Consider the following 57,671-nt stretch of genomic DNA (forward strand, 5'->3'; position numbering starts at 1 on the left):
TACGAATATGGCACCACATAACTTAACAGAAGTTATAGATGGTGTTGTAAGTTATATCGATAACAGAGACATCACGATTGAGGAATTAATGAAGTTTGTAAAAGCTCCTGATTTTCCAACAGGCGGCATTATATATGGCTATACTGGTGTAAAAGAAGCATTTGAAACAGGTCGTGGCCGTATTGTTATGCGTGCTAAAGCCGAAATTGAAAATATTAAGGATCGCGAAGTAATTATTGTTACCGAAATTCCTTACCAGGTAAACAAAGCTAATATGGTTGAGCGTACTGCTGAACTTGTTAACGAGAAAAAATTAGAAGGTATTTCAAACATTCGTGATGAATCAAATAAAGATGGTATCCGAATCGTATATGAAATAAAACGAGATGCAAATGCATCAATCGTTTTAAATAACTTATATAAGTATACCGCTTTACAAACTTCCTTCAGTGTAAATAATATTGCATTGGTAAAAGGTCGTCCGCAAATGCTAAATCTTAAAGATTTAATTGTGCATTTTGTAGATCATCGCCATGATGTAATTGTTCGCCGTACTAAATACGAATTAGCAGAGGCTGAAAAACGTGCGCACATTTTAGAAGGTTACCTAATCGCTCTAGATCATTTAGATGAAGTAATTAAATTAATTCGTGCATCGGAAACACCTGATGAAGCCCGTATTGGATTAATGGAACAGTTTGGCTTGAGCGATATTCAGGCTCGTGCGATTCTAGATATGACTTTGCGCCGTTTAACTGGACTGGAAAGAGATAAAATTAAAGATGAATATGCTGAATTAATGAAAACTATTGAGCATTTGAAATCTATTTTAGCTGACGAAGGTTTGCGTATGCAGATTATTAAAGATGAATTGGCAGATATACGCCAGAAATTTGGTGATGAACGTAGAACAACTATCGTTCACTCGGCCGAAGATATGAGTATGGAAGATTTCATCGATGATGAAGAAGTTGTAATTACCATTTCTCACGAAGGATATGTAAAACGTACCCCAGCAACCGAATTTAGAGCGCAGGGTAGAGGTGGTAAAGGATCAAAAGGTAGTAACTCAAGAAATGAAGATTTTATTGAGCACATGCTAATCGCTACCAATCATAATTATATGCTTTTCTTTACTGAGGCTGGCAGATGTTTTTGGTTAAGGGTTTACGAAATTCCTGAAGGCTCTAGAACAAGTAAAGGAAGGGCAATCCAAAATATAATTAATATTCCTAAAGAAGAAAAAATTAAGGCTTATATCAAAGTCAAAAACCTTAAGGATCAGGAATATTTAGAGAATAACTTTATTATTATGTGTACCAAAAAAGGCACCATAAAGAAAACTTCTCTGGAAGCTTACTCTCGTCCACGTGTAAATGGTATAAATGCAATCAACATTAATGAAGGCGATGTACTGTTAGAGGCTTGTTTAACCAATGGTGAAAGTGAAATTGTAATGGCTTTACGCTCAGGAAGAGCAATTCGCTTTAACGAAAAAACTGTTCGTCCGATGGGAAGAACTGCTACAGGAGTACGCGGTGTTAGGCTTGCACACGACCAAGATGAGGTTGTTGGTATGATTGCGATAAACAATCCTGAGGTTACGGTGTTAGTAGTATCAGAAAAAGGATATGGAAAACGTACCGATATAGAAGATTATCGTGTAACAAACCGTGGTGGTAAGGGTGTAAAAACAATTAATGTAACTGAAAAAACCGGGCAATTAGTTTCAATTAAAGACGTTACTGATAGCGAAGATTTAATGATTATTAATCGTTCAGGAATTGTAATAAGAATTCCTGTATCAGCATTAAGGGTAATGGGACGTGCAACGCAAGGTGTTCGTTTAATTTCTCTTAAAGGCGATGATGAAATTGCATCGGTTACCAAAATTGATCATGAAGAAGATGAAGAAGAAACAGTAGATTTAGCAGATGTATTAGTGGTAGATGGAGAAGAAATAGAAGCAGATACCACTTCAGAAGCTGATGATACTGAAGAAGAAAGCAACTCAGAAGATACTAAAGAAGAAGACGAAAATTAATCCAATAATTAAGAATAGAATAATAATTTTATGAAAAGAGTAGTTCTAAGTATAATTTTAGCAGGTGTAGTAACCTTTGCATTTGCTCAGAAAGGTGAAGTTACAGAGGCAAAAAAAGCCTGGGGAATATTTCAGATTACGGGGCAAAGTGCTTCAATTCCATTAGCAAAAAAATTGGAAACAATTTCTGCTGGTTTAGCACACACCGACAAGGCAATTGCTGATGAAAAATCGAAAATAATGCCTGAAGCATGGTCTTACCGTGCATTATTTGCTTCATCAGCTGCATTGATTGATACCACAAATGCACAAAATTCTGATGCAAATCTAAAAATCGCAACTGATGCTGTTGCCCAAGCGAAAACATTAGATACAAAAGGTGCAGAAAAAGAAAATATCACTTTAGCCGAAACCAACATTTCCAATGCAGTTAGAAATGCAGGTGTTATGGCTTACAATAAAAAAGATTATAAAACTGCCTATAGTAAGTTTGTGCAGGCAACTGTAATCAATCCTTCAGATACTGCAATGTATTTAAATGCTGGAATTTCGGCAAGAAACCTTGATGATTATCCTAATACAATAACACAATTTAAAAAGGTAATTTCGCTAAATTCTCCTCAATCTAAAGAATTGTATTCAGAATTAATCAATATCGTTTTAAGTAAACAAAAAGATACTGTGGCAGGTTTAGCATTGATAAAAGAAGCTTCAACAAAATTTCCTGATGAACCAAATTTTATCAAAACTGAAACACAAATTTATATTGATAAAGGAGATGCCGCAAAATCAGAGCAAATGTTAACTTCGTTAGCTGCTAAAGAGCCAAATAATGCTGCTTACCAAGTTTTATTAGGGAATATTTATTTCTCGCAAGCACTTAAATTGCAAGCAGACCGTAATAAAATAGATGCTAAAAAAGTTAAAGAATTTAATGAAGTTACAACAAAGATGAATGCTTTATTAGATAAATCAGTCCCATTTTATAAAAAAGCACTTGATGTTGATGCAAAAAATGCTGGTGCCTTAGAAACACTGAAAACCATCTATGCATTTAGAAATGATACAAAAAATTATGATGAAATAAAGAAACGTTTAGATGCTTTACCTAAACAATAGTAATCGTTAAATTTAAAAAAAGAGCTCTGAAATTTCGGGGCTCTTTTTTTTATGTTATTTTTACAACAACAACATTTTAATATATCATGCAAAATTATTCAAGAATACTAATTTTTTTATTGATTATACTTTCTTACAAAGGATTTGCTCAGAAAAGTCAGATGTTAATTGCACGTAATGCAGTGGGGAAATTACAGGCATCATTTGCAGGTAAGGAAGATCCTAAAAAGCAGTTAGGGATTATAACAGAAGGTTTAAAATCAATAGAATCTGCAGAAAAGGATAATAAAACTAAAAACTGGACAGAAACCTGGGCCATAAAATCTTACCTAACTTCTTATGCTGCTATAATAGAAACAGATGAATCTTCTTCTTTTAAATATTTCGATACATCAGAAGTAGCCATAAAAAAAGCTAAGAGTTTGGATAAATATGAAGACCCATCGGGTCTAATTAAAGCATCAGAACATAACATTTTGATTAAGAAACAGGAGAGAGGTAGTCTATCTTATTTTAACAACAATTTTAAAGAGGCTTTAGATGATTTAAGAGAAGCTAGCGATAACTTTCCAGGCGATTCTACCTTAGCTTTAAATACTGCAATTTGTGCTCAAAATGTTCAGTTGTATGATGAATCTTTAAAATATTTTAAAAGAGCAAAAGAAGATAGTATTAAAAATCCTGCTGTATACCAGAAAATGGCTCAGTTGTACGTAGCAAAATCAGATAATCAAAATGCAATTAAAATTCTAGAGGATGGGCTGGCATTTAATCCTTATAATCGTTATCTAACAAATGATTATATTAATTTATTATTAGATACTGAAAACTATACCAGAGCACAAAGTTTAATTGAAAATAACCTAAATGTCGAAAAAAGCAATAAACTTTTGTTTTTTCTTTATGGGTATCTGCAACAAATTGAAGGAAACAATCCAACCGCAATATTAGCTTATAACAAAGCTTTAGCAACTGATCAAAATTACTTTGATGCTTTATATCAGTTAGGATTAGCTTATCTGAATACAGCAAATGATGCTTATAAAAATACGGATACTGAGAAAAAAAATCAATATGATTCATTGATTAATAGAGCTCAGTTTGCATTACTTCGTGCTAATGAAATTAATCCTAATGATAAGCAAACTGTTCAGTTACTAATAGAAATTTACACTCGTAAAAATGCACAAGATAAAGTGCAGGATTTGAAACGAAAATTACAAGAACTATAATTACGTTGTGGAATTTAAGAGATATTTTAAGCATTAATAAATACAACTTAACATAATATTAATTATAAGACAAATATAAATGAATTATTTGGATTGGATTGAACGTATATAAACAACAGAAAACTTTAGAAATCTACTAATCTATTTTTCAAATTTCCATTATAAAAAATTAGAATCTATTTGCCCATTTCTTTTGTTATAAGTAGATGTATGATAACTTTTCATTAGAAGATGCTACAGCATTACAAATAAAACTAGCAAAGCATTTAAAACTTCAAAATCTTCAAAATATTTTTACAATCGCTGGTGCCGACATTTCATTCAATAAAAATAGTACCACGATGTACGCCGGGATTGTAATATTGAGTTACCCTCAAATGATTTTGAAAGCATTTGCGTTAGAAAATTATGAAACATCATTTCCATACGAATCAGGTTTTTTAGGCTTTAGAGAGGTTCCTGCGCTATTAAAAGTTTGGGAATTAATAGCAATTAAACCGGATGTTGTAGTGCTTGATGGAAACGGAATTCTGCATCCTCGCCGTATGGGTGTTGCTTCACATTTTGGGATTATGGCAAATCAACCCACAATTGGATGTGCCAAAAGCATTTTACATGGCGATAATCATTTACCTGGAAAATCTAAATATAGTTTTGAAGAAATTAAAAGCTATGGAGAAACTTTGGGTTATGCATTAAGAACTAAGGATAATAATAAACCAGTTTATATATCAGCAGGGCAATTAATTACTTCCGAGCAAGCATTAGCGGTTATGAAAAAATGTATCGGAAACTATAGAATACCTGAACCAACCAGAATGGCCCACGAAATTGTGAACGATTTTAGAACTGGCAATTTAAAGGCAGGTTTTCATTTGGTAGAACAGCCCTTAACTTTATTTTAAATCCAGTTTATTCCTTTTTTAAGCACTTGTAAAGTTTTATGCTCATCTGAACCAACTTCGGGCTGAACATTATAACCCCAATTGGCCTGTGGCGGTAAACTCATTAAAATAGATTCGATTCTGCCATTTGTTTCCAATCCGAACTTTGTTCCTGAATCATACACTAAATTAAACTCTACATAACGACTTCGGCGCTGGTATTGCCACTCTTTTTGCAATTCTGTAAATTCTTTATCGCGATTTCTATCGATTAATTCTGTGTAAATTGGCAAGAATGTTTCGCCGACATTAATTGAGAAATCAAGAATTTCTTCCCATGTTAAATTAGTGTTATCGGGTTTTAACCTGTCATAAAAAATGCCACCAATACCCCGGGTTTCTTCACGATGTTTAATGTAAAAATAATCATCAGCATGAGTTTTAAATTTTGGGTAGAATTCTGGTTTAAAATCATCGCAAGCTTGCTTTAATTTATGGTGGAAAAAACGAGCATCATTTTCGAAAACGTAGTGAGGTGTTAAATCAATCCCTCCACCAAACCAACGAGTTTCTTCATTAAGCTCGAAATAACGAATATTCATGTGGATAATTGGTACTAAAGGATGATTTGGATGAATTACAATTGAGACGCCAGTTGCAAAAAAATCATCTTCGGTAACACTAAATGCTTTTTTTACCCCTTCGGGTAGTTTACCGTAAACAGCTGAAAAATTAACACCACCTTTTTCGATTATTGAACCACCTTGCATAATTCGAGTACGTCCGCCTCCCCCACCATTTCTTTCCCAAAGTTCTTCTTCGAATGTCCCTTTGCCATCAGCAATTTCTAATCCCCTGCAAATCTCATCCTGTATTTGCTTATACCTTTCTGCTACTTCTTGCTTAAACATGGCCAATTCCTTAAATCATTACAAATTTAAAGCTATTAACCCAGCTAAATTCATTTAAGTTTAGATAATACATTTTATTGACAGTTTAGAACTGAAAATTATTCTTCCAAATAATCTAAATCTTTATTAAAACTTTCCTTTAGCTGGCTTAAGCCAAAAATAGCAATTAAGGTTAAAATAGTCATAACTAAGTAACCAGCGGTAATTAAGCTATATTTTGCAGCTAAATATTCAAAAAGGAAAGTAATGGGAATTAATGCTCCTCTAACAAAGTTTGGTGCGGTTGTAGTAACCGTTGCACGAATATTAGTGCCAAATTGCTCTGAAGCGATTGTTACAAAGGTTGCCCAATAACCAACTGAGAAACCCATAAACAGGCAAATCCAAATGAAAGAACTGCTACTTAAACCAAAACTCGTTAAATAAACAATAACACTAACTACAGAAAGCAAATGAAAAATAAAAACTGTTTTCTTTCTTGATTTTAAAACCTGAGATAGTAAACCTGTTACCACATCGCCAATGGCTATACCAAAATAGGTAAACATAATGCCTGTTCCTGCTTTTAAAGGTTCAGTTGCACCTAATGCTTTGCCAAATTCTGGTGCTAATGTTACCAAAATACCAACAACAAACCATAGCGGAATACCAATAAGGATACAATACAAATATTTTAAAAAACGCTTTTTATTATTAAAAAGCATGAAAATATTACCCTTAGATACTTCTGTTTTAGCCGCATGTTTAAACATACTTGATTCAAAAGTACCAACGCGTAATAAAAGAAGAACCAAACCCATTCCGCCACCTACAAAATAAGAGGTTTGCCAGGTATATTTAGATGCGACTGTAGCGGCAACTGCAGCACCAAGTAAACCAATCGCCCCAACAATCATAGTTCCATAACCACGCTTTTCCTTATCCATTGTTTCTGCAACAAGCGTAATTCCGGCACCTAATTCTCCTGCGAGTCCAATGCCCGCAATAAATCTTATAATAGCGTAACTATTAACAGATGTTACAAAACCGTTAGCAATATTTGCTAAAGAATATAATAAAATAGAGCCGAAAAGAACCTTTATCCGACCGAGTTTATCGCCAAGAACGCCCCAGAGTATGCCACCCAGTAAAAGGCCAAACATTTGAGAATTGATTATCGTAAAACCATCTTTCCGCATATTTTCTGCGGATACACCAATTTCTGTTAAGCTTTGAACGCGAACAACTGAGAATAAAACTAAATCGTAAATATCCACAAAGTAACCTAGTGCGGCTACAATAACGAGGAAGATAACATTGCGGTTGTTTGCTTTTAATCGGGAATCCATCTAATTATTTGGTTTAATTGTTTGAAAGTACAAATAAGCCTAAATAAATAAAACAGATATTAAAAAATAAAAGCCACTCTAGTTTTTAGAGTGGCTTTTATCTGCCTACATTGGAGGCATTTTTTTTGTTGTATCGGGTGGCATTGTTGTTTTTGAAGTATCCGGTGGAGTTGTTGTTTTTGTTGTATCCATCGGTGTTGTTGCTTTTGTCGAATCCATCATTGTACTATCTGAAGAACCAGCCATGTTTTTTGACGAATTGCATGCTGAAGTGGCTACCATCAATGTGCCAGCGAAAGCAAGACTTAAGATTATTTTTTTCATAGTTTTTTTTATTGTTATCTGCATTCTTAACAACCTTGTTACCATTTGGTTTTAAATATTTAAATAAAAAAAGTAAAAAAAAATCACAATAACCAGATTAGCAGTTTATTATAATATTTATTCATGATGAATTTTCAGTTTGCTTAACAATTCAGGTGATACATTTTCTGCATAAACACCATAGCCATCAACTAAAACAACCTTTAAATTACCAACTTTAGAGGATATAGCATACACAACAGAACTATCTGCAGGGTCTGTCATTCCCTCAAAACGGTAAACTTCATCAATTTCAAACTCTTCTGGCATTAAGCGTAAGTCTATCTCTTTACATTCCAAAGCTTCCGGCGTTAAATTAAAATCTAAATTATAGCCTCGACTGTCTAAATCTTTTAAAGCCGCAGTAACTGTATCATAGACGTGCATAATTGTAATTTACTAAAATATTACTCAACATCATCCTTAAAACTTTAAAAGGTGGTAAATCTTTCTGATATTAGTGATATATGATTATTTCTCAAAATACTTTAAAATGGGTCATGCGCTTATATCCGCCCTTATTTTTCCAGCGCATTTGGGTGCAAAAATTTGAGAATGAATTTAAAACTGCTACAGTAAAAATTAGCAAAAGCTTTTTAAACAAAAACTATAACGGATCTATTTTTGGTGGAACTATATATGCCGCTACAGATCCATTTTATGCGTTATTGTTCGACCAGTTAATGCAACGTAGAGGTTTAAAAGTTAGGGTTTGGTTAAAAAGTGCTTCGATACAATATTTAAAACCTGGTCGGGGAAATTTGTATTTTACAATAAATGTTACTGATGAAATGATTGCAGAAGCCGAATTGGCATTAAAATCGGTTGGTAAGTTTGTAAAAGCATATCCAATGGAAATTACAAATAAAAGCGGTGAGCTTTGTGCTACCGTAATGAACGAAGTTTATATCCGTAACCTGCACCAGGGCGAAACGCCAACGGTTGCTTATTAAGATGTTTTATGCCCAGTATAAAAAATTTGATTTTGCAAGGTGAAGGTGTTAGGCTCGATTTTAAGAAAACCATAACCAATACCGAAAAAATTGCAAAAAGCCTCGTAGCATTTGCAAATAATAAAGGGGGCAAACTTTTAGTTGGCGTAGCCGATGATGGAACAATTAAAGGCGTAAAATCAGAAGAAGAAGAAAAATACATGATACTTACTTCTGCACATCAATTTTGTAAACCTGCAATAGAACCATATTTCGAAGAAATTTATGTTGATGATAAATTGGTTTTAGTCGTAAATATTCCTGAAAGCGATACCAAACCACATTATGCTTTAGACGACAATAAAAAATGGTGGGCATATATTAGGATTGATGATAAAAGTGTTTTGGCAAGTAGAATAATATTAGAGGTATTAAAACAAGACCATAAAAATTCAGGTGTACTTATCTCCTATTCTGATAATGAGAAAAAGCTATTGCAATATTTAGATGAGCATGAAAAAGTAACGCTTAAAGAGTTCTCAAAACTTTTGCGCTGTTCTTATCGAAAGGCACAAAAAATATTAGTCAATTTAATTTTAACTAACGTAATTAGAACCAATACAACCGAGAAAGAAGAATATTTTACAGCTGTAAGATAGATTTTTACTCAATTTATTCATAAAGAATGAATATTCGAAAATTGGCGAAAACTTATATAGATCTAGCAAAAGATAGTACGAAATGAACATTTTAGGATTAAAAATCCGAACTTTGCATTCCTATGCTCGCTACCATCTACGCCAAATATAAGCCCTATTATAAAGAAAATCTTCATTTAGCCTTACCAATTGTTGGTTCGCAAATTGGACATACATTGGTTCAAATGGCAGATAGTGTTATCGTTGGGCATTTTACCGATACGACTCAACTTGCAGCTGTTTCTTTAGTGAATAGCATTTTTATCCTTATTTTGGTGATTGGCTTGGGCATTTCTTATGGATTAACGCCGTTAATTGCACAGGAGAATGGGCGGCAGAATTATGATGAATGCGGCAAGCTTTTATCTAATAGCTTAATTATCAATATCATAGTTGGTATATTTCTTTACGCTTTGGTGCATTTTGGTGTTTTGTTGATTATAGATCATTTGAACCAAACGCCTGCTGTTGTTAAGTATGCTAAACCGTATTTGGGCTTGCTTTCAGTTTCCATTATCCCATTATTGATTTTTCAAACCTTTAAGCAATTTGCAGAAGGTCTTGGTTTTACCAAACAGGCCATGTTTATTTCTATATGGGGTAATGCACTTAATATTATTTTAGGAATCATTTTTGTCAAAGGCATGTTCGGTTTCCAATCTATGGGGGTTAGGGGTGTTGGGTGGAGTACGCTTATCGACAGGCTTTTAATGGCTACTGTAATGGCAATATATGTTTTGAAATCACAAAACTTTAAAAAATTTCTGGTAAATTTCAAAATGAACTTAATTGATAAGTTAAGGACAATTAAAATTATTAAAATTGGCGCACCGGTAGCTTTACAATATTCTTTTGAAATTAGTGCTTTTAGTGGTGCGGCAGTTTTAATTGGCACAATTGGCGCAGTTGAACAGGCGGCACATCAGATTGCGATAAGTTTAGCTGCTATGACTTACATGATTGCAAGTGGCATAGCTTCTGCAGCGACCATTAAAACCGGAAACAATTTTGGAAAAAATAATTTCGACGACTTGCGAAAATCGGCCATTGCAAGTTACCATGTAATTTTATTATTCATGAGCTGCACAGCAATAATATTCATTTTGGCTCATAACTTCATGCCTTTCATTTATACTGAAGATTTACACGTAGTTCCGATCGCTGCTCAATTGCTAATTATAGCTGGTTTCTTTCAGCTATTTGATGGAACACAAGTTGTTGGCTTAGGGGTTCTTAGAGGTTTAGGAGATGTAAATGTTCCAACTTTTATAACTTTCCTAGCTTACTGGGTTGTCGGAATTCCTGTTGGATATTTATTAGGTTTTAAACTTAACTTAGGCGTATATGGAATTTGGTATGGACTAACTTTTGGTTTGTTAACTGCCTCTATCCTATTATTTCTGAGGTTTCAAAATAAAACCAAGGCTTTGAATTTGAAGATTCCCATACCCAATCTATAACCACTTCATCATTGCGGGGTAAAAGCGTCCTTTGTTGCAGGATAGATTGCTTCTTAACTCGTAATGAAGAGTGTCTATTTTCCTCCAACATTAACCACAACACCAATTGTAAAAATGGAATTACCAGCAGACATATATTTTCTGCTTTTTAAGCCAATATTACTACTTGTTGTATATTGAAGTTGTATATTTTTACTTAAGCCCATACGTGTAAAGAAAATGGGTTCGAAGAAAATATTGTCTTCTTTAGGCTGAACAACATTATTTATAAAAAATCTATCCATTGTAATGTGAGAAATCCTCAATGCAGTTCCGTAGTTTATAGGGAAATCGGTTCCAAAAAGTCGTAAATTATTTTTTCTTTTAGAGCTATAATTTACTTGTAAGAAAGCTTTTCTGTAATCAACTTCCTGAACTTGGTTACTTATTAAAACATCATCTTTATAGTCTCTAAAAGTAATATCACTCCAACCCTTTCCAACACCACCGTAAATCTCAATAATTCGGTTATTATCGGGTCCGAAAGTATCGAAATAACCTCCTCCTATTTCAATTAATTTATGACCAAAATCTTTACTTTTTCTTTCATTACTCATTGTAGAACCGCTAAAAAGAACTCCAATATGATCGGAAACCGCATAAGCTCCGTTAATACTTGCATTTCCTTTAAGCGAAATGTGTCCGCCTCCACTAAACTCGCCTTGCTTGCTAAGCATTGGCGTATTTGGAACATTTGGCATATAAACTGAAGAACAACTGCTGGCAAAAAGCATTAAAACCGGAAAAGCTAAACGTAAGTATTTATTCATAGATGTTTTATAAACAGATTTTCAAGTCAAAAATTGTGTTACCGCTTTATTTTCATAAAATCCATTACTCTTTTAAACTCATCATGTAAATCTGCTTTTAAATGAATTTTCTCAGAAGTTTTAGGATGAATGAAACTTAATTCTGAAGCATGTAATAACATAGTTGTCATGTTCCAATGCTCTAAAAAAAACTTATTTTGTTTGTTACAGCCATGCGTTCTATCGCCAATAATTGGATGGAGAATATGACTAAAATGCTTTCTTAACTGATGCATTCTACCTGTTTTAGGTGTAGCTTCGACTAAAGAATATCTTGATGTTGCGTGTTTTCCAAGTGGAATATTTATTTCAGCCTTTTGGATTGTTTTAAATGATGTAAAAGCATCCTGTATCGTTCCATTTTCTTTTGCTAAAGGGTAATCGATATCCATTAAATCAGGTGTAAAACCACGTAAAATAGCTAAGTATTTTTTATTCGTTTCAGCATTCATAAATTGCTGTTGCATAGATATTTCGGATATCTTATCAAAAGCAAATAACGATATACCGCTAGTCTTTCTATCCAATCTATGTACCGGACTAACTTTCTTACCAACCTGATCACGCAATAGCTGCAATGCAAACTCTTTAGCATCCCTTGCAATTGATGATTGATGAACTAACAAATCGTGTGGTTTATTAATAGCAATTAAATGTTCATCCTGATAAATTATCTCGAGCATGCGGCGAAGGTAATGATATTTTTAAAGACAAATTTTAAGTAAATAAATCAAAAGCCAATCTGTAAGTGTTGCAGTGTGCATCAACGATATCTTTTATATCTGTAGAATATCCACCGCCCATACTTACTTGTAATGGTAAATTTTTTATTTTACAAGATTGAAGGACAAGCTTATCTCTTTCTTTACATCCAGCTTTACTTAAAGATAATTTGCCAAGTTTATCTGTAGAAAGTACATCAACTCCAGCCAAATAGAAAACAAACTCTGGTTTCGATCTTTCAAAAGCTATATTCAAATTAATTTCCAGTAAGCTCAAATACTCCTCATCTTCAACACCATCATTCAAAGGAACATCAAGGCTTGAAATTTCTTTTCTAAATGGGAAATTCTTTTCACCATGCATTGAAAATGTAAATACTCTTGAATCATTTTTGAAGATTTCTGCCGTTCCATTTCCCTGATGAACATCTAAATCAATAATTAAGATACGATTAGCTAATTTTTTATTTAGCAAGAAGTTAGCTGCAATAGCTTGATCGTTTAATAAACAAAATCCTTCACCCCAATTACTACCCGAATGATGTGTTCCGCCTGCTACATTAAATGCAATTCCATTTTCAAAAGCAAACTCTGTACCATCAATTGTGCCTTGCGTAATCATCAGCTCCCGTTCAACAAGTTTAGGATTTAATGGGAAACCAACCCGACGTTGTTCTTTTGTAGATAATGTTAAATTTTTTAATGATTGCCAATATTTCTCTTCATGCGTTAAAAGAATAATTTCTTCGGCAACAGGCTCTGAGCTAAATAAACTGCTTTGTTCAATCGTTCCCTCATGCAATAACTGCTCAGGGATTAATTCATACTTCAACATCGGAAAACGATGTCCTTCGGGCAGAGGATGTGCGTATAACGGATGCCAGGCAATTTTAATCATTAATTTAAAATCTCTTCGACATGTTTTTCAATATTATTACAAATTTGGTCAACAGGCAAGTCATTTGCATCTTCACCGAATGGGTTTTCTATTTCTTCAGCTATAAGCTCTAAACTCGCTAATACATAAAGGATAAAAGGAACAATTAGCACTAAATAATAGCCCAAACTGAATACCCATCCAATAGGTATAGATAACACATAAATGAATATAAATTTCTTTATAAATGCACTGTAGGAAAAAGGAATAGGCGTATTTTTAATCCGCTCGCAGCCTCCACAGATATCAGTAAATTGATTGACATCATTTGTTAAAACGATAAGCTGCTCCTGTGAAATCAGCCCTTTCGTGGTTAAGTCATACAATTTTGAAATCATACTTCCTGCAATCTGATTTGGAATGTGTTTCCCTGCTTCAACTTCGATTAAGAAACTATTTTTACCAAAATAAAGTTTTTCCCTCAAGTGTTCTTTTAAAGCAAAAGCATATTTTGGAATTCCATATTCAAAAAAACGGACATCTTCATCAGAAAGTTTTAATGCTTTAATTTTCATTGCGAAATTCCTGCTTACATTGGTTAGTGCTCCTAAAAGTTTTCGTCCATCCCACCATCTATCATACGATGTATTCGTCCTAAACACAAGCAGCATTGATATCACAAAGCCTAAAAGACTATGCATCATGCCAATATTGCTCACATAATCACTTTTCGAGAGCTTAAAAACATTCAATTCTAAAAAAGCTACAAAAGCAGAAAAAACTGAAACACTCAGCATTAGTGGCCATAACTTACGAATCGTATCTCCTTTATGAACGTGAAATATGAATGTGAACCAATCTTTTGGATTATAATTGATCATTTTGATGGTTTAATTTGATTTGAGGATTTGCTTACTAACTTTCAATAATGCCTGTCCGGTTAAATAAACATCCTCAAAAGAATTATAAAGCGGCACAGGGCTTAAACGTATAACATTTGGTTCTCGCCAATCTCCTAAGATGTGACTTTCAATCAATCCATCGAAAATTTGCTTTCCTTTTTGCTTTGCAATGATGGATAATTGAGCACCTCTATCTTTAGAATTTTGTGGCGTAATTATTTTATATTGATCTATATCTAATTCTTTATTTACTTGATTTATAATAAATTCTAAGTATTCTGTTAAAGCTATACTTTTAATTCTTAATGGTGTTATAAACCCAGCTTTTTCAAAAATTTGAAGTGACGCATGATGTAAAGCCATCGGCATTACCTGCGTACAACTAATTTGCCAACCATCTGCACCAGCTTCAGGAACAAAACCTTTCTGCATTTTAAAACGTTTATTTTCCTGGTAGCCCCACCAACCAGCAAAGCGATTTAATTTACTATTTCCGAAATGTTTTTCGTGAACAAAAATCCCGCTGATTCCTCCAGGGCCAGAATTTTGATATTTATAAGAACACCAGCAAGCAAAATCGACATCCCAATCGTGAAGCTTTACAGGAACATTACCTGCAGCGTGAGCCAAATCCCAACCTACAATTGCACCAACTGAGTGACCAACCTTGGTTATCATTTCCATATCATACCATTGACCTGTGTAATAATTAATTCCTCCAAATAGAACCAATGCTATCTCATCACCGTTTTCTTGGATTTTAGCTGAAATATCTTCCGTCCTAAGTACATCTTCGCCTTCACGAGGAAAGACCTCTACAATCGCATCTCTTGGGTCAAATCCATGAAATCTCACCTGACTTTCTATGGCATATTGGTCTGATGGGAAAGCACCTCCTTCCATAATAATTTTAAATCGCTTCCCTTTTGGCTGGTAGAAGCTAACCATCAAAAGATGCAGATTTACCGTAAGCGTATTCATTGGGCAAACTTCATCAGGAGATGCCCCAACTATTGGAGCCATTAACTTTTTAAGTTCTTTATGGTAGAACATCCATGGTTCATTACCATCAAACCAACCCTCTACAGCATAGTTCGCCCAGTTATCTAGCTGGCTATTTAAAACCTCTTTTGCTACTTTAGGTTGAAGACCTAAAGAGTTACCGCATAGGTATATAAATTCCTTATCAATGTGTTTTGGAAATAAAAATTGTTTTCTAAAATCTTTCAATTCATCAGCGTCATCCTGCGCTTTAGCAAATATCAAATTGTTTTCTAAATTCATTGCCTCAATATTACAAAAAAAGCAGGTATTGTCGCCAACCCTGCTTTATAAAGAAATAATAATATTTTAAAACTTCATTGTGTCGTGTTTTCCTAAATCAGGTGTATTACCAGTAACTACAGCTTTTAAAATACTAAAAAGAACAACAACTTTTGATGATGAAGAATCCCAATATTCAGCCTCTTCCGGCGTAACTTTGATTAAAATTAACCTTGGGTCTTCAATCCCATCGGGAAACCAGGCTTTAACAAATGGCGAAAAATAGGCTTCTTTCCTAACTCTATCATCAACTAATTCAGCCTTTCCTTTAACCGTTAGGTATGTGTTTTTTGATGGTTCGCTATATGCCAACAACACATTACTATCTTTCGAAATTTCTTTTGATTTTAGAGAGTATTCATTTGTATAAAACCAAATACTACCATCATCTTCTATTTTCGCAGTGCCCATCGGGCGACTACCAAATTCATCCTTTGTTGAGAAGGTTGTGAACATACATGTTCGAACGCCCTCTGCCATTTCTTTTAAAATTGATATATTTTTCTCGTTTTTCATTTTATAATGTCTTTAAATAAAAAACAGGATTGAGGTGGAAATGTTTTGATTAAACTAAACCTTATTTGGTTTACTTACGTATTTGTTGCCTTTAATAAAAAATCGCCATGGCAGTGATGCGTGTTCCTGAGCATATGCAATACCAACTCTGGGTGTCGTAACAATTTCAGCTGACTGATAACGAATTTCGTGGTCTTCAATCCAAATTTCATCACCAGTCAAATCTTTCAGGTTAAAACTCCGGTCGATACCTAATGCTTTCGCAGCAGAACCTGGACCCGATGAAATTACAGCTCTTGTAACTGGCATATTCCTTCGCTCTTCCATAATTTCCTTACCAATTATTGGCTCTATCGCTCTAATGAGCACTGCATGGGGATCATTTTTTAATGAACTCACAACATTGAAAAGATGATGCATTCCATAACACAAATAAACATAAGCAACACCGCCAATACTGTACATGGCCTCTGTTCGATTTGTACGTCGACCCCCGTAAGCATGAGATGCTTTATCCTTGATGCCGTAGTAAGCCTCGGTTTCTACAATTATACCTGCAGATATTTGACCATGAATTCTGGTGAAAAGTACTTTACCTAAGAGGTCTTTCGCAAGCGCAACTACATCCTCATTTAAGTAATAATCTGGAGACAGCTTCAATTTTTAACTAATGTACTGATTTAATAAAATTAATATAACTTTCTCTAAATAAGTTTGGTCTGTTGCATCAAAGTGATTTAAAAATTCGCTATCAACATCTAAAACACCAATTACTTCATCATCTTTAATTAATGTTAAAACGATTTCTGATTTTGATGCAGATGCGCAAGCGATATGCCCGGGGAATTCTTCAACATCAGGCACAATTAAGGTTTGTTTTTGCGACCAGGAAGAACCGCAAACGCCTTTACCTTTTTTAATTCTTGTGCATGCAACCGGGCCTTGAAAAGGGCCTAAAACCAATTCTCCATTTTTCACTAAATAAAAACCCACCCAAAACCAGCTGAATTGTTCTTTTAGTGCGGCTGCTACGTTAGCCATGTTTGCTACAAAATCAGTTTCGCCATAAAGTAGACCCTCTATTTGAGGGATAAGAGATTTATATTGCTCCTCCTTTGTAGCGGTTTTGTTAATCGTTAAGTCTTCTGCCATAGCTAACAAAGTTAATCATGATTAATTGATTTTTGGTTTTGCAAGATTATAATGACAAAATTTTGAAAAGATGATAACAGTAAAATCCTTAGTTTTGACAAGATTAACTATATTGAACATGATTGTCGCTTTAACCATAACCAAGTTTCCTACTCGCAATATCCTGTTTGGATTTTTAGGCATGGTTATTTTGCGTATACCAATGTGGTTAAATAAAAATTGCAGGTTTTGGAAGTTAATGGGTAGCGGAAAAGATGCCCGGGTTGATTTAAGCCCGGATTTTAAGCATTGGTCATTACTTACAACCTGGGATAACAAATCAGACTGCGACCAGTTTTACAAGAAATCTTTCCCGATAAAATGGTTTCGTTTTTTCGGAATTGAGGAATTAACCATATTACTTAAGCCTTTATCATCACATGGTTTATGGTCAGGAAAACAGCCTTTTATATTTGAAAAAAGTAGCAAAATACAAAATGGACGTGTGGCGGTTATTACCAGGGCGGCTATTCATTTTAACAAGGTTAAAGAATTTCGTAGTAATATTAAAAGGGCAGCAATATCGATGCGGACTGCGCCCGGATACATAATCTCTGCAGGTGTCGGCGAAAATCCATTTTTAGATCAGGCAACTTTTTCAATATGGGAGAATCTTGAAAGCATGAAAAACTATGCTTACAAATCATTTGATCATTCTGATGTGATTAAGCTCACCAGAGCGCGCAAATGGTATTCAGAAGAGCTATTTGCCCGCTTTGAAATAATCGACAGCAAAGGAAGCCTGAATGGACAATCTATTTAATTAATAACTCAAAATTTAAAACTTAAGTCACTCAATAATTCAATCATCCAATAATTTAGATACATGAGAGTTATCGCAGAGCTTCCGCATCCGGAATGTAAAATTTCTATTTTTTCAATGAATCAAAAATACATAGTAAAATTTGAACAAGGCACTTTTGAGCAGAGCTACAAATTAGCTGAATTAGACCTGAGTGGAGGAGGTGTTAATGATGTATTTGAAATACTGGATGAAGAATTTATTTCCGCTGTTATTGAAAGATTTAAATTAATGCGAAGCGATTTCACAACAGCTTACAAAAGACATCAGTTTTAGTGAGTTTAAGTTTGTAACTTTCTGATATATAGATAATTATTAGTTTAAACAGAATTTTATTTTGATTTTAAAGGTATTTTTAACAAAAAATATTCGCTTTATATCATTAAAAAGTTTATTTAATTTAGTATAAGTAATTGATTTAAATCATATTATACTTCAATACAAAATAATATTCTGCTAACTATAATTGCCAAATAAATGGGAGGTTTACACTTTTGCTGATTATTAACTTAAAAAGAAAGACCTTAAGTTTTAAACTTAAGGTCTTAAAGATTTCAATATTTTAACACTTAATTACCCTTCGTACTGGAAATAATAATATCGTGAACCACCACTCTATACCAATTTTTAGAGAATTTTTCTACAGCATCTAAATGTGTTTTATCTTCCTGGTAAGCATTATGATCCTCAATAGTTGCGAAAGTAATTGTTAGCGCATAAGTAAATGAGTTATCTGTTACCGGGCGAACTGGTGTATTTGCAGCCAAACCATAATTTAGCGTTTTAATATATTTAATAGGTTTTAAAGACTCAAAAAATTGAGTAAAGTCAGCAATTTCTGTTTTTGTTAATTGAGGTTTTAACCAGAACATTACAAAATGTTGAAGCTGACCTTTTTCTGCAATAATATTTTCGGGCATGATTTTTTTTAACTAATATAGAATGATTTTCTTTAGTCACAAAAAAAAGCGACCATCAAAAGATGATCGCTTTGAAATATATTTAAATACTACTAGTTTTTAGGCTGAACACGACCAGATTTTCTATCTTCGCCTCTACCGATTAAGTAACCACCACCAGCACCAGCTAAACCACCAATAATAGCACCTCTACCTTTTTTCTTATCGATTAAAGCACCACCTACGGCACCAGCTGCTGCACCAATTACTGTACCTTTTGCAGCATCGCTCCAACCTTTTTTCTTTGCAGTTGGTTGTGTACCGCCATAAGATCCTGAACTGCTACCACCTGAACTTGCCGCGTATGATTTAGACGAATTTGCACCTGCTCTACGTGCTGCAGCTAATTCTGCCTGACGTTGTTCTTCTAATGCTTGTTCTTTCTTAGCCAATTCAACTCTTTTAAAGCTATCCAATCGTAAACTATCTTTTACGGCTTTAACAGCTAACTGTTTCTCAGCTTCCTGTTGTTTAAGAGCTGCCTCTTCTTTTGCTTTATTATTACAAGCAAACATAACCGAACTTAATGCTAATACAACTAATATCTTTTTCATAACTTTTAATTTTGATTACTCTTTCTTAGCTACCTAACCGCACTAAGAAGTTTCATTTGGGATGTGTGATTTTGTTAATTACAGATACTAGAGAAAAAATTATGCCAAAATTGTTTTACTCTTTAAAACTATTCAATTAAATCGATGTACCAAAATCCAATATCATCATTAACATTGGTTGGCAATAGCGATTCATCATCTTTCTTTAATGGATTATTATATGTTCTAAATACCAACTCTCCGCATTCAAAATCTATTTTTTTCTTAAATATTGGCCCTTCAAATGCAAAAGTATGAAACTCACCATATTCACCGCAAGGATCAACATTTGAGGGTAACTCGCTGATTAATTTAGTATTAATAATTTTTCCACATATTGACTTTAAATTTTGCTGAGCACAAACAATGATGGTTTTATAGTTCAGGTTTAAGAATTCTTGAATAAGAATAGTAGTATCTTTTTTCCACAGAGGGAAAATTCCCTTTAATCCTACTTCTTTTAATTGCTCTTCACGATAAACCCTTAAATCCTCTAAAAAGATATCACCAAAAATAGAATGTGTTATGCCTTCAGCTTTAAATTTAGATAAATGCTGATGCATAACTTTATCGTAAGTTTTCATATCGGGCATTTCTGGAAGCCTGATCTGATATAAAGGAATTCCAATACTTTCTGCCTGTGTAATAAGCAATGCTTCGCGAACGCCATGCATTGAAACGCGATTATATTTTTCTGTTATTGTTGTAACCAGGTATTTAATTTCAATAGAAGAATCTTTTAATGCATAATTTAAAGCTAAAGTACTATCCTTACCGCCACTCCAATTAAAAATACAAAGTTTTTTACTTGCCATTGAGTAAAATTTCTTTCAATTCACCAACACCCGCTACTGCTCCCATTTTAATATTGATGATATTTTTGTAGCGTTTAACATCCGGCGTTTTAGGATCAATAATGTATTTTGGTGTAGCTAGGGGAACAAAATCAATTAAACCTGCCGCTGGATATACGGCTAGAGAAGTTCCAATAAGCACGAAAACATCAGCATTGCTGCAAATTTTTGCTGCTATTTCAATCATTGGTACAGACTCTCCAAACCAAACTACATGTGGCCTCAATTGCGAACCCAATTCGCACAGTTGACCCATTTTAATTTCATCACCATCAATTTGGTAAGTTAAATTCGGTTTTCTATCTGATTGTGATTTGGTAATGATACCATGCAAGTGAGTAACTTTTGAAGAGCCAGCTCTTTCATGTAAATCATCAATATTTTGAGTGATAATTTCAATATTGAAATCTTTTTCGAGTTCGGCCAGTATAGTGTGAGCTTGATTAGGTTTAGCAGACAGAACTTGTTTTCTTCGTTCATTATAAAATTTTTGCACCAATTTTGGGTTTCTTTCCCAGGCTTCTGGCGTTGCAACATCATAAACATTATAACCTTCCCAAAGGCCGTCGGAATCTCTAAAAGTTTTCAATCCACTATCTGCACTTATCCCTGCTCCTGTTAAAACTACAATCTTCATCACTATTTTAAAACTTCAATTGTTGAATAATTCACAAATTTTTTAATGATACTTTCATTAGCCTTAAAAATTTCTGGATGTGACATACAAGCTAACGATTCAATTCCTTCAACTAAAGTACCAATGCTGGGTTGAGTAAACATATCAAAATCTGCAATGTAAACCTGGTTATTCTTTACGGCCTCCAAATCATTCCATCCATTCTTTGAAATTAATAAATTCATCTCTTCAATGCTTCTGGTTACATCAAATCCGCACGGTGCAATAACCAAAACTTGTGGATTGTACTTTACTATTTTGTCCCATTGAGTTACAATAGAATCTCCGGCTGGATTAGAAAGCATATCAACACCACCAGCAGCTGCAATTTGAAAAGGAATCCAATGGCCACAGTTATAAATTGGTTCTATCCACTCCATAAGCATCACCCGTTTTAAAGGTGCTTTATTAGCCCTGAGTCTATCAAGAATATTATCAGTTCTCTTTTGAAGGTTAGCTAAATATTTTAAAGCAACTTCTTCCTTACCCATTGCTTTGGCTATTGTTATTGCACATTCGAAAACATCCTGTAAATTATTTGGAGACAATGGAACCAAAGTTGGCTGTTTTGATAATTTCATTACTGCCGTTTCAGTACAAACGGTATCAATATTACAAACCTCGCATATATCTTGTGTAAATACGATATCGGGAGAAATACTTTCAAGTAGCTCGTCATCAACCCAGTATAAGCTTTTTCCCTGCGCTTTCGATGCAGAAAAAATTTTATCAATTTCAACACTTGAATAATTTTTCCCTTCCAAAATACACCTTACCACTTTCGGCATATCAGCTGCTTCTTTCGGGCATTCGAAAGTTACTCCGTAAAGGTATTCTTGCAAACCCATATCATAAATCATCTTGGTTGCAGCAGGTAAAAAGGAAACTATTTTCATACTATGGAATTTAAACCGTCATGCTAAACTGGATTCAGAATCTTATTTAAAAGATGCTGAACGAAATTAAACATGACAGCAGATTATAAATTTAAAAAAAATCCTCTTTCGAAATACATCAAAAGAGGATTAAGTTAATTTTTTAATAAAATTTATATTTTTTGCGTTTGTAATTTTAATACGGGATATTTTGCTTTCAAAATTTCGAATGCACCAAAAAGTATTGAGCCATAAACAATTGTTCCTTCGAGGAATCGAATTTCGAAAGGAATTGCTTTTTCTAACACAAGCCAAAAGCCAGCTAGATTTTGAACATAAACAGGATTACCATACCAAATTGGAAAATCGGTTACAATCCAATGTATTAATACAATAACTAAAGTTGATGCCAGCAAATTAACAACATTTACATTTTTTAGCATTAAGCGTCCAACCAAAACCATCAAAGCAAATGCACCATACACCCAATACCAGCCATCATATAAAAAACCACTACTATATTTACTAAATATGGTTGTTGAAAGTACAAAGTCGCTTAAAAACAAGCTAAGTAATGGGAAAGAGAAAGCTTTTAAATTATCTTTAAAATAAGCACCACCAAATAAAGCAACAGCTCCTATAGATGAAAAGTTAGCAAACTGTAATTCATCTGAATTAAATGTTACCAGTAAGCGGAAACCCGTTAAAACCAATATCATTAATAGCAATATTAATGTACGTGGGTTAAATTTTAAATGAGACATCTTATTATAGTTATTTAAATTACAAAGGTAATATTTTCTTATCGGATATTAAAAGTTACGCCTGTATTAAAATTGAAACCTAAACTGTTGTAACCAATAATTTCATTATACTTTTCGTTTAAGATATTTTTTGCATCAAAGAATATCTTAACACGTTTTTTTGCCAAAGCATATTCTGCATAAGCACTAAGTAATTTATATGCTGGCAAAGTATCAACAGTGTAGGTAATAAAATTTCCATCTGTACGGTTACCAAAATAGCGATAATTGGCACTAACAAATAAATTATCAGTTGCTTGCAAACCTGCGTTTACACCAAATGTATGTTTTGGTCTGCGGAAAAGATAATCTGCAATTGCATTATCAACGAAGTTGAATTCATTTCCCTCAACATAAGCATAATAACCGTTAAAATTAAACTTACCCAATTTTACAGATGGCTCGACTTCAAAGCCTTTGGTTTTTTGACTAACTTGGTTTACATAACCTGCAGGGAAAGCATAAATTATAGCATCCTTCAAATCTCTTTTAAAGCCAGCCACACGTAGTGAGAACTTATCATCAGCAAAACTGAAGTTTACTCCTGCTTCATAGTTCTGAGATTTTTCTGGTTTCAAAGCTAAATTTGCTCCGAATTGTCCAAAAAGCATATTCAAAGTAGGGATTTTGAATGCTGTTGAAACCGTTCCAAATAATTTTACTTCCTTAATTATGTTAATGCTTGGCGTAATCGAATACGTATAGTTTTCACCATATTGTTCGTGCTTATTATAACGACCACCAACCTCTAAGTTAAAAACGCTTAAATCGTGTAAAAATAATGAACCATATGCTGCAAAAATATTAGCTTTTGGACTTAAGCCACTTGCAGTTAATTTCATCACACGATTATCAACACCAACTAATAAATCTAATTTATCAGTTAACTTTTGGTTATAAAATAAATCAATGATATTCACTTTACCCTGGCTAAAACTTGGGAATGAACTATGAGCATCGTTCGATGTACTTTCATAACTGTAATTTAAAGTAATTTTACCTGTTTCAAACTCATATTTTGCGTTTGTACCTGCCGCTACATTTTTCAAAATCGAATAATTTCCTGCATCGGTAAAAGCGCCACCATCAAAACTGTAATTACCATAATAATATCGAACAAAAGGATTAATGGATAAATGATCATCCAATTTAACGCCAAAATTTGCATTTAAAGCGCCAGTTCTGAAACCATCTTTATCAAATTCAGCATTGTTTCCAACCGGATTAGCCGCTTCAGAAATACCGTCCGTTTTATTTTGAGTATAGTTGATGTTGTAATTAAAACCTTTAATGCCACCATTTAAACCAATTGTTCCTTTATAACTTTCGTAACTGCCAGCACTTGCAACGCCATAAATGGTATTACCTTTAGGTCCACCCTTTTTGGTAATGATATTGATAACACCCGCTACAGCATCTGAACCATAAATTGTTGATTGCCCGCCTCTTAAAATTTCAATTCTATCGATTTGGTCAATGGATAACAAACGCAAATCGAATGCACCTCCATTTCCTGAAGGATCGTTTTGTACAATTCCATCGATTAAAACAACTGCATACGCACTTCCCGCACCACGAAAAAATACTGATTTGTTTAAGCCGGGGTTGCTGCTAGAACCTGCAACAATTATTCCTGCTTGTTCACTGATTAAATCTGGTAGCGATTTACCGTGACTTTTTTCTAAAACTTCGCTACTGATAATGGTAACCACCTTACCAGTTTGCGATTGCTTCTGATCGTTTTTTGTAGCAGTAATAACAACGTCTTTTAGTTGTAAACTGTCTTGTGCATTAGCCCACTGGCTAATCGTTAACTGTACAAACCCCAGGCCTGCAGCAATTAAAATTCTTTTTTTGTTCATTTGATTGTGAGTTTTGCCCACAGCCAACAGATTAGAAAGGAAATGAAAATACGAAAATCGTTAAGTACCTCAATCCTAGCTTCAATCCCCGAAAGCTATGAAATTATACGCTAAGGCAGGTCTTCTGACTTACTCCCGGTGGTTTCTACCTTCCCGTTTAATTAAAAACAGTGGTTTTAGATTGAAATACCGTTATGGAGCTTACAGCTGCGGGACAGTTGCAGAATTACACTGCATTCCCTTTTAATTCCGGGTGTAAAGTCGGAAACCAAAAGCGCTGCAAAAGTAGTTATTAAAGCTGAAAGACCAAGGGTTAAAGTAAAAAGGTTTTCAAAGTCGATTTTATACACGAAAATTGTCTTTTGATGATATATGAACTAACTTTAAGAATCAATCCTTAACTTATGAAATTTCTTATAACATTGGCAATTCTTGCAATGAGTTTATACGCAAATGCACAAAAAACCGATACCGTTTTTCTTAAAAAATTAATGGAATCGAAGCTGGAATTATTTAATACCGTTTTAAATCATCCTGATAAAAATCAAATACAAATTTTATATACGCAGGTAAATCGTGATGCCAAGAACAAACCGAATTTTACGAGCTACAGTTATAATTTAAATCCGCAACATTACTTTTACCCCGCAAGTACTGTAAAGCTAGCCGCTGTAATTTTTGCTTTAGAAAAAGTTAATCGGTTAAAAAGCTCAGGCTTAAGCTCAAAAAGCGTAATGATTACAGATAGTGCCTTCATAGGTCAAACAAAAGTTAAAATTGATACCAGTTCAAAAAATGGTTTACCTTCTATCGAACATTATATAAAGAAAATTTTGCTTACCAGCGATAATGATGCCTTTAATAGACTATTTGAGTTTATAGGTCGTACAGAAGTTAACGAAAAGCTTAAGAAAAATGGATTAAACAATAGTAGAATTTTAAACCGTTTAGCAATTGGAGATGCTGGAGAAACTGCAAAACACACTAATCCAATTAAATTTTTTAACGCGAATAAGCTAGTTTATGCGCAAGCAGCTCAATATGATCCTAAAGATTATGATTTGGTTTTAACCAATACTTTAATGGGAAAGGGTTACTTGGATAGTACCGATAAACTAGTCAATAAGCCTTTTAGTTTAGCGAATAAAAATGCATTTGCCATTAACGACCAACAAAAATTAATGCAAAAGTTGATTTTCCCTGAAGCTTTTCCAATTAGTGAACGATATAATTTAACTCCCGAAGATTATAAATTAATTTATACTTACATGAGTAAATTGCCAACAGAAAGCGATTATCCTAAATACAATCCAAAAGATTTCTGGCCAACTTATGCGAAAATGCTTTATTATGGTAGAGATAAAAATGTAGAGCCTGATAAGAATATCAGGATTTTTAATAAGTATGGAGACAGTTATGGCTATATTATCGATAATTCTTATTTCATTGATTTCAAAAATGGAATTGAATACTTTTTAACAGCAGTTATTCAAAGTAATGAAGATGGGGTTTTTAACGATAATAAATACGAATACGAAACGGTTTGTTATCCTTTTATGAAAAATCTGGGAAGAACAATTTATGAATACGAAATGCAAAGAACCAAAAAACACAAACCAGATTTAAGCAAGTTTAAAATGGATTATAAAAATTAGTGCATAAAAAAAAATCCCAACTTACATTGGGATTTTCTAAATATGATTAATCGCTTTTTGCGAAAATTTCTATTTTACTGCATCAATTACAGCTTTGAAAGCTTCAGGATGATTCATTGCTAAATCTGCTAAAACTTTACGGTTTAAACCGATTTCTTTTGAAGCTAATTTACCGATTAATTGAGAGTAAGATATACCGTGCTGACGAGCACCTGCATTAATACGTTGGATCCATAATCCGCGGAATTCTCTTTTCTTAACTTTACGGTCACGGTATGCATATTGCAAACCTTTTTCTACTGTGTTTTTAGCAACAGTATAAACTTTACTTCTTGCTCCCCAATAGCCTTTGGCCATATTAAGGATTTTCTTTCTTCTTCTTCTCGAAGCTACTGCGTTTACCGAACGTGGCATGTTGTTGTTGTTTTTTGGCAAGCGGCGTTCCGTTTAATCCGGAAACTTAAAGCCTGATACCTGGTGAAATTAATAAATTACTTTCCGATGCAAAGCATACGTTTAACGTTACCTGAATCTGCATCACTTACAATGCTAGTGTTTCCAAGCGCACGTTTACGTTTAGTACTCATCTTTGTTAAGATGTGACTTTTGTATGCGTTGTTTCTTTTGATTTTACCTGTTCCAGTAAGCGAAAAACGCTTTTTAGCACTGGAATTGGTTTTCATTTTTGGCATAACCTGTTTTTTAATTTATAAACCTATTTTTATTTTTTTGCAACTTTAGGCGCAACTGTAAGAAACATGCGTTTACCTTCTAACTTAGGCAACAATTCTACTTTTCCTACATCTTCCAAAGCCTGAGCAAATTTTAATAATAAAATTTCGCCCTGCTCTTTGTATACAATTGCTCTACCTTTAAAATGCACATAAGCTCTAACCTTCTCACCGTTCTCTAAAAAGCTTACTGCATGTTTTAATTTAAATTGAAAATCGTGGTCGTTTGTATTAGGACCGAAACGAATCTCCTTAATTACAGTTTGTTTAGCATTTGATTTTATCTCTTTCTGCTTTTTCTTCTGCTCATAAACAAACTTACTGTAATCAATAATCCTACAAACCGGTGGAACCGCATTTGGAGAAATTTCCACCAAATCTAATTCCAGTTCATCAGCAAGTGCCAAAGCTTTTGCCAAAGGATAAATCCCCGGTTCAACATTATCGCCAGATAAACGCACTTCGGGCGATTTAATGTACTGATTAATGTTATGTTCTGCTTCTTTTTTCTTAAAAGGTGGACGTGGTCCCCTATTAAATCCTGGTCTTCCTAATGCCAAATTTGTACTATTTAATTAAACTGTTATTTCTTTTATTAATAAATTGTTGAACTCTGCCAACGTCATTTCGCCTAAATCGCCCTCACCATGTTTACGAACCGAAACTTTTCCTTCGGCCATCTCTTTATCACCAATAATGAGCATGTAAGGGATTTTTTTAACTTCCGCATCACGGATTTTACGTCCTATCTTCTCGTCACGAAAGTCAATCAGCCCGCGAATATCGGAATTATTTAGTTCATCTAAAACTTTTTTTGCATATTCTTCATATTTTTCTGAAATAGGAAGAATTGTAAACTGCTCCGGACTTAACCATAAAGGGAAATTACCTGCACAATGTTCTATTAAAACAGCAACAAATCTTTCTAGTGAACCAAATGGTGCACGGTGAATCATTACAGGGCGATGTTTTAAGTTATCACTGCCAGTGTATTCTAATTCAAAACGTTCAGGTAAGTTATAATCAACCTGAATGGTACCTAACTGCCATTTTCTACCTAAAGCATCCTTAACCATAAAATCGAGTTTAGGACCATAGAAGGCTGCTTCGCCATATTCTATAACCGTATTTAAACCCTTTTCGGCTGCAGCTTCAACGATTGCACTTTCGGCCAATTTCCAGTTTTCATCAGAACCAATGTATTTCGATTTATTATCCGGATCTCTTAGAGAAATTTGAGCAGTATAGTTATCAAAACCCAAAGATTTAAATACATAAAGCACTAGGTCTATTACTTTTTTAAACTCATCTTTAACTTGCTCAGGCATGCAAAACAAATGGGCATCATCTTGTGTAAAGCCACGTACACGAGTTAAACCGTGCAATTCTCCACTTTGTTCATAACGATAAACCGTACCGAACTCCGCAAAACGAACAGGAAGATCTTTATAAGAACGTGGTTTAAATTTATACATTTCGCAATGATGCGGACAGTTCATCGGTTTTAAAAAGAACTCCTCTCCTTCCTGCGGGGTTTTTATTGGCTGAAATGAATCTTTACCATATTTATCCCAATGCCCTGAAGTGACATATAAATTTTTATTTCCAATGTGTGGAGTAACTACTTGTTCGTAACCTGATTTAGATTGTGCTTTGGTTAAAAAATTAACCAAACGTTCTCTTAAAGCGGTTCCTTTAGGCAACCACATTGGTAAACCTGCACCAACTTTTTCGGAGAACATAAACAACTCCAATTCTTTTCCTAACTTTCTATGGTCGCGTTTTTTAGCTTCCTCTATCATCAACAGATATTCTGTCAACTCACTCGCTTTAGGAAAAGTTACACCGTAAATACGTGTTAACTGTTTTTTGGTTTCATCACCTCGCCAATAAGCGCCGGCAACATTCATTAATTTTACTGCTTTTACAAAACCTGTATTCGGAATGTGTGGTCCGCGGCATAAATCAGTGAATTCTCCCTGAGTGTAGAAAGTAATTTTCCCATCTTCCAAACCATCAATTAAATCAAGTTTGTATTCATCGCCTTTCTCTGTAAAATATTTTATTGCATCAGCTTTGCTTACACTTTCACGAGTAAAAGTTTGTTTTTGCTTGGCTAATTCAATCATTTTGGTTTCAATAGCTTTAAAATCATCCGAAGAAAATTCTCTATCGCCAAAATCAACATCGTAATAAAAACCGGTTTCAATCGCCGGACCGATACCAAATTTAGTACCCGGATAAAGTGCTTCTAAAGCCTCGGCCATTAAATGGGCTGAAGAATGCCAAAAAGTTGATTTTCCTTCGGCATCATTCCAGGTTAACAATTTAACCGATGAATCTTCATCAATTGGTCGAGTTGAATCCCAAATCTGGCCGTTAACTTCTGCAGCTAAAACATTTCTTGCTAAACCTTCGGAAATTGACAATGCAATTTGATGGGCAGAAGTGCCCCTTTCATACTGACGAACCGAGCCGTCAGGTAAAGTAATATTAATCATCTACAACTATGATTTTACTCCTAATCCCTTAAAAGAGACTTTAAAGTAGTTTATAAAATTTGTTAATTCTAAATCACATACAAAGTGATTTTTTTTTTGTGCAAAGATGCTGTTTTTAAGCTTAAAATGCAAGTTTAGCTCGAATAATAGATCACTACAGACTAGCCTGGAAGGTTATGTATTTGTTTTAAGCCACTTTTCTTTTAAGTATTTTCGTATTGGAATATCCAACATTACCATTACTAAATATGCAATAGCGATAAGCACTATAACTGATATAGGGATAATCCAAATCAGCAAGCTCATATCTGGCTTTATCGTCATAACATAGGTAAGAAAAATCCACACGAACGGATAATGCGTCATATACAATGGGTATGAGATTTCTCCAGATAGTTGGCATAATTTTTTAATAGATGGTGATAAAGTAGCACCAGCACCTAGCGCAACTAACAATGGAAAATAAATTAAAACGATTACAGGTTCGGTTATCCAGTTAAAATCTTTAGAATAAGGCGTTAAAAATGCTAAAAGCAATAAAATAGATATGCCTACAAATCCCAATTTATTCTTGATTATCCAATTGGAACGATAAACCAGCATTCCTGCTAAAAAGGAATAAAAAACCCTGGCACCACCATCCCAAAAGGAAGCTCCACCCCATCCACCGGATAAATTGGTCGAGTTTATTGCAACATAAATAATTATTGAAGCTGCTATTAAAACTAAAATCCATAAATATTTTTTTCCAATTTTGTACAGTACAATTATGTAAAGTATGTTCGCAATATATTCCCAAAATAACGACCAGCTAGGCGCATTTAGATTAAACAAATTAAAAAATCGCTCCTCTACAACAGGATATGGAATAAGAAAAATTGAAGATAAAAATATCAGCGCAGTTTTACCAAAACCATAAATAGCGTATAAATTACTAAAAGGATCGAGTAGGAAAGTTAGCAAACCCAATATAGAACCAATTATAACTAATGGATGTAAACGAATAAGCCGAAGCTTAAAAAACTGTTTTAAGCCAATGTGTTTAGCTCTTGTATCGTAAGCATAAGCAATTACAAAACCAGAAAGGCAGAAAAAGAAATCTACAGCGAGATAACCGTGGGCGATGAAATTATTAGAATAATCTAGAATCGCAATTTCCATGAAGTGAAAAATGACTACCGCTATTGCAGCTACACCTCTTAAACCATCAAGAATTTCGAAGTGTTTTTTAGTGTTTAGAAGTATTTGGTTTGTAGATTGTTCAATCACGCTGCATAAATTAAATTATTTTCAATGATAACCATTTTATGCAAGGCGGCAAAACCATCACTTGTATGTTGCATAATAAGATTTAATAACCAAAAAAAAAACCTGCTCAAATTAATGAGCAGGCTTTAATAACTTTTCTCAATAATATTATCCGCCAAAACCACGCACTACAACAGCACCACCTGGTCTGCCATTGCCGTTACCTCTAAAGCGTTTCATCATAGTTTCCATTTTGATTTTATATTCAGCTTCAGTAATTGGGGTAGCTTTTTTCGGTGCAGTTACATCTTTAGTGCTAACGTTTCTATATTCGATACTTTTAGCAACTGTGTTAGTTCCTCTACCTTCAATAGCTAAAACAGTACCTTCTGTCCACATGTTAGGGTTTGGAGAAAAGTCAAAACCTAAATCTGTGGTGTACCAAATGTGCGTTTCTTCCGTAACATCTCTATCCATATCTAAAATTTTCATAGACCTGGTTGATTTTACAATTGCCTCGTGACAAGTTAAGCCGCAAATTTGTTTAGTTGCATCTGTTTTCAATACTTCAATTTTTGGCGGAACAACAGGTTTTACTTTAGTAGTATCATTTGGATTTTGATTTCTTCCCATACCACCTCCAAAACCTAAACCTGCAGTAGCATTTAGTTTTAAACCGCTTTGCATTACATAAGTTGTATCGCTTAGGTCGAAAACCTCTACCAATTTTTTATCAGCAAAACTGTAATAATATTCTCTGTTACCACCGGCACCGCCAAAACCCCTCATCATTCGACCCATACCGCCACCGCCTCCACCTGCGCCGTTACTATCTTCAGTATCTTCAACAGGCATGTAACTTGCATTAGTTGCGTTATAAAGTAATTCGAAGTTTGATTTACTACTTGATGGCATTCTAGCAGCCATTTGCTCTGGAATTTTAACACCACTTGCCGCCATCATTGCAGCAGGGTCGATTGTAGTTTCAAATTGTATTGCTCCTGAAGTTTTCTTTTGTGCATTTGCTATTGTTGTAATAGACAAAACTCCCAATAAAGCGAAAATTATTTTTTTCATCCTGTTTATATTTTGATTTCTAATTGTGATGAAGCCATCATGATTTTATTTTAAAAACCATTAGGGTTTCATTTGTTCTATGTTTTGTTGTTTAGATACGAAAGGTTAAAAAAGGTTTAACAAAGGTGTTATAGATTAAACGCTAAACTTGTTAAAAATTGTTAAATGCTTGTAAATCAGAGGTAATAATCTTGTTAATATTCAGTACTCTCCAGCCAGCCATTACATAAAACATCAACAATGTGCATGGTTTTAATTGGAAGATTGTTTTTATCGATATAACCTTGAAGATGTAAAAGGCATGATAAATCTGTAGAAATAATATAATCGGCATTTTGAGCCATTGCATGATTAACTTTTTGCTCGGCCATTGCGGATGAAATCGCATCGAACTTTACAGCAAATGTGCCCCCGAAACCACAGCACATATCAGTATCTTCCATTTCAAGCATTTCTAAACCATGAACTTTTGATAGCAATTGACGAGGCTCATCTTTAATTTTACATTCTCGTAGTGCACTGCAAGAATCGTGGTAAACGGCTTTCCCCTCTAATTCAGCACCGAAATAATCTTTTTTTGCTACATTAACAAGAAAATCAGAAAGCTCCCAGATGTTGGATTGTAAACTTCTACATTTGTTGTGTACAATTGTATTGGTAAATAAATCGTTAAAACCACCTTTAACCATTCCTACGCAAGACGCTGATGGAGCTACAACGTAGGTGTTTTCAGTAAAATCATTCAAGAATTTTGTTCCAACTTCTTTAGCTTCATCCCAGTAACCGGCATTGTAAGCCGGCTGACCGCAACAGGTTTGTTTTGAGTTGTATGACACTTTACAGCCCGACTTCTCTAATAATCTTAAAGTATTAAATGCGGTTTCGGGATATAACTGGTCGACAAAACAGGGAACAAACAATTCTACTTTCATAATTTTTTTCAGAGCACAAACTTACAATTTTACTAATTCTTTGCGTTCTGTTTTTTTCAATAGTGCTAAAAACACTAAACCAACAATAAAAAATGATGCCAATGCGATAATAGAGAAACGGATATTTCCTGTTAAATCTTCAATGTATGCAAAACTGAAAAGCCCAATTACAATGGCTAGTTTTTCGGTAACATCATAGAAACTGAAAAATGAAGTTGAATCAAGTGTGTTTTGCGGCAAATATTTGGAATACGTAGAGCGAGATAAAGATTGAATACCGCCCATGATTAAACCAACAATAGCTGCTAAGGAATAAAACTGGTATTCGTTCGTGATGTTATACCCGTAAACGCAGCAACCAATCCAGATGACAACAACCATCATTAGCACGTTAACATTACCCCATTTTTTCGCTAAGAACGACATCAACAATGCGCCCGGAATGGCTACCAACTGGATAATTAAAATTACAGCGATGAGTTTTGCTGTTCCAAGTTTTAATGTTTTCTCTGCAAAGCCAGCCGCCGCCAACATAATCGTTTGTACACCCATGGAATAGAAAAAGAAGGAAAGCAAAAATCCTTTCAGCTTTTTAATTTGCTTTAACTGTTCCCAAACTTTAGCCAACTCGCTAAATCCATCTTTTATAATATTTGTGGATACCTTATCCGTCTGTGGTTTTCCATTGGGCAATACCGAAAATGGAATTTGCGAAAATGCTATCCACCACACACCGACTAAAAGAAATGATAATCTCGGTGGGAATGATGCATCAACAATACCGAACCATTCAGGCTTCAATACAAATAAGAAACACACCAACTGCAATACTACAGAACCAATATATCCATAAGAAAAACCCTGAGCACTAACCCTATCCTGATGTTCTTCAGTTGCAATTTCTGGCAAATAGGAATTACTAAACAAAACACCGCCAATGTAACCCATTGCTGCCAATGCAAAAAAGATAATGCTCATTTCTAGCGTATCCAACTTAAAGAAATAAAGTGCCATACAGGCCAAACCACCCATGTAGGTGAAAAATTTCATGAATGATTTTTTATTGCCTCTTCTATCCGCAATTGATGATAAAATTGGCAAGGCAAAAGACATAATTAAATAAGCAAAAGACAATGCATAGTTGGATAGCGAAGTGTTTACAAAGGTTCTTCCGAAAAACTCAACCTTATCGCCATGTTCTTTTGTTGTGGTAATAATGGTGTAATATGCCGGAAAAATAGTTGATGTAATGACCAAATTATAGGCCGAGTTTGCCCAATCGAAGAAAGCCCAAGAGCGGATGGTTTTCTTATTGTTTTTTTCTATCATTTGTTTTTTCGCTTCGCGGATGATTACATTAATTAGCGCCACACCAACCCTCCTAAGAACGGAGGGAGAGCAAAGCGATTAAATTATTTTTTTAGATTTCGCCAATAGTTACTGTTCACAAAACTAACATTTTATTGACAATTTAAGACGCATCTTCATACCATATCCCCTCATCCATTTTAACATTTTCCATTTACAAGTAGTATTTCTTCCCATCAGTTTTAATCTTGCCTGCATCTAAAAGTTCGCGAATTGCTTCAATCCTTTCCATTTCTGAGCCGTTATTAATATTAGTAACCAAATCATCTAAACTTAAAGGTTGCTGCTGAAGCAACGAAATGATTTCAAACTCAATTTCATCACTCATTTGTAATTCGTTCTCTGCTCGTTTTTCAGCTAAGCAAACATCACAAACGCCACATTTTGTTGCGATGTGTTCATCAAAATAGTTGAGCAATTGAATACTGCGACATTTATTTGTTGTAGTATAGGCAATCACTGCATTAACTTGGTTTAGGAGAATTTCTTTCCTAAGCTCAAGATATTTCACATCTAAGTCAAAATGTTCCATATCAATCCTTGGGCGAACATATTGCAATTGCGGTTGGTCGGTTTGTTGAATATAGGTTAGCATTTCTATCGACTGTAATTTGTTAAGCAAGGCGATTACATCTTTAAAAGATATTCCTAATTTTTTAGCTAAATCTGCCTCATTTAGTTTAACAAAACCATCAAAAGCACCACCGTAAGAACGGAGTATGGTCTTGATAACCCCATCATAAGCTTTATTTTCGATCTGGAAACGATAAACATCTTCATGACCAACAATAAACATCAGCCTTGATGGCAAGAAAACACTTTCTGACAATGTAATGTAGCCATCATGCTCCAAAAATTTTAAAGCCGAAATTGTTTTTAAAACACTAATATTAAATCTCTTGCAGAAATCAGCTATATCAAAAGTAAAAGTCAGACCCTCACCCGCCCCAAAAGCCAACTGGAAGTAATTTCCTAAGTAATGATATACCTTTCTAATTTCATCCGGTGATGGAAAGCTATTGATATATCTTGATTCTAAACTTAAAACATCAGAATTGTTGGCGAGTAGAACGGCATAACTTCGCTTTTCATCACGACCTGCTCTTCCTGCTTCTTGATAATATGCTTCTAAACTTTCTGGTAAATCTAAATGTACAACGAAACGAACATCAGCTTTATCAATGCCCATCCCGAATGCATTTGTAGATACCATAATTCGTGTTTTATTCAGTTTCCAGTCTTCTTGCTTTTGAAAACGAATATCTCTTTCCAAACCTGCATGATAAAAATCTGCTTTTATTTGATTGCGATTGAGAAAGTTTGAAATTTCAGCAGTTTCTCGCCGGTTACGAACGTAAACCAATCCTGTTCCCTTTACATTTCTGCAGATATCGATCAGTTTTTTATATTTGTCTTCTTGCCCGAAAACGACATAGCTTAAATTATCTCGAGCGAAACTTTTAACAAAAACCTGTGGATTTTGCATCTCCAGTTTTTCTACAATATCTTTACGAACAAAATCCGTTGCTGTAGCCGTAAGTGCCAAGACAGTTACATCAGGAAGAACTTCTCTTAGTTTGGAAATTTGCTGATAAGGAGGCCGAAAATCATATCCCCACTGCGAAATACAATGTGCCTCATCTACAGCAATCAGATTAACATTCATGTAAGAAATCCTAACACGAACCAAATCGGAAAGTAAACGTTCAGGAGATAGGTACAGGAATTTAATTTTGCCATAAATGCAGTTATCTAAAAGAATATCGATTTCTCGTTTACCCATTCCTGCATAAATCGCGATAGCTTCAATTCCTTTCGATTTTAGGTTTTCGACCTGGTCTTTCATCAGGGCGATAAGCGGAGAAACTACTATACAAATCCCCTCTTTAACCAAAGCAGGAACTTGGAAACAAATAGATTTGCCTCCGCCTGTTGGCAAAAGTGCCAGACTATCTTTTCCCTCTAAAACCGAAGTAATTATATCTTGCTGTAGCGGCCTAAAAGCTTGGTGCCCCCAATATTTTTGTAAAATCTCTATTGCTGTCATAAATCGGCAGTATCAAAACTATAAAAAAGCTATTGATATTGCTAAATTGCGCCACAATTAATTAAAATTTAGATGAAACAACTCTATTTTCTATTTGCACTTTCGCTTTTATTTTTCGCCTCCAACGCCCAGGAAAAAAAATGGGATATAGAAAAATTTCAGGGAACTACTAAAAACTTTAATTTAAATACAGATGAAGGCACTTGGATGAACCTTGATGTTAGTGCCGACGGACAAGAAATAGTTTTTGATTTATTGGGCGATATTTACACCCTGCCAATCACGGGTGGCCAAGCGAAGTTGATTAGCGGCGGAATTGCTTATGATGTACAACCAAGGTTTAGCCCTAACGGAAAATATATTTCATACACCAGCGATAAAAGCGGTGGCGATAACATTTGGATAATGAACAGAGATGGTTCTGGTAAGAAACAAATTACGAAAGAGAGTTTCAGGTTGTTAAATAATGCCACTTGGATGCCAAATAGTGAATATATTGTAGCTAGAAAACATTTCACGGCTGGCCGTTCATTAGGTGCAGGCGAAATGTGGATGTACAGTATAAATGGTGGTGATGGTGTTCAGTTAACAAAGCGCAAAAACGACCAGCAAGATGCAGGAGAACCAAATGTTTCGCCTGATGGAAGATATGTTTATTTCAGCGAAGATGTTACTCCAGGACCAAATTTCGAATATAGTAAAGACCCAAACGGAACCATTTACGCCATTCGTCAGTTGGATTTAACTACCGGCAAATTAAATACCTTAATTAATGAACAAGGTGGCGCTTGCCGACCGCAGGTTTCGCCTGATGGAAATTTAATTGCCTTTGTAAAGCGTGTTCGTTTGAAATCGACATTGTATGTTCAGAATATAAAAACTGGTGAAGAGTGGCCTGTAAACGAAGATTTATCTCATGACCAGCAAGAAACTTGGGCTATTTTTGGTGTTTACCCTAACTTTGCCTGGACACCAGATAGCAAGAGTTTAGTTTTTTATGCTAAAGGAAAAATCAGAAAAACCGAAATTGGTAATTTAATTACTTCAACTATTCCATTTCAAGCAAATACTGTTCAAACCGTTCAGCAAGCCCTACATTTTGAGCAACAAGTCTTCAATACCAATTTTTCAGCTAAAATGTTAAGGCAGCTAACAACATCGCCTGATGGAAAAATAGTTGTTTTCAATGCAGCTGGTTTTATTTATAAACAAGAGTTGCCAAATGGCACACCCGAAAGATTAACTAATGGATTAGATCTTGAATTTGAACCAAGTTTCAGTCCTGATGGAAAGTTTGTAATTTATACAACCTGGAGCGATGAACTTCGTGGTGCAATAAAAAGAACCGATTTAAAATCAGGAAAAACGATCACTTTAAGCGATGAAAAAGGCTTTTACTATTCTCCTCAATATTCAACAAAAGGTGATAAAATCGTTTTCAGAAAAGGAAGTGGAAACGATGTTTTAGGTTATAATTATGGTAGAGGAACTGGAATTTTCGTTATGCCTGCAAACGGTGGTTCAAAAATTTTAATATCTGAAAATGGCATTAAACCATCTTTCAATAATACCGATACAAGAATTTATTTTCAAAGTTATGCTGAAGGTAAAAAAGCCTTAAAAAGTATTGATTTAAACGGCGCGAATGAAAGAACACATTTTACATCTCAATATGCAAATCAGTTTGTTATTAGCCCTGATAACAAATGGCTGGCCTTCAACGAATTGTTTAATATTTACATCACGCCAATGATAAATATTGGAACCGCTCAGGATGCTTCGGCTGTAAATAAAGCCATTCCTGTTGCAAAAGTAACTACGGATGGTGGAACATACATGCAATGGAGCGCAGATAGCAGAACCCTACATTGGACATTAGGCCCGAAATATTTTACTATTGATGTAAACAGTGCTTTCAATTTCGATGGTTCTACACCTAAAACTCAAGCCAACTCAGTTGATATTAACTTAACTTTAAAAAGCGACATACCAACTGGAATTGTGGCGCTAAAAGGTGCGAGAATAATCTCGATGAAAGGAGATGAAGTAATTGAAAACGGAACGATTTTAACTGATGGAAATAAAATTACAGCAATTGGAAAAGCTGATGCGGTAAACATCCCTACAAACGCAAAGGTTATTGACGTGAATGGAAAAACCATTATGCCAGGAATAATTGATGTTCATGCACATTTACGTACCAGCCCTGATGGAATTTCGCCGCAAAGTGATTGGAGTTATATGGCCAATTTAGCTTTCGGTGTCACTACTGCTCACGATCCATCGAGCAATACAGAAATGGTTTTCAGTCAGAGCGAAATGCTCAAAGCTGGTAGAATGGTTGGTCCCAGGGTTTATTCTACTGGTTCAATTTTATATGGTGCGGATGGCGATTTCAAAGTTGTCATCAATAGTTTAGATGATGCTCTTGCAAACTTGAAAAGACTTCAATCTGTCGGTGCATTTTCAGTTAAATCCTACAATCAACCACGAAGAGAGCAACGCCAGCAAATTTTAGAAGCTGCCCGCCAATTAAAAATGGAAGTTGTGCCAGAAGGCGGTTCGACGTTTTTCCACAACATGAATATGATAGTTGATGGACATACCGGAATTGAGCACAGCATTCCGGTTTTGCCTGTTTATAAAGATGTAACCACACTTTGGAATAATACTTCTGTAGGTTACACACCGACCCTAATTGTGGCTTATGGCGGTCAGTGGGGTGAAAATTACTGGTACGATAGAACAAATGTTTGGGAAAATGAAAAGTTAATGACTTACACGCCACGTTCGATTATTGATGCCAGAGCAAGACGTAGAACAACTTCAGAATACAGCGATTACAACCACATCGATATAGCAAAGGCGGCGAAACAAATTGCTAATGGTGGTACAAAAGTTAACCTTGGTGCTCACGGACAAATACAAGGTTTAGGTGCGCATTGGGAATTGTGGATGTTTGTTCAGGGTGGTTTTACACCAATTCAAGCCATTCGAAATGCTACATTAAATGGAGCACATTATTTAGGCATGGATAGGGAAATTGGTTCGTTAGAAGTTGGGAAACTAGCTGATTTAGTTATTATGGATGCGAATCCTTTGAATGATATCCGCAATTCTGAAAAAATAAAGTATGTAATGATTAATGGCCGTTTATACGATAGTGCAACTATGAACGAGGTCGGAATAAGAGAAAAAATTCGTGGTAAATTGTGGTTTGAAAATGCAAGAGGTAATGGTTTTGTTGTACCAAATGGCGAGTCAGAAACCTGGACATATACGGTTCCGCATTGCGATTAACAGATGTTTCTGCCATATAAGGAATGTAAGAGAAATAAGTCTTTGAGCTTAAATGAATCTTATATTTCTTATGTGGTTGCTTTATTACAATACCAGCAATCCAAATTCTCTCAACGTATTAATAGGCTTTGAATACCAGAATAATTCAAAGTTTTCCATATCTATTTCAAAATCAGATTTTACTTCAGCAAAAGTATAAACCTTTTCATTTGAGACATGGATTTTATCTAAAATAGAAACCAACCATTCGCCCTCACTTTTATTGGTTTGAATGGTAAAAGTTTCTCGTTTATCGTGAAATGTTATTGAGGCCGTTTCCCAGGTATTTCCTTTTTTCGATTTTGTAAAATATTCAGCTGATGGCTTTCCGCCTATCCAAACCACTTTTGCTGTTGGTTTGGTATTGAAACTATCATTGTCATTTAAAGCCTGCTCAATAAAATCGGATGGAATTTTAGTCCTCGGAATTTTAAAATCGAACCAGTCTTGCAGCCCGTAATCAAAACAAATTCCATGCATAAAATTAAAAAGCGATTTCTTTAATCCAAAGCTAAATTGATTATGGTCTATTCCAGTTTTGTCTATATAATTGATGTCGTTATTGGCAAAACTTCCGATTGCTTCCGTTTCCTTAACTACCCCAAACCTTTCAGGATACATCCCAACCGGACTATGGGCAGTCATAGCAAATTGATGCCAGAAACCAGATTGCAAAACACCGGCCTCGAACAACTGACGAACCATTTCAAGGCTATCAATAGTTTCCTGAATGGTTTGCGTTGGGTAACCATACATTAAATAAGCGTGAACCATAACTCCGGCAGCAGTAAAATTTCTTGTAACTTTTGCTACTTGTTCTACCGTAACGCCCTTATCAATCAGTTTTAATAACCTATCGGATGCAACTTCTAAACCGCCAGAAACAGCAATACAGCCCGATGCTTTTAACAACAAACATAAATCGGCAGTAAAGCTCTTTTCAAAACGAATATTGGTCCACCAGGTTACGGCTAATTTTCTGCGAATAATTTCCAATGCAACCTCTCGCATTAAAGCTGGTGGAGCAGCCTCATCTACAAAGTGAAAACCATTTTGACCAGTTTTGGCATATAGATCTTCAATTCTATCTACAATCTGTTTGGCCTGAACGGGTTCATAAACTTTTATATAATCCAAAGAAATATCGCAAAAAGTACATTTTCCCCAGTAACAGCCATGCGCCATTGTTAGTTTATTCCAACGCCCATCACTCCACATCCGGTGCATTGGGTTTACAATTTCAATTACTGAAATGTATTTATCTAATAGTAAACCAGCATAATCAGGTGTTCCCACATCAGCTTGTTTATAATCTTTTCTGAAAGAATCATTTTTATAAACAACTTTATCATTTTCTAGCAAAAATGTACGTTTATACATTTGTATTTCAGCTGGAACTGCCCCACTAATGTTCTGAATTAACAATTCAATTGGCAATTCGCCATCATCCAGGGTGATGAAATCGAAAAATTCAAAAACACGTTTTTCAGAAAGTGAACGCAATTCAGTATTTGGAAAACCTCCACCCATAGAAATTTTAATTTCAGGATGATTGGCTTTTACCCATTGTGCACAGCGAAAAGCACTGTACAAATTCCCAGGGAAAGGAACGGAAATCAGGAACAGTTTAGGATGTATATTTTCTACTTTATCTTTTAAAATAGAAATCAGGATGTTATCAATGTAGGTTGGCGCTTGATTTAAAGCCTCGTACAATTCATCAAAGGAGTTAGCACTTCTGCCTAAACGTTCCGCATATCGACTAAAACCAAAGTTTTCATCTACACATTCAACTATATAATCTGAAATATCTTCAAGGTAAAGTGTGGCTAAATGTTTGGCTTTGTCTTGTGTTCCCATTGCGCCAAAAGCCCAATCCAATTCCTCCAATTGTGCAAAGCGAGAAGCCTGAGGAAGAAAATCATCGCCACAAATTTGCAAAGCCAACGTTGGGTTTTTACCTTGTAGAAAAGAAATAACCGAATCAATTGTTTTTAAGTATTCATCTTTTAAAGCCAGAATTCGCTTTGCATTATCGTTTAATGGTTTTTGCTCATTTACACATTGACTATGCTCAGTTTGGTAGAATAAATTATTTAAACCTTTTTTTGAAAATAATTCCAAAATGACTTCAATACCTAAATCTGCTTGTGTGGAAGAGATATTTTTAGTGTTCAAAAAACCTTTTATATACGCCGTTGCCGGATATGGCGTATTCAGTTGAGTAAATGGTGGCGTAATGGCAAAGATTTCGGTTTTCAAATGAAATTGTTTTTTTTGCAAAAGTAAAGGAATTTCGGAAGATTAGTCGTTTTTAATATGTTCATTACTCTCGTTATTTCGATCGCAGCCGAGAAATCTTTTTAATTAGATAGCATCATTCAAAAATTCTTCATTATATTACTTTCCAGTTGATAAGATGACCCAGAGTAAATACATTAAACTAAATCTCTAATCAAAACGTTTTAGATACACATCAACACCTTATCTACCTGCATGAAAGCTTTGAATCTCTTTTTTCTGATGCTCTTTACACAATTCACCTTTGCTCAAAAACCATTTTTATTCCCCAAAGTAAAAATACAAGGTATTTCTGTTGAACAGCTTACCCCTATTAATTGGACGGTAATTGAAACTGCGAATGGTGATTTAAACAATGATGGAACCGAAGATTTAGCAGTAATTTTTGAATCAAATAAAATTACAGACGAAACCAGAACTTATGGCGACAATAACACTGAAATCATCAAGGAAACCCAAAAACCAAGAATTCTAGCTATCTTTTTTAAAGATAAATTGACAGAAAACTATCTTTTATCTATGCAAAACAACGATTTTATTTTACGTGCTCAAGAGGGTGGAAAACTTGGCGACCCACTTAATCAAATCGGCATTAAAGACCAGCAATTGTATTTAAGGTTTCAAGGTGGAGCAGAATGGCGCTGGGAAATGGGCTACACTTTTAAATTTGAGAACAAAGATTGGTTTTTAACGAGTGCCATAAATCTTTATTTCAACCAAAATACAGGCGACATGACCGAAAGGGTTTACGATTTTAAAACCCGAGAACTATTTACCACAGTTGGCAACTTACACAAACGAGATATTGCTAATCAGAAAAGTAGTGAAGTTTTGTACTTCTCTCAATTAAGAACTTTTAAAACCTTTAAAAAACCTTGGGCTTGGGAAATAATGCCGAATGTTTATTTGTAATGATAAAGTGTTTATTACGAGTGCGCTAAAGATTAATTACATATTCTGCGCTATTACAAAACCGCTTGCCCAGGCCCATTGAAAATTATAACCGCCTAACCAGCCCGTAACATCTAAACATTCACCACCAAAAAACAAGCCCGGTATTTTTTTACACTCCAAAGTTTTAGAAGAAATTTCATTAGTATCAATTCCGCCACGCATTACTTCGGCTTTATCATAACCTTTATCGCCGGCTGGTTTAACTTTAAATTCATGAATCGTTTGTTCGATTAATTGGATTTCTGAATTGGTTAAAGCAGCAACAGGTTTAGTTAAAGGTAAAAATTTACCCAATGCATCAGTAAACTTTTTGGTGTAAAAGCGATTTAGCAAAGTTGATAAAAGTGTTTTTCCATTTAACATTCGCTCCTCGTTCAATAAAGAAATAATATTATGATGCGGTAACAGATTTATATTAACCAATTCTCCTCTTCGCCAGAATGAAGAAATTTGCAATATTGCAGGACCACTTAAACCCCAATGGGTAAATAAAATATTCTCTTCAAAAGAAATAGTATCGTTGCTTACTTCGCACAAAACCGAATTGCCGGATAGCTGAGCAAACCATTCCTCATCTTTTCCGGTAATGGTTAATGGAACCAAAGCAGGTGCTGTCTCTACTATTTTCAAACTATGTTTACGAGCGAAACGCAAAGCAAAATCTGTTGATCCCATTTTTGGAATTGGTAACCCACCCGTGGCGATAACCAACTTTCCAGATGTTATAGTAATTTTTTTGCCCTTCTTTTCATAAGTGACCTGAAAACCATCAGATAGAATTTCGATATCCTTAACATCGGCATCACATCTAATTTCCTGTCCAAAATCTTCACAAATTGAAGTAAAAACCTGGACAACATCTTTTGCATTTTTATCATCAGGAAACAATTGACCTAATGTTTTTTCCTTACCATGAATACCGTAGGTTTCAAAAAAACTGACAGTATCATCCACTGTCCACTGACTAAAAGCCGATTTGATAAAGTGTGGGTTGGCAGAGATAAATTGCTCATCAGATGCAAATTGATTTGTATAATTGCAACGACCGCCACCAGAAATTAAAATTTTAGCACCCGGTTTTTCATTCTTTTCGAGAACAATTACTTTTTTACCCAAATAGCCAGCCTGTACCGCACACATTAATCCGCAAGCTCCTGCACCAATAATTATTGCATCAGCATTCATCAATAAAATTTATTATGGTTACTTTTGTGCAAAAGTAGCATTATTTTCAAGCGCATGGCAAAACAGATTAGCGAATTAAAATTGGGTATTTTAGGTGGCGGACAATTAGGCAGGATGCTCATCCAGCAAGCAATAAATTATAATGTTACCTCTTTAGTGTTAGATCCTGACCCTGATGCACCTTGTAAAAACATTGCAAATTACTTTGAAAATGGTTCAATTACAGATTTTGATACCGTATATAATTTCGGCAAGAAGGCAGATATTATTACCATTGAGATAGAAAAGGTAAATATTGATGCCCTTGAGCAGTTAGAGAAAGAGGGGAAACAAGTTTTTCCTCAATCGAGAGTTATTCGATTAATACAAGATAAAGGCGTTCAAAAACAGTTTTTCAAAGAAAATGATATTCCTACTTCTCCTTTCCAAATTGTAAATACAAAAGAGGATATGGAAAATAGTCATATTCCATTTCCATATATTTTGAAATTAAGAAAAGATGGTTACGACGGCAAAGGTGTAATGAGAATTAACAGTGTTGCAGATTTGAATAAAGCTTTTGATGCCCCTTGTATTATTGAGAAGTTAGTAGATTTTGAAAAAGAAGTTGCTGTAATTGTTGCTCGTAACTCAAAAGGTGATATGAAAACTTTCCCAATGGTTGAAATGGAGTTTAATCCAGAAGCAAACTTAGTTGAGTTTTTGATTTCTCCATCTACTTATGCAGAAAGTTTACAACAAAAAGCAGAAAATATCGCCAAGAACATTGCATCATCAATGAATATCACTGGCATTCTTGCCGTGGAGATGTTTGTATGCAGCGATGGAGAATTATTAGTAAATGAAGTTGCTCCACGTCCGCATAATAGTGGTCATCAAACTATAGAAGGAAATTACGTTTCTCAATTTGAACAACATTTACGTTCAATTTACAATTTACCACTTGGCGATACTACAAGTATTACCAATGCTATTATGATAAATTTACTTGGTGAAAAAGGCTCTGAAGGTGTTGCAAAATATGAAAACCTAGAGAAAATTTTAGCTATTGATGGTGTATTTGTTCATCTATATGGAAAGAAATATACAAAACCTTTTCGTAAAATGGGTCATGTAACCATTGTTGATATCGACAGAGAGAAGGCGATTGAAAAAGCCAGATTTGTGCAAAAAACCTTAAAAGTAATTGCTTAGCCCCCTAGCCTCATGAAGGGGGAATTAAAAAGCAAAGAGGAAAAACATAATTAAAAGATAAAATAAAAGATTAATATATATGAGTGTTGGAAATTCAAGTTCCCTTTTAGGGACGGAGGGGTCTGTATTAGTAGGAATAATTATGGGTAGCAAATCGGATTTGCCTGTTATGCAAGATGCTGCTGATGTATTAAGAGAATTTGGAATCAGTTATGAAATTACTGTTGTTTCCGCACACAGAACGCCGGAACGTATGTTCAACTATGCTAAAGAAGCGCAAGGCAAAGGTTTGAAAGTAATTATTGCAGGTGCCGGTGGTGCTGCTCATTTACCTGGTATGGTTGCATCAATCACAACACTTCCTGTAATCGGTGTTCCTGTTAAATCATCAAATTCTATTGATGGCTGGGACAGTATTTTATCTATTCTGCAAATGCCAAATGGTATTCCTGTTGCAACAGTAGCTTTAAATGCCGCTAAAAATGCAGGTTTATTAGCTGTACAAATTTTAGCCACTGCTGATGAATCTTTAACAGTAAAAATGCAGGCTTATAAAGAAGAACTGAGAAGAAAAGTTGAGGAAAGTGCAGAAGAAATGAACAAAATATAGATGCCATGTTGAGCTTAGTTCAAACTTGGATCTACAGGAAAATTACTTATATGGGCATACTTCGGACCTAAGTTTACAATTACATCTCTCCACAGCTTTTCATCGTCGTTACCGAAAATAATATCCGGGTGAGAAATATCACTCACCATCCAAGCGTTTTGTTCAATTTCTTTATTTAATTGTCCGTCGTCCCAACCGGAGTAACCAAGAAAAAACTTTACTTCATTTTCATCAATAGCATTTGTATTGATAAGAATTTTAAGCGTTTCAAAATTTCCTCCCCAATAAATTCCATCTCCAATTTCTTCACCGCTTTGTAATTTATCATAACACCTGTGGATAAAATGTATCGTATCTGCAGCAACTGGTCCGCCAAAGTAAATTTGATTATCAGCAGCCCATAAATCCTGAATCACATCTTTTAAAAGCAAACTACCAACCTGATTTAATATATAACCAACAGAACCATCATTACCATGTTCGGTTAATAAGATTACTGATCTTTTAAAATTAGGATCTGCCATAAACGGCTCGGAGATAAGTAATCTACCTATTTTTGGTTTTATATTGTTAAGCATGATGATAATCATTTGTAGCACCGTAAAAGATGCCTATTTTTGTTTATGCAAGTTACAAATGAATTTCTACAAAACCTGCGCCAGGATTATAAAAGCGCAACGTTAGATGAAGCTGACGTAGATAACAATCCGATTACCCAATTTAAAAAATGGTTTGACCATGCCATCGAAGCGCAGGTTTACGAGCCAAATGTAATGACGTTGGCAACAGCAGATAAAGCAGGGAAACCTGATGCCCGCATTGTTTTGCTTAAAGGCGTAGATGAAGATGGTTTCAGATTTTTTACTAATTACTTAAGTGCTAAAGGAAAAGAACTAAAAAGAAATCCTTATGCAGCATTAGTTTTTTTCTGGCCTGATTTAGAGCGACAAGTAAGGATTGAAGGTATTGTAGAGAAACTTGATAAAGAAACATCTGAAGAATATTTTATCACTCGGCCCGTTACAAGTCAGATTGGAGCTGTAGTATCACCTCAAAGCCAAATTATTCCTGATAGGAGATTTTTAGAAGAAAAGTTCGAAAATTTAAAAGCAAAAAGCGATAATAAAACAATTGCAAAACCTGCACATTGGGGTGGTTATATTGTTAAACCAACAAGAATTGAATTTTGGCAAGGTCGCAACAGCAGATTACATGATAGAATTAATTTTGAGTTAATAAAAGGAAACTGGATAAAAACCAGATTAGCCCCGTAGAAAAGCGGTCAAATTAAAATAGAGATCTGCCATCCGGCCAAATCTCTATTTTTTAAACTAATCATTAACTAACCTAAATTTACTAGGAAGTGTCTTTATAAAAACGTCTTTAGTTTTTCAAACTTTCGACGAGTATTTTATTTTACATACCAAGCGATTAAAAAGCTTTTTTTTCTTGATGAATAAGATGACTTTATGAGATAACAATTTTTATACCGTTTATCGGTGAATAAATTATTATGTGCTGACAAGTGAAAGATTGACTATGATTCATAATTTATTTAACAATTTTTAACTTTAAATAATTATTTAATAATATATAAACGTTATTCTTTACAAGATAGATTTAATGATTTTAATTAAAAAAGGACAATCCCATTAAAGAAGTTTTATTAAAAAAACTAGTTTTACAAACAAAACATATCTCTTTAAAATACTATAAAGCAAAAAAACTAACCAAATGATAAAGAATATATCTGTTATAGGCTCAGGAACAATGGGAAATGGTATTGCACATACCTTTGCACAGTTCGGCTATAGTGTAAATTTAATTGATATTAACCAGGAAGCTTTAGATAAAGCCTTACAAACCATAACTAAAAATCTGGATAGGCAAATTGGAAAAGGCACATTAACAGAAGAGCAAAAAGTAGAAACTTTAAAGCATATAATCACTTCAACATCCGTAGAAGCCGGCGTAAAACATGCCGATTTAGTTGTAGAAGCAGCAACGGAAAATTTAGATTTAAAACTTAAAATATTTAAAGATTTAGATTCCTTTGCCCCTGCAGATGCAATTTTAGCGTCAAACACATCTTCAATTTCTATTACTCAAATTGCAGCTGTTACAAACCGAGGAGATAAAATAATCGGTATGCATTTTATGAATCCTGTTCCGGTAATGAAATTAGTTGAAGTGATTCGTGGCTATCAAACCAGCGACGAAACAACAAAAACCATTATGTCGCTTTCCGAAAGTTTACATAAAACACCAGTTGAAGTTAATGATTACCCTGGTTTTGTAGCAAACAGAATTTTAATGCCAATGATTAATGAAGCAATTTATACACTTTATGAAGGCGTTGCAGGCGTTTATGAAATTGATACAGTAATGAAACTTGGCATGGCACACCCAATGGGGCCATTACAATTAGCTGATTTTATTGGGCTGGATGTTTGTTTGGCTATTCTTAAAGTTTTACATGATGGGTTTGGAAATCCTAAATATGCACCTTGTCCGCTTTTAGTAAATATGGTTGCTGCAGGCAAAAAAGGTGCAAAAACTGGCGAAGGTTTTTACACATATACATCAGGTTCAAAAGATTTGATAGTTGCCAACAAATTTAAGAAATCCTAATTTTTTTAGCATTAAATTTTATATTTGCTGTATGAACGAAAATCTTGACCCTGAAGCGAGCAACCTAACCCCTACCGATAGAGATATTGAAAGGGTTTTACGGCCTCAAGCTTTTGAAGATTTTACGGGACAAGAAAAAGTAATGGAAAACCTACGGATTTTTGTTCAGGCAGCAAAACTTCGTGGTGAAGCATTAGATCATGTTTTGCTTCATGGCCCTCCAGGATTAGGAAAAACAACCTTATCTTACATTATTGCCAACGAAATGGGCGCAGGTATAAAAGTTACCTCTGGTCCTGTTTTAGATAAACCTGGAGATTTAGCAGGCTTACTTACTGGTTTAGATACCGGAGATATTCTTTTTATTGATGAGATTCATCGTTTATCGCCTTTGGTTGAAGAATATTTGTACTCGGCAATGGAGGATTTTAAAATTGATATTATGTTAGAAACCGGACCAAATGCTCGTTCGGTACAAATATCTTTAAATCCTTTTACGCTGGTTGGTGCCACTACCCGTTCGGGTTTACTTACTGCACCTCTGCGAGCCCGCTTTGGAATTAATGCCAGATTAGCATATTATGATGCCAAGCTTCTAACTACAATTGTTCTGCGCTCATCAGATATTTTAAAAACACCTATTAACGATGAAGGTGCATACGAAATTGCCCGTCGTAGTCGTGGAACACCTCGTATTGCAAATGCCTTGCTTCGTAGAACGAGAGATTTTGCTCAAATTAAAGGCAATGGAAATATCGATACAGAAATAGCCCGTTACGCTTTAAATGCACTCAATGTTGATGAGCATGGTTTGGATGAAATGGATAATAAAATTTTAGTGACCATTATTGATAAGTTTAAAGGTGGACCAGTTGGATTAAAAACCATTGCTACCGCCGTTGGCGAAGATGAAGGCACCATTGAAGAGGTTTATGAGCCATTCTTAATTCAGGAAGGGTATATCATGAGAACCTCTCGCGGAAGAGAAGTAACCGAAGCTGCTTACAAACACTTAAAGAAAATCTACCCAGGGCAAACTGGAAAGTTGTTTTAAGGTAAGATTTGAGCTTTTTCTTTTGCAGAAACTTTGTTTTTAAACGGGATGGTAGCGATATCCTTTTTTGATATTCCTTAGACAAGCTCCGGATGACAATGCCAAAAAAGATATAGCGAACAGCCCGGCTGTATTAACAAAAGAACTTGTTGCTTTCATTTCCAAAAACCTCTAATCAAATTTTAGACTTTATTTTTACAAACATTAAATGCATTTATCCGTTGGGTAAGTGTAAAACCAACAAATTATGAATATTGAATTACGTAAGTTAACGCTCGAAGATTATGCCGATTTAAAAGATTCTATGACCCAGGCTTACGATAGTATGGGTGGTTCTATTTGGCCAAAATCAAGCATCGCTAAACTTTTAAATATTTTTCCGGAAGGTCAGCTTTGCATCGCAGTAGATGAAAAGGTTGTAGCCTGTTCTTTAGCCATCATTGTGCAATACGACGAATATGGCGACAGGCATACCTACAAATTAATTACTGGAGATTACTCCTTTACCACGCACGACTCAAATGGAGATACCTTATATGGGATAGAAATTTTTGTTCACCCCGATTTCCGTGGTTTACGTTTAGGTAGAAGATTATACGAAGCCCGTAAAGAACTTTGCGAAAGTTTAAATTTAAAAAGTATTATTGCAGGTGGCCGAATTCCGGGTTATCATACTTACTCAGAAACCTTGACACCAAGGCAATACATTGATAAAGTTAAGGCTAAGGAAATTTACGATCCAACTTTAACTTTCCAGATTTCTAATGATTTTCACGTTAGAAAAGTTTTAAAAAATTATCTACCAGGCGATAAAGAATCAAAAGAATATGCAACCCTTATAGAATGGAATAATATTTACTATCAAGGTATTGATGCTTCTGCCCGTTCAGCTATGACCATTAGGTTAGGTTTAGTACAATGGGAAATGCGTTTGTTTCCAGATATGGATGCATTTTATGAGCAGGTAGAATTTTTTGTTGATGCATTAAGTGGATACAAATCAGATTTTATTCTATTTCCCGAATTGTTTAACACACCACTGCTTCAGCCATACAATCATTTACCAGAGATTGAAGCGATGCGTAAACTTGCTGAAAAAACTAAGGAAATTGTAGATAGAATGCATGAATATGCCTTGAGTTACAATGTGAATATTATTACTGGTAGCATGCCTTTATTAGAAGGAAACAAACTCTATAATGTTACTTACTTATGCCACAGAACGGGTAAAATTGATGAATACCGAAAAATTCATATTACGCCAAATGAGCAAAAATACTATGGTATGATTGGCGGTGATAAAGTGAAAGTTTTTGATACCGATTGTGGTAAAGTAGGTATTTTAATCTGCTATGATGTTGAATTCCCTGAATTGAGCAGAATTTATGCAGACCAAGGAATGCAAATTTTGTTCGTTCCATTTTTAACAGATACGCAAAATGGATATACCAGGGTAAGACATTGCGCACAGGCCAGGGCAATAGAAAACGAATGCTATGTTGCAATTGCAGGATGCGTTGGCAATTTGCCTAAAGTAAATAATATGGATATTCAGTTTGCACAATCGGCAGTTTTTACACCATCAGATTTTGCCTTTCCTACCAATGCCGTAAAAGCAGAAGCAACGCCAAATACTGAAATGGTTCTGGTTGTTGATGTAGATTTACATTTACTGGATGAATTACATCATTATGGTACGGTAAAAATTTTGAAAGACAGAAGAACAGATTTATATCAAACGAAACTGCTTAAGTAAAATTCATATAACAAAAAATGCCGGTCACATCACTAACCGGCATTTCTAATTACACTAAAGCTACTATATTTATTTTCTCATTGCAAACCAAACAATTAAGCCAATTATTACCGCAATTGGCAAAATCCATTTTAATACAGAACCTGCTCCATTAACATCTTTCTCTGTAACTGCGGGTTTTGCTGGCCCGGGGTTATCTTTATGACTTTCGTAATCTTTTTCTATAGGTTTCGGAGTTTCTCCGCTTTCGGTATGTTTTGGATCTACATTTTCCATTATATAAAATTTTATCGCGTTAAATAAACTTTATGATTTCTTTTGTTAAATAGATTTCAAAAGTTTGGGTTAATTAATTTAGTTTCAAGAGAACAACAAGCAATAAAGCAAAAGGTTTTAATCCTAAGCCCTATCTTTGTATATTAATGTTTAACAATTCTTCAAAATATAGCCAGCTAATAAAAGATGAAGCCATAAGATTGGGCTTTATCGGATGCGGCATTTCAAAAGCAGAATTTTTAGAAACCGAAGCGCCACGATTAGAGCAGTGGTTAAATTTGAACCATCATGGCGAAATGAAGTATATGGAAAACTACTTCGATAAAAGACTAGATCCAAGGTTACTGGTAGATGGTGCTAAATCGGTTATATCACTTTCGCTAAATTACTATACTGATGATAAACAATCTGACCCGGAAGCTCCAAAAATCTCAAAATATGCTTACGGACAAGATTATCACTCCGTTATAAAAGAAAAACTTAAAGCGCTTTTAATTTTTATCGAAGAGAATATAGGAGAAGTTGGTGGAAGAGCTTTTGTTGATTCTGCACCTGTTTTAGACAGAGCCTGGGCGCAACGTTCGGGCATTGGCTGGATTGGAAAAAACTCTAATCTGATAAGTAAACAAAATGGATCATTTTTTTTCCTTGCTGAATTGATTGTCGATTTAGAGTTGGATTATGATAGTCCCTTTCATAAAGATCACTGCGGCACATGTACACGATGTTTAGATGCCTGCCCTACCGATGCCATTATTTCGCCGCAGGTTGTTGACGGTTCCAAATGTATATCTTATTTAACTATCGAACTTAAGAACGAAATACCAATTGAGTTTAAAGACAAAATGGATAATTGGATGTTCGGATGCGATATTTGTCAGGATGTTTGTCCGTGGAACAGATTTTCTAAAGCACATAATGAAGATGCATTCAAGGCAGACAATGGTTTGCTTGAGCTAAATGCAAAAGAACTAACAGAAATTACGGATGAGGTTTTCAAAAAGGTTTTTAAGGGTTCAGCTGTAAAACGAACAAAGTTTACAGGTTTAAAAAGAAATATTGATTTTTTGAAACCATAAAAAATTAAATTCAATATTACAAATTAATCAAAATAATAAGAAAGAAACTTCATAACTGATAATGATAAAAATTTAATTCACAGAAAAACTATTATCAGATTTAACTTTATCAGGCGTATGAGGATTTCCCATCACAACCTTATTTAATTTTTTAGTTGTTTTAATTTCAATGGTTGTTTGGTTGTTTCCTTTTTCCCAAACACCAATTGTGCTATGGTTATTTTCTGTAGAGCCGTTTTCATAACTCAATCGCAAATCAATAGGTAAAGCTTTAACGCCTTTATTTTCCACCACTATTGCATAGCCAAAACTTGTTTTCGTTACAGATTTTATGGCCAGATCTACAACCCCGCCTTCAAAAAACCAGGGTTTCCAAAACCAATTTAAATCTTTTCCACTGCCCTCATTCATGCTATTAAAGAAATCGTAAGGCATAGGGTGTTTACCATTCCAGTTCTTAATATAATTATGTAACGCCTTGGTAAACAAATCATCACCCAGGTAATCTTTAACAAACAGATAAGCTAAACCAGGTTTAGGATAGGAATTTGTAAATGATCCTGAACCTTTTAAATCAGGCGTTAATGTCATAATAGGCGAATCATCTTTACCACCAGAACTCGAGGCCGTAGGTTGAACACCATATTCATCAATAATTGTAGAATCAATCATTGGCGAAATAAGCCACTCACCTATCGTTGCCCAACCTTCATCCATCCAACCGTATTTGGTTTCATTAATACCCATGTAAAAAGGAAACATGGTATGAAAAATTTCATGGTCGGTTAGGGTAATAGCATCCTCACGTTTATCAACCGGGTTATCATTAACCATCATTGGATATTCCATTTGATCTAAACCATCGAAAACAGTTTCATGGTTATAAGGGTAAGGCCATTTCGGAAATTTATAACTCATGGCCTCCACAGTTTTACGGGCAAAATCAATTACTTCGTAGTAATCTTTATGTTTCGGATTAAAAACTGCATCAACCCGAGTGCGTTTTTTTGTTAATGGATCAACAACCAAACTTGATGATTTCCATAGATAATGGTCGCTTAACGCAAAGACGAAATCAGTTACGTTTTTAGCCTCAAATTTAAAAGTATTGAAGGGCTTAGTTTGCGTCACTCTTTTAGCGGCCAAGTCGGCTTCTGCAATTACATCAACTACGGCGTCGTTTTTTTCTGCCGAAACTATTCTAGATACGATTTCCTTTTGAAAAACATCAGAAGCATTTTTTAAATCGCCTGTAGCCCAAACGCCGTAACCTTCGGGAACAGTTACTTCCGCATTAAAATTATCAAAATCATTATAAAACTCTTCAGCACCTGTGTAGGGATATTTATTCCAGCCATCAACATCATCATAAACCGCAATTCTTGGAAAGAAATAAGCAACAAAATGTGAACCTTCATCCACCTGACCAGTACGCATGTGCGAACCCTTATTTAAAGTGTAGTTGTAGGTTATTGCAAATTTAATGGTTTTACCAGGCATAACGGAAGGAACTTTAACAGTCATGTTAGTCCCATCAACATTAAAATCTGAAATCAATTTCCCGTTTGCTGTAAGTTTTTCAATTGCAACACCTTCGCCCAAATCTGCTTCAGCGAATTTTGCTTTTCGAGGTGTTCCTTTTTTATATAGATTTGGGTAAAGTTTAAACCAAATTTCTTTTAAAGTATCCGGACTATTATTGGTATAAACCACATCAACAGTTCCTTTTAATAATCTACTAATTGGATTAAAATCAACATTTAACTTATAATCAGAGCGATTTTGAAAATAATTTTTTCCAGGTTTACCATCTAAACTTCTTGTGGCTTTTTGATAAGTATTTTCAAAAACCGGCGCAATCGGAAGCGTAACCTGAGCATTTAAATAAAATGCTGATAATATTAAAATACTAAAAATTTTTATTGATTTCATTAAACGATTGATGGGGAAAAATTAAAACATAAATCTACTTTCCAAACTTCATTTTCAACTGCTCCAACATATCTGTATTAATTGGTTCTGCTGGTTTTTCTTCTGGCTTTGGTTTGTTGTATTGGGGTTTAATATAATGCGGTTTATTTGCGGGGGTCGGATTTTGTGCTTTTGGTGCTTTATTTTCGTTCTTTTTAACGTTAAATTTTGCCCATTCTTCATCCAGTTTTTTCTTGGTGTAAAGCGGGAAATCGCCTTGCTTCATCCATGCATAATAACTTGGTTCTACACTAAAAACTTGTTCTGTAGTTTTGCCTTTATGCTTTCCAAAATTAAAACAAACTTCATCATTATCATTGTAAACCAATCTACCGGCAAAATCTACCGGTTTATTAATATTTGTAAAAATGTGTAATGCATCAACATCATTTACAACTGGAACGCTTTTTACACCCTGTTTACTTTCAAATTCGGTTTCTTTATACATATCAAGCTGTCCGAGCAGCACTTTATAAGTTGCAATAACATCAGCTTCAGCGGCATGTGCATTAACTAAATCATCATTACAATAAAATTTATAAGCTGCTTTTAAAGTCCGTTGTTCCATCTGGTGGAAGATGTTTTGAACATCTACAAACTTTCTTCCGCTCATATCAAAATCTACTTCGGCACGTAAAAATTCTTCGAGCAACATCGGGATATCAAATTTATTAGAATTATATCCTGCCAAATCACTTTCACCTAAAAACTCAGCTATTTCAGCAGCAAGTTCTTTAAATGTGGGCTCATTAACAATATCTTCATCGTAAATTCCATGTATTAAGGATGTTTGTAATGGAATAGGCATTTGAGGATTAACACGCCATGTTTTGATTAATTCTGAACCATCTGGCATTGCTTTTAAAATTGCTATTTCTACAATTCTATCTGCACCAACGTTTATACCTGTTGCCTCTAAATCGAAAAAAGCTAAAGGACGTTTTAAATTTAATTTCATTACTTACTAATATGAGATTAAGACATAAGATTTTTGAATCCCATATCCGGAATGTTTCTTTAATCAAAAGTGCTAAAAAGGATTGGTTACTTCTGTAAAATCTATATGCAAATTTTAAAATTTAATTATGAAATTATTTTTGAATACAGCGCGGTAAATTTAAATTGCGGTAAATTAACCAAACTCAAATGAATAAAATTTTCATGCTCCTAACCCTTAGTTTTGTTGGCTTATCGAGTTATGCTCAAAACTTCAATTTTGGAGCAATAACACACGACGATTATAGTTTTGACAAAAATAAGCTGGATAGTAATGCTAATGCAATTGTACTTAAAGAATTCGGTACATCAAGCATTCAAATAAGTGAAGTAACAGGCGGTACAGAATTAATTTTTGAGTACCAAGTTAAAATTAAAATCTACAATAAGGAAGGTTATAGGCAAGCAAATATTGTTATCCCGACTTATAAAAACGGTTCGAGAGAAGAATTTATAAATAACATTAAGGCATCAACCTTTAATTTTGAAAATGGCAGATTTGTAGAATCCGTTATGGATAAGAAAGCTATTTTTACAGAAAATAAAGCAAGATATACTGTATTAACGAAATTTACACTGCCAAATATTAAAGATGGCTCCATAATAGAATATAGCTATCGTTTAGAATCTCCGCTGCTTTTTAACTATAAAACATGGGAATTTCAGGGTAATATACCTAAGGTTTACAGCGAATATTTGGTTTACATTCCAGCAATTTATAATTATAATGTTTCCCTTCGCGGATTTTATAAATTAAGCGAAAATAAAAGCGAGTTGACTAAAGAATGTATGCGCATTAATGGCGTTCCGATTGATTGTTCTAAAATATGGTATGTAATGAAAAATATTCCTTCTTTTGTTGAGGAAGATTATATCACGGCTGCAAGTAATTACAAATCTGCTATCTACTTCGAATTATCTGATTGGCAAATGCCAGATGGACGTAAACAAAGCTATACCAAATCATGGAAAGATGTTGATTATGAACTTATAACAGATAAATCACTTGGTTTGCAAATGAAGCGAAAAGATTTATTTAAAGAAATTCTTCCTTCTATAATAAAAGATGCAGCAGACGATTTAAGTAAGGCTAAAGCAGTTTACAACTACATTAAAAAACAAATAAAATGGAATAATATTTATGGTATTAGTAGTGAGGATAACATTAAAAAAGCTTTGGATATACGCTCCGGCAACGTAGCAGATGTAAATTTAAGCTTAATTGCTGCACTTTCAACAGCAAATTTAGATGCCGAAGCTGTAATTCTTTCCACTCGCGAAAATGGTAATGCAAATAAATTATATCCTATAATAAGCGATTTCAATTATATAGTAGCCAAGGTAAACATTGGTGATAAAAGTTATCTTCTAGATGCCACAGAACCATTATTGCCTTTCGGTTTACTACCTTTAAGATGCATAAATGATCAGGGTCGTGTTATAAATCTTAAAAAACCATCATATTGGATGGATTTAACAGCGATTCAAAAAGCAATTACAAGTTATATTGTTGATGCAAAAATGGAAACAGATGGAAAATTAACCGGCACAATAACGACCCACAGTTCTGGATACGCTGCTTTTAATAAGCGAAAAGAGATTAAAAGGTATAATTCTCCTGATGAGTATGTAGAAAAACTGGATGAACGTTTACCAAAGATTCAGATACTTAAACATGAAATAAAAAATATTGACAGCGTGGAGAACAGTTTAACAGAAATTTATGAAGTAGAATTTTCAAAAATGGCAGATGCAGGGAAAGACGAGGTTTATTTCAATCCATTTTTTATAAATCCTATAACAAAAAACCCTTTCAACTTAAACGTAAGAACTTATCCTGTTGATTTAGGATCGGCATTTGAGGACCGTATAATTATCAATATTGCTTTGCCCGGTAAATTTGAAATGACAGAGAAACCTAAAGATTTAGCCATTGGCTTGCCAAATGCCGGCGGAAGATATCTTTTAAAAACATCTTTGGTAGATAATGTA

Annotated in this window: 54 protein-coding genes and 1 riboswitch (2 of these 55 running past the window's edge); of the genes, 20 read left to right on the forward strand and 34 right to left on the reverse strand. The window is 34.5% G+C overall.

Annotated features, from left to right (window positions below; translation table 11 throughout):
* From gyrA to IEV50_RS10825, 4 genes are all read left to right on the forward strand, one after another.
* Nucleotides 1–2,044: the 3' portion of a DNA gyrase subunit A gene (gene gyrA, locus IEV50_RS10810; protein WP_188414046.1), read on the forward strand. Its footprint begins 551 nt before the window's first position; only the last 2,044 of its 2,595 coding nucleotides appear in the window; the start codon falls outside the window, past its left edge; its stop codon occupies nt 2,042–2,044.
* A gap of 30 nt (nt 2,045–2,074) precedes the next feature.
* Nucleotides 2,075–3,163 carry a tetratricopeptide repeat protein gene (locus IEV50_RS10815; protein WP_188414048.1) on the forward strand — a complete coding sequence of 363 codons (1,089 nt, stop codon included), beginning with the start codon at nt 2,075–2,077 and terminating at the stop codon, nt 3,161–3,163.
* An 86-nt stretch (nt 3,164–3,249) separates the two neighbouring features.
* Entirely contained in the window at nt 3,250–4,395 is a 1,146-nt protein-coding gene (locus IEV50_RS10820) for a tetratricopeptide repeat protein (protein WP_188414050.1), read from the forward strand.
* 206 nt (nt 4,396–4,601) lie between these two features.
* Entirely contained in the window at nt 4,602–5,300 is a 699-nt protein-coding gene (locus IEV50_RS10825; protein WP_188414052.1) for an endonuclease V, read from the forward strand.
* Here IEV50_RS10825 and hemF read toward each other — a convergent pair.
* The 4 genes from hemF to IEV50_RS10845 all read right to left on the reverse strand — a co-directional run bounded on the left by hemF (nt 5,297) and on the right by IEV50_RS10845 (nt 8,268).
* Nucleotides 5,297–6,190: an oxygen-dependent coproporphyrinogen oxidase gene (hemF, locus tag IEV50_RS10830; protein ID WP_188414054.1), complete on the reverse strand. Its 894-nt coding sequence runs from the start codon at nt 6,188–6,190 to the stop codon at nt 5,297–5,299. The genes IEV50_RS10825 and hemF overlap by 4 nt on opposite strands.
* A 98-nt stretch (nt 6,191–6,288) precedes the next feature.
* Complete coding sequence (locus IEV50_RS10835; RefSeq protein ID WP_188414056.1) at nt 6,289–7,518, reverse strand: MFS transporter; 1,230 nt, start codon at nt 7,516–7,518, stop codon at nt 6,289–6,291.
* A gap of 105 nt (nt 7,519–7,623) precedes the next feature.
* Entirely contained in the window at nt 7,624–7,842 is a 219-nt protein-coding gene (locus IEV50_RS10840) for a coproporphyrinogen III oxidase (RefSeq protein ID WP_188414058.1), read from the reverse strand.
* A gap of 117 nt (nt 7,843–7,959) precedes the next feature.
* The gene (locus tag IEV50_RS10845; protein WP_188414060.1) at nt 7,960–8,268 is read right to left on the reverse strand and encodes a phosphoribosylpyrophosphate synthetase; all 309 of its coding nucleotides are present in this window, start codon (nt 8,266–8,268) and stop codon (nt 7,960–7,962) included.
* 80 nt (nt 8,269–8,348) lie between these two features.
* Here IEV50_RS10845 and IEV50_RS10850 point away from each other — a divergent pair, with 80 nt between their 5' ends.
* The 3 genes from IEV50_RS10850 (at nt 8,349) to IEV50_RS10860 (ending at nt 10,971) form a co-directional block, all read left to right on the forward strand.
* Nucleotides 8,349–8,834 carry a PaaI family thioesterase gene (locus IEV50_RS10850; RefSeq protein ID WP_188414062.1) on the forward strand — a complete coding sequence of 162 codons (486 nt, stop codon included), beginning with the start codon at nt 8,349–8,351 and terminating at the stop codon, nt 8,832–8,834.
* Nucleotides 8,835–8,842: 8 nt separating this feature from the next.
* On the forward strand, nt 8,843–9,472 hold the full coding sequence (locus IEV50_RS10855; protein WP_188414064.1) for an AlbA family DNA-binding domain-containing protein: 630 nt from the start codon (nt 8,843–8,845) through the stop codon (nt 9,470–9,472).
* Between the two features lie 122 nt (nt 9,473–9,594).
* On the forward strand, nt 9,595–10,971 hold the full coding sequence (locus IEV50_RS10860) for an MATE family efflux transporter (RefSeq protein WP_188414066.1): 1,377 nt from the start codon (nt 9,595–9,597) through the stop codon (nt 10,969–10,971).
* A 74-nt stretch (nt 10,972–11,045) separates the two neighbouring features.
* Here IEV50_RS10860 and IEV50_RS10865 read toward each other — a convergent pair whose 3' ends face one another.
* The 8 genes from IEV50_RS10865 to msrC form a co-directional block, all read right to left on the reverse strand.
* Nucleotides 11,046–11,780, reverse strand: a complete 735-nt coding sequence (locus IEV50_RS10865) for a hypothetical protein (RefSeq protein ID WP_188414068.1) — start codon at nt 11,778–11,780, stop codon at nt 11,046–11,048.
* 38 nt (nt 11,781–11,818) lie between these two features.
* Nucleotides 11,819–12,502 (reverse strand): pseudouridine synthase, encoded by a 684-nt coding sequence (locus IEV50_RS10870; protein WP_188414070.1) that lies wholly within the window; start codon nt 12,500–12,502, stop codon nt 11,819–11,821.
* Nucleotides 12,503–12,536: 34 nt separating this feature from the next.
* On the reverse strand, nt 12,537–13,439 hold the full coding sequence (locus tag IEV50_RS10875; RefSeq protein ID WP_188414072.1) for a histone deacetylase family protein: 903 nt from the start codon (nt 13,437–13,439) through the stop codon (nt 12,537–12,539).
* On the reverse strand, nt 13,439–14,299 hold the full coding sequence (locus tag IEV50_RS10880) for a bestrophin family protein (RefSeq protein ID WP_188414074.1): 861 nt from the start codon (nt 14,297–14,299) through the stop codon (nt 13,439–13,441). Before IEV50_RS10880 ends, IEV50_RS10875 begins: the two co-directional genes overlap by 1 nt.
* A gap of 9 nt (nt 14,300–14,308) precedes the next feature.
* Nucleotides 14,309–15,604 (reverse strand): kynureninase, encoded by a 1,296-nt coding sequence (gene kynU, locus IEV50_RS10885; RefSeq protein WP_188414076.1) that lies wholly within the window; start codon nt 15,602–15,604, stop codon nt 14,309–14,311.
* 66 nt (nt 15,605–15,670) lie between these two features.
* Nucleotides 15,671–16,159, reverse strand: a complete 489-nt coding sequence (locus IEV50_RS10890) for a pyridoxamine 5'-phosphate oxidase family protein (protein ID WP_188414078.1) — start codon at nt 16,157–16,159, stop codon at nt 15,671–15,673.
* 54 nt (nt 16,160–16,213) lie between these two features.
* Nucleotides 16,214–16,819, reverse strand: coding sequence for a DNA-3-methyladenine glycosylase (locus IEV50_RS10895; protein WP_188414080.1), 606 nt, complete (start codon nt 16,817–16,819; stop codon nt 16,214–16,216).
* Nucleotides 16,820–16,822: 3 nt separating this feature from the next.
* Nucleotides 16,823–17,311, reverse strand: a complete 489-nt coding sequence (gene msrC / locus IEV50_RS10900) for a free L-methionine (R)-S-oxide reductase MsrC (protein ID WP_188414082.1) — start codon at nt 17,309–17,311, stop codon at nt 16,823–16,825.
* Nucleotides 17,312–17,381: 70 nt separating this feature from the next.
* Between msrC and IEV50_RS10905 the strand changes: the two genes are divergently transcribed.
* Together IEV50_RS10905 and IEV50_RS10910 are read left to right on the forward strand one after the other, a co-directional pair.
* Nucleotides 17,382–18,113: a DUF3291 domain-containing protein gene (locus tag IEV50_RS10905; RefSeq protein ID WP_229746702.1), complete on the forward strand. Its 732-nt coding sequence runs from the start codon at nt 17,382–17,384 to the stop codon at nt 18,111–18,113.
* A gap of 63 nt (nt 18,114–18,176) precedes the next feature.
* Nucleotides 18,177–18,428 (forward strand): hypothetical protein, encoded by a 252-nt coding sequence (locus tag IEV50_RS10910; protein WP_188414084.1) that lies wholly within the window; start codon nt 18,177–18,179, stop codon nt 18,426–18,428.
* A 293-nt stretch (nt 18,429–18,721) separates the two neighbouring features.
* Here IEV50_RS10910 and IEV50_RS10915 read toward each other — a convergent pair whose 3' ends face one another.
* The 7 genes from IEV50_RS10915 to IEV50_RS10945 form a co-directional block, all read right to left on the reverse strand.
* On the reverse strand, nt 18,722–19,072 hold the full coding sequence (locus IEV50_RS10915) for a Dabb family protein (protein ID WP_188414086.1): 351 nt from the start codon (nt 19,070–19,072) through the stop codon (nt 18,722–18,724).
* A 92-nt stretch (nt 19,073–19,164) separates the two neighbouring features.
* Nucleotides 19,165–19,665: a glycine zipper domain-containing protein gene (locus IEV50_RS10920; RefSeq protein WP_188414088.1), complete on the reverse strand. Its 501-nt coding sequence runs from the start codon at nt 19,663–19,665 to the stop codon at nt 19,165–19,167.
* A gap of 128 nt (nt 19,666–19,793) precedes the next feature.
* Entirely contained in the window at nt 19,794–20,519 is a 726-nt protein-coding gene (locus IEV50_RS10925; RefSeq protein ID WP_188414090.1) for a Dph6-related ATP pyrophosphatase, read from the reverse strand.
* Complete coding sequence (locus IEV50_RS10930; protein WP_188414092.1) at nt 20,509–21,195, reverse strand: SIR2 family NAD-dependent protein deacylase; 687 nt, start codon at nt 21,193–21,195, stop codon at nt 20,509–20,511. The genes IEV50_RS10925 and IEV50_RS10930 overlap by 11 nt, the downstream gene beginning before the upstream one ends.
* Before the next feature lie 2 nt (nt 21,196–21,197).
* The gene (locus IEV50_RS10935; protein WP_188414094.1) at nt 21,198–22,130 is read right to left on the reverse strand and encodes an ABC transporter substrate-binding protein; all 933 of its coding nucleotides are present in this window, start codon (nt 22,128–22,130) and stop codon (nt 21,198–21,200) included.
* A 152-nt stretch (nt 22,131–22,282) separates the two neighbouring features.
* On the reverse strand, nt 22,283–22,873 hold the full coding sequence (locus IEV50_RS10940) for a DUF6580 family putative transport protein (RefSeq protein WP_188414096.1): 591 nt from the start codon (nt 22,871–22,873) through the stop codon (nt 22,283–22,285).
* Nucleotides 22,874–22,911: 38 nt separating this feature from the next.
* Nucleotides 22,912–24,774, reverse strand: coding sequence for a TonB-dependent receptor plug domain-containing protein (locus IEV50_RS10945; protein WP_188414098.1), 1,863 nt, complete (start codon nt 24,772–24,774; stop codon nt 22,912–22,914).
* Nucleotides 24,775–24,871: 97 nt separating this feature from the next.
* Nucleotides 24,872–25,062, reverse strand: a riboswitch (cobalamin riboswitch).
* Between the two features lie 116 nt (nt 25,063–25,178).
* Here IEV50_RS10945 and IEV50_RS10950 point away from each other — a divergent pair.
* Entirely contained in the window at nt 25,179–26,429 is a 1,251-nt protein-coding gene (locus tag IEV50_RS10950) for a serine hydrolase (RefSeq protein WP_188414100.1), read from the forward strand.
* Between the two features lie 69 nt (nt 26,430–26,498).
* Here IEV50_RS10950 and rplT read toward each other — a convergent pair whose 3' ends face one another.
* The 9 genes from rplT to IEV50_RS10995 all read right to left on the reverse strand — a co-directional run bounded on the left by rplT (nt 26,499) and on the right by IEV50_RS10995 (nt 36,333).
* Nucleotides 26,499–26,843 carry a 50S ribosomal protein L20 gene (gene rplT / locus IEV50_RS10955; RefSeq protein WP_123206121.1) on the reverse strand — a complete coding sequence of 115 codons (345 nt, stop codon included), beginning with the start codon at nt 26,841–26,843 and terminating at the stop codon, nt 26,499–26,501.
* Between the two features lie 77 nt (nt 26,844–26,920).
* On the reverse strand, nt 26,921–27,121 hold the full coding sequence (rpmI, locus tag IEV50_RS10960; RefSeq protein WP_123206120.1) for a 50S ribosomal protein L35: 201 nt from the start codon (nt 27,119–27,121) through the stop codon (nt 26,921–26,923).
* 29 nt (nt 27,122–27,150) lie between these two features.
* A complete protein-coding gene (infC, locus tag IEV50_RS10965) occupies nt 27,151–27,720 on the reverse strand; it encodes a translation initiation factor IF-3 (RefSeq protein WP_188414101.1) in 570 nt (189 codons plus the stop codon).
* 15 nt (nt 27,721–27,735) lie between these two features.
* The gene (gene thrS, locus IEV50_RS10970; protein WP_188414103.1) at nt 27,736–29,661 is read right to left on the reverse strand and encodes a threonine--tRNA ligase; all 1,926 of its coding nucleotides are present in this window, start codon (nt 29,659–29,661) and stop codon (nt 27,736–27,738) included.
* A gap of 174 nt (nt 29,662–29,835) precedes the next feature.
* Complete coding sequence (locus tag IEV50_RS10975; RefSeq protein WP_188414105.1) at nt 29,836–30,930, reverse strand: acyltransferase family protein; 1,095 nt, start codon at nt 30,928–30,930, stop codon at nt 29,836–29,838.
* Between the two features lie 147 nt (nt 30,931–31,077).
* Nucleotides 31,078–31,986: a hypothetical protein gene (locus IEV50_RS10980; protein WP_188414107.1), complete on the reverse strand. Its 909-nt coding sequence runs from the start codon at nt 31,984–31,986 to the stop codon at nt 31,078–31,080.
* A 194-nt stretch (nt 31,987–32,180) separates the two neighbouring features.
* Complete coding sequence (locus tag IEV50_RS10985; protein WP_188414108.1) at nt 32,181–32,918, reverse strand: (Fe-S)-binding protein; 738 nt, start codon at nt 32,916–32,918, stop codon at nt 32,181–32,183.
* A 21-nt stretch (nt 32,919–32,939) separates the two neighbouring features.
* Nucleotides 32,940–34,247: an MFS transporter gene (locus IEV50_RS10990; protein WP_188414109.1), complete on the reverse strand. Its 1,308-nt coding sequence runs from the start codon at nt 34,245–34,247 to the stop codon at nt 32,940–32,942.
* A gap of 193 nt (nt 34,248–34,440) precedes the next feature.
* On the reverse strand, nt 34,441–36,333 hold the full coding sequence (locus IEV50_RS10995; RefSeq protein WP_188414110.1) for a RecQ family ATP-dependent DNA helicase: 1,893 nt from the start codon (nt 36,331–36,333) through the stop codon (nt 34,441–34,443).
* 72 nt (nt 36,334–36,405) lie between these two features.
* Between IEV50_RS10995 and IEV50_RS11000 the strand changes: the two genes are divergently transcribed.
* Complete coding sequence (locus IEV50_RS11000) at nt 36,406–39,633, forward strand: amidohydrolase family protein (protein ID WP_188414111.1); 3,228 nt, start codon at nt 36,406–36,408, stop codon at nt 39,631–39,633.
* An 84-nt stretch (nt 39,634–39,717) separates the two neighbouring features.
* On the opposite strand, the gene IEV50_RS11005 is transcribed toward IEV50_RS11000, so the two are convergent.
* Nucleotides 39,718–41,934, reverse strand: a complete 2,217-nt coding sequence (locus IEV50_RS11005; RefSeq protein ID WP_188414113.1) for a B12-binding domain-containing radical SAM protein — start codon at nt 41,932–41,934, stop codon at nt 39,718–39,720.
* 234 nt (nt 41,935–42,168) lie between these two features.
* Between IEV50_RS11005 and IEV50_RS11010 the strand changes: the two genes are divergently transcribed.
* Nucleotides 42,169–42,885, forward strand: a complete 717-nt coding sequence (locus tag IEV50_RS11010) for a hypothetical protein (protein ID WP_188414115.1) — start codon at nt 42,169–42,171, stop codon at nt 42,883–42,885.
* A gap of 36 nt (nt 42,886–42,921) precedes the next feature.
* On the opposite strand, the gene IEV50_RS11015 is transcribed toward IEV50_RS11010, so the two are convergent.
* Nucleotides 42,922–44,112, reverse strand: a complete 1,191-nt coding sequence (locus IEV50_RS11015) for a BaiN/RdsA family NAD(P)/FAD-dependent oxidoreductase (RefSeq protein ID WP_188414117.1) — start codon at nt 44,110–44,112, stop codon at nt 42,922–42,924.
* Between the two features lie 54 nt (nt 44,113–44,166).
* Between IEV50_RS11015 and IEV50_RS11020 the strand changes: the two genes are divergently transcribed.
* Nucleotides 44,167–45,306: a 5-(carboxyamino)imidazole ribonucleotide synthase gene (locus IEV50_RS11020; protein WP_188414119.1), complete on the forward strand. Its 1,140-nt coding sequence runs from the start codon at nt 44,167–44,169 to the stop codon at nt 45,304–45,306.
* A gap of 79 nt (nt 45,307–45,385) precedes the next feature.
* The gene (gene purE, locus IEV50_RS11025) at nt 45,386–45,916 is read left to right on the forward strand and encodes a 5-(carboxyamino)imidazole ribonucleotide mutase (protein WP_188414121.1); all 531 of its coding nucleotides are present in this window, start codon (nt 45,386–45,388) and stop codon (nt 45,914–45,916) included.
* 14 nt (nt 45,917–45,930) lie between these two features.
* Here purE and IEV50_RS11030 read toward each other — a convergent pair whose 3' ends face one another.
* The gene (locus IEV50_RS11030) at nt 45,931–46,494 is read right to left on the reverse strand and encodes a YqgE/AlgH family protein (protein WP_188414123.1); all 564 of its coding nucleotides are present in this window, start codon (nt 46,492–46,494) and stop codon (nt 45,931–45,933) included.
* 45 nt (nt 46,495–46,539) lie between these two features.
* Between IEV50_RS11030 and pdxH the strand changes: the two genes are divergently transcribed.
* The 4 genes from pdxH to IEV50_RS11050 all read left to right on the forward strand — a co-directional run bounded on the left by pdxH (nt 46,540) and on the right by IEV50_RS11050 (nt 51,357).
* Complete coding sequence (gene pdxH, locus IEV50_RS11035) at nt 46,540–47,190, forward strand: pyridoxamine 5'-phosphate oxidase (protein ID WP_188414125.1); 651 nt, start codon at nt 46,540–46,542, stop codon at nt 47,188–47,190.
* A 460-nt stretch (nt 47,191–47,650) separates the two neighbouring features.
* On the forward strand, nt 47,651–48,547 hold the full coding sequence (locus IEV50_RS11040; protein WP_229746703.1) for a 3-hydroxybutyryl-CoA dehydrogenase: 897 nt from the start codon (nt 47,651–47,653) through the stop codon (nt 48,545–48,547).
* A gap of 31 nt (nt 48,548–48,578) precedes the next feature.
* Nucleotides 48,579–49,601, forward strand: a complete 1,023-nt coding sequence (ruvB, locus tag IEV50_RS11045; protein WP_123206201.1) for a Holliday junction branch migration DNA helicase RuvB — start codon at nt 48,579–48,581, stop codon at nt 49,599–49,601.
* A 247-nt stretch (nt 49,602–49,848) separates the two neighbouring features.
* A complete protein-coding gene (locus IEV50_RS11050; RefSeq protein WP_188414127.1) occupies nt 49,849–51,357 on the forward strand; it encodes a carbon-nitrogen hydrolase family protein in 1,509 nt (502 codons plus the stop codon).
* A gap of 69 nt (nt 51,358–51,426) precedes the next feature.
* Here IEV50_RS11050 and IEV50_RS11055 read toward each other — a convergent pair whose 3' ends face one another.
* Nucleotides 51,427–51,633: a hypothetical protein gene (locus IEV50_RS11055; RefSeq protein ID WP_188414130.1), complete on the reverse strand. Its 207-nt coding sequence runs from the start codon at nt 51,631–51,633 to the stop codon at nt 51,427–51,429.
* Nucleotides 51,634–51,779: 146 nt separating this feature from the next.
* Here IEV50_RS11055 and queG point away from each other — a divergent pair, with 146 nt between their 5' ends.
* The gene (gene queG, locus IEV50_RS11060) at nt 51,780–52,712 is read left to right on the forward strand and encodes a tRNA epoxyqueuosine(34) reductase QueG (protein WP_188414131.1); all 933 of its coding nucleotides are present in this window, start codon (nt 51,780–51,782) and stop codon (nt 52,710–52,712) included.
* 72 nt (nt 52,713–52,784) lie between these two features.
* Here the strand turns inward: queG and IEV50_RS11065 are convergent, their stop codons facing one another.
* The gene (locus IEV50_RS11065; RefSeq protein WP_188414133.1) at nt 52,785–54,644 is read right to left on the reverse strand and encodes a M1 family metallopeptidase; all 1,860 of its coding nucleotides are present in this window, start codon (nt 54,642–54,644) and stop codon (nt 52,785–52,787) included.
* A gap of 34 nt (nt 54,645–54,678) precedes the next feature.
* Complete coding sequence (locus IEV50_RS11070) at nt 54,679–55,641, reverse strand: 3'-5' exonuclease (RefSeq protein ID WP_188414135.1); 963 nt, start codon at nt 55,639–55,641, stop codon at nt 54,679–54,681.
* Nucleotides 55,642–55,829: 188 nt separating this feature from the next.
* Here IEV50_RS11070 and IEV50_RS11075 point away from each other — a divergent pair, with 188 nt between their 5' ends.
* A protein-coding gene (locus tag IEV50_RS11075; protein WP_188414137.1) for a DUF3858 domain-containing protein crosses the window boundary here: on the forward strand, nt 55,830–57,671 show its 5' portion. 132 nt of this gene lie beyond the right edge of the window; 1,842 of the gene's 1,974 nt are visible here — the first part of the coding sequence; the start codon lies at nt 55,830–55,832; its stop codon lies off the right edge, out of view.

The organism is Pedobacter mendelii (assembly GCF_014635725.1).
GTDB classification, from domain to species: domain Bacteria; phylum Bacteroidota; class Bacteroidia; order Sphingobacteriales; family Sphingobacteriaceae; genus Pedobacter; species Pedobacter mendelii.

Excerpts from the sequence above, each read along its gene's own strand:
- IEV50_RS10935 (WP_188414094.1), bottom strand. The coding sequence starts at position 22,130 with ATGAAAATAGTTTCCTTTTTACCTGCTGCAACCAAGATGATTTATGAT.
- hemF (WP_188414054.1), bottom strand. The coding sequence starts at position 6,190 with ATGTTTAAGCAAGAAGTAGCAGAAAGGTATAAGCAAATACAGGATGAG.
- IEV50_RS11020 (WP_188414119.1), top strand. The coding sequence starts at position 44,167 with ATGGCAAAACAGATTAGCGAATTAAAATTGGGTATTTTAGGTGGCGGA.
- IEV50_RS10820 (WP_188414050.1), top strand. The coding sequence starts at position 3,250 with ATGCAAAATTATTCAAGAATACTAATTTTTTTATTGATTATACTTTCT.
- IEV50_RS10915 (WP_188414086.1), bottom strand. The coding sequence starts at position 19,072 with ATGCCCGAAAATATTATTGCAGAAAAAGGTCAGCTTCAACATTTTGTA.
- IEV50_RS10905 (WP_229746702.1), top strand. The coding sequence starts at position 17,382 with ATGATAACAGTAAAATCCTTAGTTTTGACAAGATTAACTATATTGAAC.
- kynU (WP_188414076.1), bottom strand. The coding sequence starts at position 15,604 with ATGAATTTAGAAAACAATTTGATATTTGCTAAAGCGCAGGATGACGCT.
- IEV50_RS10835 (WP_188414056.1), bottom strand. The coding sequence starts at position 7,518 with ATGGATTCCCGATTAAAAGCAAACAACCGCAATGTTATCTTCCTCGTT.
- IEV50_RS10985 (WP_188414108.1), bottom strand. The coding sequence starts at position 32,918 with ATGAAAGTAGAATTGTTTGTTCCCTGTTTTGTCGACCAGTTATATCCC.
- IEV50_RS10925 (WP_188414090.1), bottom strand. The coding sequence starts at position 20,519 with ATGGCAAGTAAAAAACTTTGTATTTTTAATTGGAGTGGCGGTAAGGAT.
- rpmI (WP_123206120.1), bottom strand. The coding sequence starts at position 27,121 with ATGCCAAAAATGAAAACCAATTCCAGTGCTAAAAAGCGTTTTTCGCTT.
- IEV50_RS10890 (WP_188414078.1), bottom strand. The coding sequence starts at position 16,159 with ATGAAAAACGAGAAAAATATATCAATTTTAAAAGAAATGGCAGAGGGC.
- IEV50_RS10930 (WP_188414092.1), bottom strand. The coding sequence starts at position 21,195 with ATGAAGATTGTAGTTTTAACAGGAGCAGGGATAAGTGCAGATAGTGGA.
- purE (WP_188414121.1), top strand. The coding sequence starts at position 45,386 with ATGAGTGTTGGAAATTCAAGTTCCCTTTTAGGGACGGAGGGGTCTGTA.
- IEV50_RS10815 (WP_188414048.1), top strand. The coding sequence starts at position 2,075 with ATGAAAAGAGTAGTTCTAAGTATAATTTTAGCAGGTGTAGTAACCTTT.
- IEV50_RS10850 (WP_188414062.1), top strand. The coding sequence starts at position 8,349 with ATGATTATTTCTCAAAATACTTTAAAATGGGTCATGCGCTTATATCCG.
- msrC (WP_188414082.1), bottom strand. The coding sequence starts at position 17,311 with ATGGCAGAAGACTTAACGATTAACAAAACCGCTACAAAGGAGGAGCAA.
- IEV50_RS11000 (WP_188414111.1), top strand. The coding sequence starts at position 36,406 with ATGAAACAACTCTATTTTCTATTTGCACTTTCGCTTTTATTTTTCGCC.
- queG (WP_188414131.1), top strand. The coding sequence starts at position 51,780 with ATGTTTAACAATTCTTCAAAATATAGCCAGCTAATAAAAGATGAAGCC.
- thrS (WP_188414103.1), bottom strand. The coding sequence starts at position 29,661 with ATGATTAATATTACTTTACCTGACGGCTCGGTTCGTCAGTATGAAAGG.
- IEV50_RS10860 (WP_188414066.1), top strand. The coding sequence starts at position 9,595 with ATGCTCGCTACCATCTACGCCAAATATAAGCCCTATTATAAAGAAAAT.
- IEV50_RS10910 (WP_188414084.1), top strand. The coding sequence starts at position 18,177 with ATGAGAGTTATCGCAGAGCTTCCGCATCCGGAATGTAAAATTTCTATT.
- IEV50_RS10865 (WP_188414068.1), bottom strand. The coding sequence starts at position 11,780 with ATGAATAAATACTTACGTTTAGCTTTTCCGGTTTTAATGCTTTTTGCC.
- IEV50_RS10950 (WP_188414100.1), top strand. The coding sequence starts at position 25,179 with ATGAAATTTCTTATAACATTGGCAATTCTTGCAATGAGTTTATACGCA.
- rplT (WP_123206121.1), bottom strand. The coding sequence starts at position 26,843 with ATGCCACGTTCGGTAAACGCAGTAGCTTCGAGAAGAAGAAGAAAGAAA.
- IEV50_RS10995 (WP_188414110.1), bottom strand. The coding sequence starts at position 36,333 with ATGACAGCAATAGAGATTTTACAAAAATATTGGGGGCACCAAGCTTTT.
- IEV50_RS11040 (WP_229746703.1), top strand. The coding sequence starts at position 47,651 with ATGATAAAGAATATATCTGTTATAGGCTCAGGAACAATGGGAAATGGT.
- IEV50_RS10875 (WP_188414072.1), bottom strand. The coding sequence starts at position 13,439 with ATGATTAAAATTGCCTGGCATCCGTTATACGCACATCCTCTGCCCGAA.
- IEV50_RS10945 (WP_188414098.1), bottom strand. The coding sequence starts at position 24,774 with ATGAACAAAAAAAGAATTTTAATTGCTGCAGGCCTGGGGTTTGTACAG.
- IEV50_RS11070 (WP_188414135.1), bottom strand. The coding sequence starts at position 55,641 with ATGAAATTAAATTTAAAACGTCCTTTAGCTTTTTTCGATTTAGAGGCA.
- IEV50_RS11030 (WP_188414123.1), bottom strand. The coding sequence starts at position 46,494 with ATGCTTAACAATATAAAACCAAAAATAGGTAGATTACTTATCTCCGAG.
- IEV50_RS11050 (WP_188414127.1), top strand. The coding sequence starts at position 49,849 with ATGAATATTGAATTACGTAAGTTAACGCTCGAAGATTATGCCGATTTA.
- IEV50_RS11055 (WP_188414130.1), bottom strand. The coding sequence starts at position 51,633 with ATGGAAAATGTAGATCCAAAACATACCGAAAGCGGAGAAACTCCGAAA.
- IEV50_RS11015 (WP_188414117.1), bottom strand. The coding sequence starts at position 44,112 with ATGAATGCTGATGCAATAATTATTGGTGCAGGAGCTTGCGGATTAATG.
- IEV50_RS11010 (WP_188414115.1), top strand. The coding sequence starts at position 42,169 with ATGAAAGCTTTGAATCTCTTTTTTCTGATGCTCTTTACACAATTCACC.
- IEV50_RS10870 (WP_188414070.1), bottom strand. The coding sequence starts at position 12,502 with ATGCTCGAGATAATTTATCAGGATGAACATTTAATTGCTATTAATAAA.
- IEV50_RS10980 (WP_188414107.1), bottom strand. The coding sequence starts at position 31,986 with ATGAAAAAAATAATTTTCGCTTTATTGGGAGTTTTGTCTATTACAACA.
- IEV50_RS10825 (WP_188414052.1), top strand. The coding sequence starts at position 4,602 with ATGTATGATAACTTTTCATTAGAAGATGCTACAGCATTACAAATAAAA.
- IEV50_RS10840 (WP_188414058.1), bottom strand. The coding sequence starts at position 7,842 with ATGAAAAAAATAATCTTAAGTCTTGCTTTCGCTGGCACATTGATGGTA.
- IEV50_RS10880 (WP_188414074.1), bottom strand. The coding sequence starts at position 14,299 with ATGATCAATTATAATCCAAAAGATTGGTTCACATTCATATTTCACGTT.
- IEV50_RS10940 (WP_188414096.1), bottom strand. The coding sequence starts at position 22,873 with ATGTCTCATTTAAAATTTAACCCACGTACATTAATATTGCTATTAATG.
- IEV50_RS10855 (WP_188414064.1), top strand. The coding sequence starts at position 8,843 with ATGCCCAGTATAAAAAATTTGATTTTGCAAGGTGAAGGTGTTAGGCTC.
- ruvB (WP_123206201.1), top strand. The coding sequence starts at position 48,579 with ATGAACGAAAATCTTGACCCTGAAGCGAGCAACCTAACCCCTACCGAT.
- IEV50_RS11065 (WP_188414133.1), bottom strand. The coding sequence starts at position 54,644 with ATGAAATCAATAAAAATTTTTAGTATTTTAATATTATCAGCATTTTAT.
- IEV50_RS10920 (WP_188414088.1), bottom strand. The coding sequence starts at position 19,665 with ATGAAAAAGATATTAGTTGTATTAGCATTAAGTTCGGTTATGTTTGCT.
- IEV50_RS10845 (WP_188414060.1), bottom strand. The coding sequence starts at position 8,268 with ATGCACGTCTATGATACAGTTACTGCGGCTTTAAAAGATTTAGACAGT.
- IEV50_RS10990 (WP_188414109.1), bottom strand. The coding sequence starts at position 34,247 with ATGATAGAAAAAAACAATAAGAAAACCATCCGCTCTTGGGCTTTCTTC.
- pdxH (WP_188414125.1), top strand. The coding sequence starts at position 46,540 with ATGCAAGTTACAAATGAATTTCTACAAAACCTGCGCCAGGATTATAAA.